General features: G+C 67.5%; 52 protein-coding genes (1 of these 52 only partly in view). 13 read left to right on the forward strand and 39 right to left on the reverse strand.

Annotated elements, in window-relative coordinates; translation table 11 throughout:
* Positions 1-414: 414 nt before the first annotated feature.
* Genes tyrS through ACIQCM_RS08090 form a run of 3 tightly spaced genes read right to left on the reverse strand, consistent with a single transcriptional unit; the run spans position 415 to position 4,745 of the window.
* The gene (tyrS, locus tag ACIQCM_RS08080; protein WP_400606390.1) at positions 415-1,728 is read right to left on the reverse strand and encodes a tyrosine--tRNA ligase; all 1,314 of its coding nucleotides are present in this window, start codon (positions 1,726-1,728) and stop codon (positions 415-417) included.
* A 59-nt stretch (positions 1,729-1,787) separates the two neighbouring features.
* Positions 1,788-4,016: a HelD family protein gene (locus ACIQCM_RS08085; protein ID WP_400606389.1), complete on the reverse strand. Its 2,229-nt coding sequence runs from the start codon at positions 4,014-4,016 to the stop codon at positions 1,788-1,790.
* A 51-nt stretch (positions 4,017-4,067) separates the two neighbouring features.
* The gene (locus ACIQCM_RS08090; RefSeq protein WP_400606387.1) at positions 4,068-4,745 is read right to left on the reverse strand and encodes a DNA-3-methyladenine glycosylase; all 678 of its coding nucleotides are present in this window, start codon (positions 4,743-4,745) and stop codon (positions 4,068-4,070) included.
* 94 nt (positions 4,746-4,839) lie between these two features.
* Here ACIQCM_RS08090 and ACIQCM_RS08095 point away from each other — a divergent pair, with 94 nt between their 5' ends.
* Both ACIQCM_RS08095 and ACIQCM_RS08100 read left to right on the forward strand, forming a co-directional pair.
* Positions 4,840-6,345 (forward strand): DNA-3-methyladenine glycosylase 2 family protein, encoded by a 1,506-nt coding sequence (locus tag ACIQCM_RS08095; RefSeq protein ID WP_400606385.1) that lies wholly within the window; start codon positions 4,840-4,842, stop codon positions 6,343-6,345.
* Positions 6,342-6,890, forward strand: a complete 549-nt coding sequence (locus ACIQCM_RS08100) for a methylated-DNA--[protein]-cysteine S-methyltransferase (protein ID WP_400606383.1) — start codon at positions 6,342-6,344, stop codon at positions 6,888-6,890. The genes ACIQCM_RS08095 and ACIQCM_RS08100 overlap by 4 nt, the downstream gene beginning before the upstream one ends.
* 91 nt (positions 6,891-6,981) lie before the next feature.
* Here the strand turns inward: ACIQCM_RS08100 and argH are convergent, their stop codons facing one another.
* Genes argH through argC form a run of 8 tightly spaced genes read right to left on the reverse strand, consistent with a single transcriptional unit; the run spans position 6,982 to position 15,665 of the window.
* Positions 6,982-8,409, reverse strand: coding sequence for an argininosuccinate lyase (gene argH, locus ACIQCM_RS08105; protein WP_400606381.1), 1,428 nt, complete (start codon positions 8,407-8,409; stop codon positions 6,982-6,984).
* A gap of 5 nt (positions 8,410-8,414) precedes the next feature.
* On the reverse strand, positions 8,415-9,620 hold the full coding sequence (locus ACIQCM_RS08110) for an argininosuccinate synthase (protein ID WP_400606380.1): 1,206 nt from the start codon (positions 9,618-9,620) through the stop codon (positions 8,415-8,417).
* Positions 9,621-9,665: 45 nt separating this feature from the next.
* Positions 9,666-10,196 carry an arginine repressor gene (locus tag ACIQCM_RS08115; protein WP_400606379.1) on the reverse strand — a complete coding sequence of 177 codons (531 nt, stop codon included), beginning with the start codon at positions 10,194-10,196 and terminating at the stop codon, positions 9,666-9,668.
* Positions 10,196-11,200, reverse strand: a complete 1,005-nt coding sequence (gene argF, locus ACIQCM_RS08120) for an ornithine carbamoyltransferase (protein ID WP_400606377.1) — start codon at positions 11,198-11,200, stop codon at positions 10,196-10,198. Before argF ends, ACIQCM_RS08115 begins: the two co-directional genes overlap by 1 nt.
* The gene (locus tag ACIQCM_RS08125; RefSeq protein WP_400606375.1) at positions 11,197-12,471 is read right to left on the reverse strand and encodes an acetylornithine transaminase; all 1,275 of its coding nucleotides are present in this window, start codon (positions 12,469-12,471) and stop codon (positions 11,197-11,199) included. The genes argF and ACIQCM_RS08125 overlap by 4 nt, the downstream gene beginning before the upstream one ends.
* Positions 12,468-13,436, reverse strand: a complete 969-nt coding sequence (argB, locus tag ACIQCM_RS08130) for an acetylglutamate kinase (protein WP_400606373.1) — start codon at positions 13,434-13,436, stop codon at positions 12,468-12,470. Before argB ends, ACIQCM_RS08125 begins: the two co-directional genes overlap by 4 nt.
* Positions 13,437-13,470: 34 nt before the next feature.
* Complete coding sequence (argJ, locus tag ACIQCM_RS08135; protein WP_400606370.1) at positions 13,471-14,637, reverse strand: bifunctional glutamate N-acetyltransferase/amino-acid acetyltransferase ArgJ; 1,167 nt, start codon at positions 14,635-14,637, stop codon at positions 13,471-13,473.
* The gene (argC, locus tag ACIQCM_RS08140; RefSeq protein WP_400606368.1) at positions 14,634-15,665 is read right to left on the reverse strand and encodes an N-acetyl-gamma-glutamyl-phosphate reductase; all 1,032 of its coding nucleotides are present in this window, start codon (positions 15,663-15,665) and stop codon (positions 14,634-14,636) included. The genes argJ and argC overlap by 4 nt, the downstream gene beginning before the upstream one ends.
* Positions 15,666-15,796: 131 nt before the next feature.
* Here argC and ACIQCM_RS08145 point away from each other — a divergent pair, with 131 nt between their 5' ends.
* The 3 genes from ACIQCM_RS08145 to ACIQCM_RS08155 all read left to right on the forward strand — a co-directional run bounded on the left by ACIQCM_RS08145 (position 15,797) and on the right by ACIQCM_RS08155 (position 22,149).
* A complete protein-coding gene (locus ACIQCM_RS08145; RefSeq protein WP_400606366.1) occupies positions 15,797-16,762 on the forward strand; it encodes a quinone oxidoreductase family protein in 966 nt (321 codons plus the stop codon).
* 99 nt (positions 16,763-16,861) lie between these two features.
* The gene (locus ACIQCM_RS08150; protein ID WP_400606433.1) at positions 16,862-20,782 is read left to right on the forward strand and encodes a Pls/PosA family non-ribosomal peptide synthetase; all 3,921 of its coding nucleotides are present in this window, start codon (positions 16,862-16,864) and stop codon (positions 20,780-20,782) included.
* Positions 20,779-22,149, forward strand: a complete 1,371-nt coding sequence (locus ACIQCM_RS08155) for a M1 family metallopeptidase (RefSeq protein ID WP_400606364.1) — start codon at positions 20,779-20,781, stop codon at positions 22,147-22,149. The genes ACIQCM_RS08150 and ACIQCM_RS08155 overlap by 4 nt, the downstream gene beginning before the upstream one ends.
* A gap of 15 nt (positions 22,150-22,164) precedes the next feature.
* Here ACIQCM_RS08155 and ACIQCM_RS08160 read toward each other — a convergent pair whose 3' ends face one another.
* The 3 genes from ACIQCM_RS08160 to pheS are packed head-to-tail and all read right to left on the reverse strand — an operon-like array spanning position 22,165 to position 26,456.
* On the reverse strand, positions 22,165-22,815 hold the full coding sequence (locus tag ACIQCM_RS08160; protein ID WP_400606362.1) for a 4'-phosphopantetheinyl transferase family protein: 651 nt from the start codon (positions 22,813-22,815) through the stop codon (positions 22,165-22,167).
* Between the two features lie 36 nt (positions 22,816-22,851).
* Entirely contained in the window at positions 22,852-25,395 is a 2,544-nt protein-coding gene (pheT, locus tag ACIQCM_RS08165; protein ID WP_400606361.1) for a phenylalanine--tRNA ligase subunit beta, read from the reverse strand.
* Between the two features lie 2 nt (positions 25,396-25,397).
* Positions 25,398-26,456, reverse strand: a complete 1,059-nt coding sequence (pheS, locus tag ACIQCM_RS08170; RefSeq protein ID WP_400606359.1) for a phenylalanine--tRNA ligase subunit alpha — start codon at positions 26,454-26,456, stop codon at positions 25,398-25,400.
* Positions 26,457-26,655: 199 nt separating this feature from the next.
* On the opposite strand from pheS, the gene ACIQCM_RS08175 reads away from it, so the two are divergent.
* From ACIQCM_RS08175 to ACIQCM_RS08185, 3 genes are all read left to right on the forward strand, one after another.
* A complete protein-coding gene (locus ACIQCM_RS08175) occupies positions 26,656-27,105 on the forward strand; it encodes a hypothetical protein (RefSeq protein WP_400606358.1) in 450 nt (149 codons plus the stop codon).
* On the forward strand, positions 27,102-27,773 hold the full coding sequence (locus ACIQCM_RS08180; protein ID WP_400606356.1) for an SIMPL domain-containing protein: 672 nt from the start codon (positions 27,102-27,104) through the stop codon (positions 27,771-27,773). Before ACIQCM_RS08175 ends, ACIQCM_RS08180 begins: the two co-directional genes overlap by 4 nt.
* Positions 27,774-27,838: 65 nt before the next feature.
* Positions 27,839-28,957 carry an Rv2578c family radical SAM protein gene (locus ACIQCM_RS08185; protein ID WP_400606354.1) on the forward strand — a complete coding sequence of 373 codons (1,119 nt, stop codon included), beginning with the start codon at positions 27,839-27,841 and terminating at the stop codon, positions 28,955-28,957.
* Between the two features lie 19 nt (positions 28,958-28,976).
* On the opposite strand, the gene ACIQCM_RS08190 is transcribed toward ACIQCM_RS08185, so the two are convergent.
* Positions 28,977-29,420, reverse strand: a complete 444-nt coding sequence (locus ACIQCM_RS08190; protein ID WP_400606351.1) for a (deoxy)nucleoside triphosphate pyrophosphohydrolase — start codon at positions 29,418-29,420, stop codon at positions 28,977-28,979.
* Between the two features lie 143 nt (positions 29,421-29,563).
* On the opposite strand from ACIQCM_RS08190, the gene ACIQCM_RS08195 reads away from it, so the two are divergent.
* A complete protein-coding gene (locus ACIQCM_RS08195) occupies positions 29,564-30,772 on the forward strand; it encodes an MFS transporter (RefSeq protein ID WP_400606349.1) in 1,209 nt (402 codons plus the stop codon).
* Between the two features lie 23 nt (positions 30,773-30,795).
* On the opposite strand, the gene ACIQCM_RS08200 is transcribed toward ACIQCM_RS08195, so the two are convergent.
* The 4 genes from ACIQCM_RS08200 to infC form a co-directional block, all read right to left on the reverse strand.
* Complete coding sequence (locus ACIQCM_RS08200) at positions 30,796-31,689, reverse strand: TrmH family RNA methyltransferase (RefSeq protein WP_400606346.1); 894 nt, start codon at positions 31,687-31,689, stop codon at positions 30,796-30,798.
* Positions 31,690-31,757: 68 nt separating this feature from the next.
* The gene (gene rplT / locus ACIQCM_RS08205) at positions 31,758-32,144 is read right to left on the reverse strand and encodes a 50S ribosomal protein L20 (RefSeq protein WP_400606343.1); all 387 of its coding nucleotides are present in this window, start codon (positions 32,142-32,144) and stop codon (positions 31,758-31,760) included.
* A 118-nt stretch (positions 32,145-32,262) separates the two neighbouring features.
* On the reverse strand, positions 32,263-32,457 hold the full coding sequence (gene rpmI, locus ACIQCM_RS08210) for a 50S ribosomal protein L35 (protein WP_009358635.1): 195 nt from the start codon (positions 32,455-32,457) through the stop codon (positions 32,263-32,265).
* Positions 32,458-32,577: 120 nt separating this feature from the next.
* Positions 32,578-33,582, reverse strand: coding sequence for a translation initiation factor IF-3 (gene infC, locus ACIQCM_RS08215; protein ID WP_400606340.1), 1,005 nt, complete (start codon positions 33,580-33,582; stop codon positions 32,578-32,580).
* Positions 33,583-33,966: 384 nt separating this feature from the next.
* Between infC and ACIQCM_RS08220 the strand changes: the two genes are divergently transcribed.
* Entirely contained in the window at positions 33,967-34,353 is a 387-nt protein-coding gene (locus ACIQCM_RS08220) for a DUF1844 domain-containing protein (protein ID WP_400606338.1), read from the forward strand.
* 103 nt (positions 34,354-34,456) lie between these two features.
* Here the strand turns inward: ACIQCM_RS08220 and ACIQCM_RS08225 are convergent, their stop codons facing one another.
* The 8 genes from ACIQCM_RS08225 to ACIQCM_RS08260 form a co-directional block, all read right to left on the reverse strand.
* On the reverse strand, positions 34,457-35,788 hold the full coding sequence (locus ACIQCM_RS08225; RefSeq protein WP_400606335.1) for an MFS transporter: 1,332 nt from the start codon (positions 35,786-35,788) through the stop codon (positions 34,457-34,459).
* A gap of 58 nt (positions 35,789-35,846) precedes the next feature.
* On the reverse strand, positions 35,847-36,728 hold the full coding sequence (locus tag ACIQCM_RS08230) for an SseB family protein (protein WP_400606333.1): 882 nt from the start codon (positions 36,726-36,728) through the stop codon (positions 35,847-35,849).
* Positions 36,729-36,736: 8 nt separating this feature from the next.
* The gene (gene priA / locus ACIQCM_RS08235) at positions 36,737-37,483 is read right to left on the reverse strand and encodes a bifunctional 1-(5-phosphoribosyl)-5-((5-phosphoribosylamino)methylideneamino)imidazole-4-carboxamide isomerase/phosphoribosylanthranilate isomerase PriA (protein ID WP_400606331.1); all 747 of its coding nucleotides are present in this window, start codon (positions 37,481-37,483) and stop codon (positions 36,737-36,739) included.
* A gap of 12 nt (positions 37,484-37,495) precedes the next feature.
* Entirely contained in the window at positions 37,496-37,678 is a 183-nt protein-coding gene (locus tag ACIQCM_RS08240; RefSeq protein WP_400606328.1) for a hypothetical protein, read from the reverse strand.
* Positions 37,679-38,440: an imidazole glycerol phosphate synthase subunit HisH gene (gene hisH / locus ACIQCM_RS08245; protein WP_400606326.1), complete on the reverse strand. Its 762-nt coding sequence runs from the start codon at positions 38,438-38,440 to the stop codon at positions 37,679-37,681. It lies immediately after the preceding gene.
* Positions 38,437-39,063 (reverse strand): imidazoleglycerol-phosphate dehydratase HisB, encoded by a 627-nt coding sequence (hisB, locus tag ACIQCM_RS08250; RefSeq protein WP_400606324.1) that lies wholly within the window; start codon positions 39,061-39,063, stop codon positions 38,437-38,439. Before hisB ends, hisH begins: the two co-directional genes overlap by 4 nt.
* Before the next feature lie 60 nt (positions 39,064-39,123).
* Positions 39,124-40,242: a histidinol-phosphate transaminase gene (locus ACIQCM_RS08255; RefSeq protein WP_400606322.1), complete on the reverse strand. Its 1,119-nt coding sequence runs from the start codon at positions 40,240-40,242 to the stop codon at positions 39,124-39,126.
* A 78-nt stretch (positions 40,243-40,320) separates the two neighbouring features.
* Positions 40,321-40,689, reverse strand: coding sequence for a LysM peptidoglycan-binding domain-containing protein (locus ACIQCM_RS08260; RefSeq protein ID WP_400606320.1), 369 nt, complete (start codon positions 40,687-40,689; stop codon positions 40,321-40,323).
* A gap of 350 nt (positions 40,690-41,039) precedes the next feature.
* On the opposite strand from ACIQCM_RS08260, the gene lexA reads away from it, so the two are divergent.
* Positions 41,040-41,777 (forward strand): transcriptional repressor LexA, encoded by a 738-nt coding sequence (gene lexA, locus ACIQCM_RS08265; RefSeq protein WP_400606318.1) that lies wholly within the window; start codon positions 41,040-41,042, stop codon positions 41,775-41,777.
* 37 nt (positions 41,778-41,814) lie between these two features.
* On the opposite strand, the gene ACIQCM_RS08270 is transcribed toward lexA, so the two are convergent.
* Positions 41,815-43,860, reverse strand: a complete 2,046-nt coding sequence (locus ACIQCM_RS08270) for an ATP-dependent DNA helicase (protein WP_400606315.1) — start codon at positions 43,858-43,860, stop codon at positions 41,815-41,817.
* Positions 43,853-45,427, reverse strand: coding sequence for a GTPase HflX (gene hflX, locus ACIQCM_RS08275; RefSeq protein WP_400606312.1), 1,575 nt, complete (start codon positions 45,425-45,427; stop codon positions 43,853-43,855). The genes ACIQCM_RS08270 and hflX overlap by 8 nt, the downstream gene beginning before the upstream one ends.
* Positions 45,428-45,856: 429 nt before the next feature.
* On the opposite strand from hflX, the gene ACIQCM_RS08280 reads away from it, so the two are divergent.
* Positions 45,857-46,480: a class I SAM-dependent methyltransferase gene (locus ACIQCM_RS08280; RefSeq protein ID WP_400606311.1), complete on the forward strand. Its 624-nt coding sequence runs from the start codon at positions 45,857-45,859 to the stop codon at positions 46,478-46,480.
* On the opposite strand, the gene dapF is transcribed toward ACIQCM_RS08280, so the two are convergent.
* From dapF to ACIQCM_RS08310, 6 genes are all read right to left on the reverse strand, one after another.
* On the reverse strand, positions 46,452-47,396 hold the full coding sequence (dapF, locus tag ACIQCM_RS08285; RefSeq protein WP_400606309.1) for a diaminopimelate epimerase: 945 nt from the start codon (positions 47,394-47,396) through the stop codon (positions 46,452-46,454). The two genes, ACIQCM_RS08280 and dapF, sit on opposite strands and share 29 nt — an antisense overlap.
* Positions 47,397-47,470: 74 nt before the next feature.
* On the reverse strand, positions 47,471-48,367 hold the full coding sequence (miaA, locus tag ACIQCM_RS08290; protein ID WP_400606308.1) for a tRNA (adenosine(37)-N6)-dimethylallyltransferase MiaA: 897 nt from the start codon (positions 48,365-48,367) through the stop codon (positions 47,471-47,473).
* 3 nt (positions 48,368-48,370) lie between these two features.
* Positions 48,371-49,930 (reverse strand): tRNA (N6-isopentenyl adenosine(37)-C2)-methylthiotransferase MiaB, encoded by a 1,560-nt coding sequence (miaB, locus tag ACIQCM_RS08295; RefSeq protein ID WP_400606306.1) that lies wholly within the window; start codon positions 49,928-49,930, stop codon positions 48,371-48,373.
* Between the two features lie 42 nt (positions 49,931-49,972).
* Positions 49,973-50,452 carry a regulatory protein RecX gene (locus ACIQCM_RS08300; protein WP_400606303.1) on the reverse strand — a complete coding sequence of 160 codons (480 nt, stop codon included), beginning with the start codon at positions 50,450-50,452 and terminating at the stop codon, positions 49,973-49,975.
* A 63-nt stretch (positions 50,453-50,515) separates the two neighbouring features.
* Positions 50,516-51,571 (reverse strand): recombinase RecA, encoded by a 1,056-nt coding sequence (gene recA / locus ACIQCM_RS08305; protein ID WP_400606300.1) that lies wholly within the window; start codon positions 51,569-51,571, stop codon positions 50,516-50,518.
* A gap of 173 nt (positions 51,572-51,744) precedes the next feature.
* Complete coding sequence (locus ACIQCM_RS08310) at positions 51,745-51,969, reverse strand: DUF3046 domain-containing protein (protein ID WP_400606298.1); 225 nt, start codon at positions 51,967-51,969, stop codon at positions 51,745-51,747.
* 41 nt (positions 51,970-52,010) lie between these two features.
* Between ACIQCM_RS08310 and ACIQCM_RS08315 the strand changes: the two genes are divergently transcribed.
* A complete protein-coding gene (locus ACIQCM_RS08315; RefSeq protein ID WP_400606295.1) occupies positions 52,011-52,562 on the forward strand; it encodes a MarR family winged helix-turn-helix transcriptional regulator in 552 nt (183 codons plus the stop codon).
* 77 nt (positions 52,563-52,639) lie between these two features.
* Here ACIQCM_RS08315 and ACIQCM_RS08320 read toward each other — a convergent pair whose 3' ends face one another.
* The 4 genes from ACIQCM_RS08320 to ACIQCM_RS08335 all read right to left on the reverse strand — a co-directional run.
* Positions 52,640-53,080, reverse strand: a complete 441-nt coding sequence (locus tag ACIQCM_RS08320) for a helix-turn-helix domain-containing protein (RefSeq protein WP_400532148.1) — start codon at positions 53,078-53,080, stop codon at positions 52,640-52,642.
* A 186-nt stretch (positions 53,081-53,266) separates the two neighbouring features.
* A complete protein-coding gene (locus ACIQCM_RS08325) occupies positions 53,267-53,746 on the reverse strand; it encodes a CinA family protein (protein ID WP_400606293.1) in 480 nt (159 codons plus the stop codon).
* Positions 53,743-54,387, reverse strand: a complete 645-nt coding sequence (pgsA, locus tag ACIQCM_RS08330; protein WP_400606291.1) for a CDP-diacylglycerol--glycerol-3-phosphate 3-phosphatidyltransferase — start codon at positions 54,385-54,387, stop codon at positions 53,743-53,745. The genes ACIQCM_RS08325 and pgsA overlap by 4 nt, the downstream gene beginning before the upstream one ends.
* A 23-nt stretch (positions 54,388-54,410) precedes the next feature.
* Positions 54,411-56,610, reverse strand: the 3' portion of a protein-coding gene (locus ACIQCM_RS08335) for a DNA translocase FtsK (protein WP_400606289.1). It continues 677 nt past the right edge of the window; the window shows 2,200 of its 2,877 coding nt (coding positions 678-2,877); its start codon lies off the right edge, out of view; it ends in the stop codon at positions 54,411-54,413.

Here is a 56,610-nt window from a genome sequence, read left to right on the forward strand (position 1 = left end):
CACCACGGGGTGGCGGCACAGCAAATCCAACCAATTCATAAAAAATCGGTATCAATAAACTTGGCACACTATTGAGTTCTCAAACAACAGACACATTCGAATATTCCCGAAGCAATTCATTCAATGAATTCCGCTTCGTATTTCTTCGCTGCGATGTTTTTATCTTATTTCATCTTCATTCGCTTTTGCAAATCCGGTTGTTTTCCCGGAATTCACCCGGTCGAGATGAATCCGCCCAGCAAAATGTCGAAGAATTCTTCAATCCGTGCCCTGCACGGCCAAGAATCGCTTCTCATTTGTTGGGGGTTTGTCACCGCTCAGCGGCGGCGACTCAGAAAACAATACACGCCCCTCCGCGGCCGTGCAAATCGGCTTCGGAAGGGCGTGCATCGGGCGGGCCGGCAGGCTGCCGGCCTAGGGAACGAGGACCTCGACAGTGGCAAGGTTCTTCTTGCCCCGGCGGAGCAGGAGGTACTGCCCATGGAGCAGTTCGGACTCCGAAATAACGGCCTCAGGGTCCAGCACCTTCTCGTTATTCACGTAGGCACCGCCCTCCCCCACAGTGCGCCGGGCTGCGGACTTGCTGTCCGACAAGCCGGAGGCGACGAGCAAGTCGATGATTCCGAGGGCGTCCACCTGGACCGTCGCGGAAGGAAGCTCGGAGGTGGCTGCCTGCAGGGTCTGCTTGTCCAGTGCGGAGAGGTCGCCGTTACCGAACAGGGCGGCGGAGGCGGCGATGACCTTTTCCGTAGCCGCGACACCATGGACCAGCGAAGTCACTTCGAAGGCAAGCTTCCGCTGGCCCTCACGGGCAAACGGGCGCTCCGCCACGGCGGCCGCGATTTCCTCGATCTCGGCGCGCGAGAGAAAGGTGAAGACCTTCAGCCGGTCCACCACGTCAGCGTCGGCCGTGTTCAGCCAGAACTGGTAGAAGGCGTACGGGCTGCACATGCCGGCATCGAGCCAGATCGCATTGCCCTCGCTCTTGCCGAACTTGGTGCCGTCCGAATTGGTGATGAGCGGGGTTCCCAGCGCGTGGACGCTCTTGCCTTCCACCTTGCGGATCAGTTCCGTGCCGCTGGTGAGGTTGCCCCACTGGTCAGAGCCGCCGGTCTGCAGGACACAGCCGTATTCGCGGTACAACTCCAAGTAGTCCATGCCTTGCAGGATCTGGTAGCTGAACTCGGTATAGCTGATGCCCTCATCCGAGCTCAGGCGCGAGGCCACGGCGTCCTTGCGGAGCATGGTTCCGACGCGGTAGTGCTTGCCCACCTCGCGCAGGAAGTCGATCGCGCTTAGCGGCGCGGTCCAGTCCAGGTTGTTGACCATCCGGGCGGCATTGCCGCCCTCGAAGCTGAGGAAACGGCGGACCTGGGCCTGGAGGTACCCAACCCACTCAGCAACGGTGTCCTTGGTGTTCAATGTGCGCTCCGCCGTCGGACGCGGATCGCCGATCATGCCGGTGGAACCGCCCACCAGGCCGAGGGGCCGGTGCCCCGCCAGTTGGAGCCGGCGCATCAGGAGCAACTGGACCAGGTTGCCCAGGTGCAGGCTCGGAGCGGTGGGGTCGAAGCCGCAATAATACGTAACCGGTTCACCGGCGAGGAGCTTTTCCAGCTCCTCTTCGTCGGTGGAGACATGGACCAGGCCACGCCACTTCAGCTCCTGCCAGATATTGGCAAAGGTCGGGTCGTTCTGCTGCGATTCGAGGCTGCTTAGTTCTGGCACGCCTTCTAAGTTAGCAGGATTGCCGGCGGCCCCATCAGGGCAGCGTACCGCCCCCGATATCAGCGGACGATGCCGGCAGGGACCGGCCGGCCGGCGATCAACCGCAGGCGCTGCGTGGCACGGGTCATGGCGACGTACAGGTCCCCCACCTTGCCGTGCTCATGGTTGAGCATCATGGCAGGCTCCAGGATCACCACGCCGTCGAACTCCAGGCCCTTGGCCTCCCGTGGGCTGATCACCACGATGTCCTGCTCATAGCTGCCCGCACCGTTGCCGATGCGCCGGCCGTAGGAGGCGCGCAGGGCTGAAGCAGCTTCAGCGAGAAGGGGGCCGTCGGCAATCACCGCAAGCAGGCCGCCGTCTAGCGCTGCAAGCTCCTCCGGCAGTACCTCCACCAGGCGGTCCACCAGCGCACCCGGCTCCACCTGGTCCACGACCGGTGCCCAGCGGCCCTCCCGGACCGCCTTGGGCGCCGACACCACCAGGCCGGCCGCGTTGGCCATCCGCACCGCGGCCTCGGCGATTTGTGTGGGCGTGCGGTAGTTGACGGTCAGCTCCTCCAGCTGCCAGCGTTCCCCGAACATGGGCGCCAGCGCGCCCTGCCACGAGTTGGCGCCGGCCACGGAGCTGGTTTGGGCAATGTCACCCACGATGGTGAAGGACTTCAGCGGGCACCGGCGCACCAGCAGCCGCCACTGCATCGGGGACAGCTCCTGGGCCTCGTCCACCACGATGTGCCCGAACGCCCAGGTCCGGTCCGTGGTGGCACGCTCGGCCGCGGTAAGCCTGGCCTCGCGCTCCTGGTTCTGCTCCATCAGGTCCTCAGCCGTCATCAGCGCATCGACGCCGGCCGTTTCCATGTTGACCAGGGTCTGCTTTGCGTTGGCCAGGTCCCGGGCGCGGTCGTGCTCCTGCTGGGCCAGGCCGCGGCCGGCCGCCGGGTCGAGTTCGCCGAGCAGTTCGGCGGCCTCGTCCAGCAGCGGGACGTCGGATTCGGTCCAGGGGGCGTCCGCCGGCCGCAGCAGCAGTTTCCGTTCGCCGGGAGACATGTGCGGGGTGCAGAACTCCAGTACGGCGGGCTTGCTGAACAGCTCGGAAATCAGTTTCTCCGGCGTCATGGGCATCCAGCAGAGGTTCAGCGCGATCCGCACGTCCCGGGCGGTGCGGACATCCTCAGCCAGATAGGAGCGGTCCGCATTGTTGCCGATGTTCCCGGCCTCGACCATGTCCGTCAGCTGTTCGGTCAGCTCACGCAACAGGATCTTCACGAAGGTCACCCTGGCCTCGTTGTACGGCTTTCCGGTGGAACGGGCGCGTTCACGGGCGCGGCGCACCTGGCGCGGGGTCAGCACCAGCTTGCGGCCGTCCACCTCCAGGATCTGGTTCGCGGCCGGGACCCGCTGCCGGTTGGAGACGGCGTTGGCCACCACGGTGGCCATGTCCAGGCGTCCCTTGATGGCGGCAACGGCGGCTTCCGGTTCCGGGACCGCCTGGATGCCCGGCATGAGCCGGCCAAGGCTGGCCATCACGACGCCCGTTTCGCCCAGCGAGGGCAGCACCCGCTCGATGTATTTCATGAACGACGACGACGGGCCCACCAGCAGGACACCTGCGCTCTTGAGCCGGTCCCGGTGGGTGTAGAGGAGGTAGGCGGCACGGTGCAGCGCCACGGCGGTCTTGCCGGTACCCGGCCCGCCCTGCACCACGAGGGCGCCGGAGATGGAGGAGCGGATGATCCGGTCCTGTTCGGACTGGATGGTGCTGACGATGTCGGACATGCGGCCGGTCCGCTTCGAGTTCAGCGCCGCCAGCAGGGCACCTTCGCCCTGGAGCGATTCGTTGTCCGCGAGCATGGAGGCGTCCAGGACGTCGTCCTCAATGGCCTTGACCTCGCGGCCATGCAGGATCAGGTGCCGGCGGCGCCGCACGCCCTGGCGGTCAAAAGCGGTGGCCTGGTAGAAGTGGCCGGCTTCCGGCGCGCGCCAGTCCACCATGAGCCGCTGCAGGTCCTCGGTGGACAGGCCGATACGGCCGATGTACTGCGCTTCCCCCGAGTCCAGGTCCAGACGGCCGAACACCAGCCGGTCATCCACGGCGTCCAGCTGCGCCAGGCGGTCCTCGTAGAGGGCTGCGAAGGCGTCACGTTCGGAAACATTCTGCATGGTGCCCACGGCGCCGGCCCGGCGGACCTGCGCGAGCTGCCGGCGTTTTTCCTCGCGGAGCTCTTCAAGCCGGGCATACAGGCCGGCCACGTACTCCCGTTCGTGGGCCAAATCCGCGTCGAGCATTAACGTTCCCCTATCGCAAAAGACAGACCTACCATTCTACAACCATTTCCGTTAACGGTCGCCAAACGTGTTTGGTCTGACCTTCACCGGGCGGGCTTTGGCGGCCTTGTACCGGGACACGGTGGGATCGCCCGTGATCCAGTACCGCCATGCGTACTCCTCCGACCCTCCCGCGCCGGATACCCCCACCCGCGGTCCGGAACTGACCGCCTCAGCCGCGCGGGGCGGAAGCACCAGCGCGAAAGGGGGCGCCAGGGCATCCCGGCCGCTGTCCGCCGTCGTAAGCCCCAGCGCCTTGGCGAGCCGCGCGGGGCCGCTGGCAAGATCCGCGGCGGTCCTGGACGTGTGCCGGCGCTTCCTGGCCAGCTCGAGGCCGTCTACGATTTCGCCGGCCCGCAGCAGCAGGGCCGAGGCTGTGCCCGGAGGCCCGCACACGATGTTGGTGCAGTGGTGCATTCCGTACGTGAAGTAAACGTAGAGGTGACCGGCCGGACCGAACATGGGGGCGTTGCGCGGTGTGGGGCCGCGGTACGTGTGGGAGCCTGGGTCCGGATGAAGCGAATCCTCCGGCCCCAGGTACGCCTCCACCTCGGTCAGCCGGACGGACACCGGACCTTCGCGTGATTCGTGCGTCAGGACGGCGCCGAGCAGCAGCGGGGCAAGGTCGCGGGCATCTCCGGACAGCATCCCGCGCAGGTCTTCCGGGTCTGTAGGCAACTGGTCACTCATGGGCAGACTCTATCGAGGACGGCAGCACTTCGCCCTTCGGAGCCGTGTCCGATTTCCGCTAGGTGCAGCCTCCGCGGGCTGGCAGGATGGAGGCATGGATTTCTGGCAGCGCTACCGGGCCATCGACGCCCGGGATACCCGCTTCGACGGACAGTTCTACACTGCCGTGCGGACCACGGGCATCTACTGCCGCCCGTCGTGCCCGGCGCGAACCCCCAAAGCGGCGAACGTCACCTTCTACGAGACGTCCGCGGCGGCGCACGACGCCGGCTACCGGGCCTGCAAGCGGTGCCTCCCCGAAGCGGTCCCCGGCACCCCGGCGTGGAACCAACGCCAGGACGTCGCCGGACGCGCCATGCGCCTGATCAACGACGGTGTGGTGAACCGGGACGGAGTGGCGGGGCTTGCCGCACGGCTGGGCTACTCCGCACGGCAGCTTAACCGGATCCTCACCCAGGAACTCGGCGCCGGCCCTTTATCGCTGGCCCGGGCCGGCCGCGCCCAGACCGCACGAACACTGCTGGTGTCCACGTCCATGAAGCTGGCCGACGTCGCGTTTGCGGCCGGTTTCAGCAGCGTGCGGCAGTTCAACGAAACCATGCTGGCGGTCTTTGCCATGACCCCCGGCGCGCTTCGCCTCGCTGCCCGGCCGCACCGGCCGGCCGGCGGGACCACCGCCCTCACGCTCACACTCCCGTACAGGCACCCCTTCGACCCCGGAATCTTCTCCTTCCTGGCGGCGCGCGCCATTCCCGGCGTCGAGGCAGGGACGGCACGCTCCTACGCACGCACGCTGCGGCTGCAGCACGGGGATGCCAGGTTCCGAGTCGACTACGACGCCGGCTCCCGGACCAGGCCGCTGACCCTCACTGTGGGCGCGGTGGACCTGCGCGACCTGCCGGCGCTGCTGAGCCGGGTGCGCAGGCTCTTCGACCTGGACGCAGACCCCGAAGCGATCGACGGCACCCTCCGTGCTGATCCCAGGCTGGCCACCTCCGTGGCCGCCGCGCCCGGCATGCGCATGCCCGGAGCCGTGGACCCGCAGGAACTGCTCATCCGGGCCATGGTGGGCCAGCAGGTCACTGTCGCTGCTGCCCGCACGGCCCTCACCCGTTTGTCTGCCGCGGGCAGTCCCAGCACCGCAGCCGGGGACGGGCTGGAGCGGCTGTTCCCCACGCCGGCGCAGGTTGCCGGCGCCGGGCACCTCCTGGCCGGTCCGCAGCGCAGGATTGACGCACTCCTGCACACGGCCTCAGTCATGGCTTCGGGGGAGCTGGACTTTGGCTACGGCAGCGACGTGCCGGGGCTCGAAGCCTCCCTCCTGCCGCTGCCGGGGGTGGGACCCTGGACGGTGGGCTACGTGGCCATGCGGGTCCTCGGCGCGCCTGACATCTTCTTGGCCAACGACGCGGCGGTACGCAACGGGATCCGCGCGCTGACCGGCGGCACTAATGGCAGCGGCATTAATGCCGGCGGCGTCCTGAGTCCGGATTTCCGCGAGACCAGTCCTTGGCGTTCCTACGCCACCATGCACCTCTGGCGGGCAGCCGCCGCACCATCCTCCGGGCACCGGCCCGCCGACCTGAAAGTCATGAAATGAGAGCCCAACTGCTGGAAATGTCCACACCCGACGGGCCGTTCACGGTTCTGGCACACGACGGGGTGGTCCTTGCATCCGGGTGGACCGCACGGTTGGAGGAACTGACCGGCCAGATCCATCCCGCGCTGCGGCCGGACTCCGTGGAAGAGGTCGGCCGGATGGACGGGATCTCGCCCGCCGTGGAGGCCTTCTACAGCGGGGACCCTGCGCCGGCCATGGCAGTTCCGGTCCGGCAACAGTCGGGTCCGTTCCGTGCCCACGCGTGGAATGTGCTGCGGGAAGTCCGGCCCGGGTCCCCGGTCACGTACACCGAGTACGCCGCGCTGGCTGGAAACCCAAAGGCCGTGCGCGCGGCCGCGAGTGCGTGCGCCTTCAACGCTGCAGCACTGTTCGTGCCGTGCCACCGGGTGATCCGGACGGATGGTTCGCTGGGCGGATTCCGCTGGGGGCTCGCCATCAAAGAGAGCCTGCTGGCACGCGAAGCCAACCAGCCGCCGTCGTCCGCGTACCCGAACGTCCACATACCCGGACGCTCTCTCACTTAATGCCTGAAAAACACCAACGCTCTCTCATTTTCCTGAAGAAAATGAGAGAGCGTTGCCCCAAAAGCCGCATGAAGTGAGAGAGCGTCGGGGGTTAGGCGGCGTAGGTGCGGGCCGTCTCCAGCTCGCTTTCCAGCGCCACGAGCTGGCGTTCGACGGCGGCCGGTGCCGTTCCGCCCTGGGAGTTGCGGCTGTTGAGCGAGCCCTCCGTGGACAGGACCGTGCGGACCTCCGGCGTCAGGTGCTCCGAGATGGCCGCGTATTCGGCGTCCGTCAGGTCCCACAGCTCCACGCCGCGGGATTCTGCCTGCTTGACCGCAGCCCCGGAAAGTTCATGCGCCTCCCGGAACGGCACGCCCTGCCGGACCAGCCACTCGGCGATGTCCGTGGCCAGCGCGAAGCCCTGCGGTGCCAGCGACTCCATCCGCTCCGTGTTGAACGTCAGCGTCGCGATCATGCCGGAGACCGCCGGAAGCAGCAGCTCCAGCGTGTCCGCGGCATCAAAGACCGGCTCCTTGTCCTCCTGCAGGTCGCGGTTGTACGCCAGCGGCAGGCCCTTGAGGGTGGCCAGCAGCCCGGTCAGGTTGCCGATCAGGCGCCCCGCCTTGCCGCGGGCCAGCTCAGCGATGTCCGGGTTCTTCTTCTGCGGCATGATGGACGATCCAGTGGAGTACGAATCGTGCAGCGTGACGAAGGAGAACTCCTTGGTGGCCCAGAAGATGACTTCCTCGGAGATCCGGGACAGGTCCACCCCGATCATGGAGCACACCCAGGCAAACTCGGCGAAGACGTCGCGGGACGCGGTGCCGTCGATCGAGTTGTGCACCGCCGAATAGAAGCCCAGGTCCGCGGCCACCGCCTCCGGATCGAGCCCCAGCGAGGAGCCGGCCAGGGCGCCTGAACCATACGGCGAAATCCCGGCGCGCCTGTCCCAGTCCTGCAGCCGCTGCACGTCGCGCAGCAGCGCCCAGGCGTGGGCCAGCAGGTGGTGGCTGAGCAGGACGGGCTGGGCGTGCTGGAGGTGGGTACGGCCGGGCATGGCCACCCCGTGGTGCGCCCTGGCCTGTGCCACCAGCGCGTCCACCGTGTCCAGCACGCCACGGGCAATGATCCGGGCGTGGTCACGCAGGAACATCCGGCCCAGCGTGGCCACCTGGTCGTTGCGGGACCGGCCGGCACGGAGCTTGCCGCCCAGCTGGGCGCCCGCGCGCTCTATCAGGCCACGCTCCAGGGAACCGTGCACATCCTCGTCGGACTCCGCCGGCAGGTAGGTGCCGGAGGCCACGTCCTCGTCCAGCTGCTTGAGCGCGGCGAGCATGCCTTCCAGCTCAGCGCCGTCCAGCAGGCCGGCCTTGTGCAGCACGCGGGCGTGCGCCTTGGAGCCGGCGATGTCGTAGCGGGCCAGCCGCCAGTCGAAGTGCGTGGACTTGCTCAGGGCTGCAAGGGCGTCAGCGGGGCCGCCGGCGAACCGGCCGCCCCACAGTGCGCCGGTGTTGGTAGCTTCAGACTTTGCGTCAGCCACGCGGGCTACTTCCCTGCGACGCGGATGTCGCGGCCGGAGGCAACCTTGGCTGACATGCCCCACAGTTCAATGAAGCCCCGGGCCATGGACTGGTCGAAGGTGTCGCCGGTGTCGTAGGTGGCGAGGTCGAAGTCGTACAGCGAGGTCTCGGAGCGGCGTCCGTTGACGATGGCCTGGCCGCCGTGGAGGACCATGCGGATGTCGCCTGAGACGTACTTCTGCGTGTCCTCGATGAACGCGTCCAGGGAGCGCTTCAGCGGGGAGAACCACTGGCCGTCGTAGACCAGCTCGGCCCAGCGCTGGCCAACGGTGGCCTTGAAGCGGGCCTGCTCGCGTTCGATGGTGACGTCTTCGAGGTGCTTGTGGGCGGTGATCAGCGCCATGGCGCCCGGTGCCTCGTAGATTTCGCGGGACTTGATGCCCACCAGGCGGTCCTCGACGACGTCGATGCGGCCCACGCCCTGGGCGCCGGCGCGGCGGTTGAGTTCCTGGATGGCCTGCAGCGGGGTGACCTTGACGCCGTCGATCGCTACCGGCACGCCGGCTTCGAAGGAAATGGTGACCTCATCCGGTGCCGGCGGGAACTCCGGGGTGGCGGTGTAGTCGTAGATGTCCTTGGTGGGCGCGTTCCAGATATCTTCCAGGTAGCCGGTCTCGACGGCGCGTCCCCACACGTTCTGGTCGATCGAGTACGGGTTCTTCTTGGTGGTCTCAATGGGCAGGCCCTTTTCCTCGGCGAAGGCGATGGCCTTGTCCCGGGTGAGGGCGAGGTCGCGGACCGGCGCAATGCATTTCAGGTCCGGCCCGAGGGTCTGGATGCCCACCTCGAAGCGGACCTGGTCGTTGCCCTTGCCGGTGCAGCCGTGCGCGACCGTGGTGGCGCCGAATTCGCGGGCGGCTTTGACCAGGTGCTTGACGATCACCGGGCGGGAGATGGCGGAGACCAGCGGGTAGTGGCCCTGGTAGAGGGCGTTGGCCTTCAGCGTGGGGACGCAGTATTCGTTGGCGAACTCGTCCGAGGCGTCGGCCACGTACGCCTCCACGGCGCCGCAGCCGAGGGCACGCTGGCGGATGGTTTCCAGCGATTCGCCGCCCTGTCCGACGTCCACGGCCACGGCGATGACCTCTGCCCCGGTCGCTTCGCCGATCCAGCCGATGGCGACGGAGGTGTCCAGGCCGCCGGAGTAGGCCAGCACAATGCGTTCAGTCACTTTGTTGCTCCTTGTTGGGGGTTGTTTTGATGATTGTCTTCAAGCTTATTGCCCGGCTTCCTCAGCCAGTTGCAGGAAGCGGGCGGCAAGGTCCGGGCCGCCGAGCGGGTCGCGGGAGACCAGCAGCACGGTGTCGTCACCGGCGATGGTGCCCAGGATGGACGGCATGACCGAGTGGTCGATCGCCAGGGCGAGAAAGTTCGCGGCGCCGGGCGGGGTCCGCAGCACCACGAGGTTTGCCGACGCTTCGGCGGTGACCAGAAGTTCGCTGCAGAGCCGGGCCAGGCGGGCGTCCAGGATTTCCTGGCTCACCCCCGCCTTGGCCGCGCGTTCGCCGCCTTCGCCCGGAACCGCGTAGACCAGCGCGCCCTCCTGCCCGCGGACCCGAACGGCGCCGAGTTCCACGAGGTCCCGCGACAGCGTCGCCTGGGTGACCTGCACGCCGTCGTCCGCGAGCAGGGCCGCCAGTTCGGCCTGGGAACGCACCGACTGGCCCGTCAGGATCGCGGTGATGCGCGCCTGGCGGGCTGTCTTGGTGGCCGGGCTGGAGCCTGCAGCGGTGGGCTGGGCGGACACTAGAACGTGCTCTCCCCGGTGCCCTCGACCGGCGCGAGGCCGTCCACGAAGGCCAGGCCGGAGCGGTGCATCAGCCACGCCATGAGCGCCTTCTGCGCGTGCAACCGGTTTTCGGCCTCGTCCCAGACGATGGACTGCGGACCGTCGATCACGCCGGCGGAGATTTCGTAGCCGCGGTAGGCGGGCAGGCAGTGAAGCACGACGGCGTCATCCGCGGCGAGTGCCATGGCCTCCTCAGTCACGGCGTACTCCCGGAACAGCTGCAGCCGGGCTTCCTTTTCGGCTTCCTGGCCCATGGACACCCAGGTATCGGTGGCTACCACGTCGGCACCCTGCAGGGCTTTCGCCGCGTCGGTGGTGATGAGTACGGAACCGCCGGTCTCGGCGGCGCGTTCCTCAGCTTCGGCAACGACGTCCGCGGCCGGCAGGTACCCCTCCGGACCCGCGATCCGGACGTGCATGCCCGCGGTGACGCCGGCGAGCAGGTAGGAGTTGGCCATGTTGTTGGCAGCGTCGCCCAGGTAGCTCATGGTGAGACCCCTGAGTTCACCCTTGTGCTCCTTGACGGCCAGCAGGTCCGCCAGCAGCTGGCACGGGTGGTAGTCGTCGCACAGCGCGTTGATGACGGGAACGCGGGAGTTTTCCGCCATCGCCACCAGGCCGGCATGCGCGCCGGTGCGCCACACGATGGTGGAGACCATGCGTTCCAGGACCTTCGCGGTGTCCTCCACGGACTCCTTGTGGCCGATCTGCGCCTCGCCCGGGTTGACGATCAGCGCGTTGCCGCCCATGTCCGCAATGCCGGTGGCGAAGGAGACGCGGGTCCGGGTGGAGGTCTTGTCGAAAATGACGGCCACGGTCTTGCGCCCGTTTCCTGGTGCGGCAAATGGCTGGACGCTGTACGGTGCCGCTTTCATGCGCGCAGCCAGGTCCAGGACTTCCGCCTGTTCTGCGGGGCTGAGGTCCGTGTCCTTGAGGAAGTGCCGGGTGGATGAGGGGGTCACTGGGCGTCCTTAGCGGTTTGAAGGATGGCGGGGAAAGCGGCGAGGAAGCTGTCGGACTGGGCCTCGGTGAGGATCAGTGGCGGGGCCAGGCGGAGAGTCCGCGGGCCGGGGCTGTTGACGATGAAGCCGGCGTTGAGGCCTGCCTGCACCACCGCGGGTGCGACGTCGGCGTCCAGGTCGAAGCCGATCAGCAGGCCTTCGCCGCGGACCTCGGTGACGCCGGGAATGGCGCGCAGCCCGGACCGCAGGTGCTCCCCCACCGCTGCCGCGTTGGCCAGCACCTGCTGGTTCTCCAGCGCGTGCAGCGTTGCGAGGGCGGCTGCGGTGGCCACCGGGTTCCCGCCAAACGTGGTGCCGTGCTGGCCGGCGGACAACAACGACGACGGCGCCTCGCCCAGGGTGATCAGCGCACCGACGGGGAAACCGCCGCCCAATCCCTTGGCCAGGGTGATGGCGTCCGGAACGATGCCGGCGTCTTCGCTGGCGAACCACTTGCCGGTACGTCCGATGCCGGTCTGGACCTCATCGAGGATCAGCAGGGCGCCCGCTTTGGTGGTGGCGGCGCGGGCCGCCTGGAGGTAGCCGGCCGGCAACGGCCGTACCCCGGCCTCGCCCTGGATGGGTTCGAGGAAGACGGCAGCAACGGTGTCATCCACCGCCGCTTCCAGGGCTGCGATGTCACCAAACGGAATGTGGACCACGCCGCCGGGCAGCGGCTCGAACGGGGTCCGGTACGCTTCCTTGGCCGTCAGTGCAAGCGCCCCCATGGTCCGGCCGTGGAAGGCACCCTCGAGCGCAATGATCCTGGTCCGCCGCGGAGCCTCCCCTGCCGCGGCCCCCGAGTTGCGGCGGGCCAGTTTGAAGGCGGCTTCGTTGGCTTCGGTGCCGGAGTTGGTGAAGAACACCTTGGACCCGGCGGGCGCCTTGGCCAGGGCCAGCAGCTTCTCGGCCAGGGCAATCTGGGTGGGGCTGGTGAAGAAGTTGGAGACGTGCCCCAGGGTGGCCAGCTGGCTGCAGATGACCGAGGTCACGAACGGGTGGGCGTGGCCCAGCGCGTTAACGGCGATGCCGCCCAGCAGGTCCAGGTATTCCTTGCCGTCGGCGTCCCACACCAGGCAACCGGCGCCCCGGACCAGGACGCGCTGCGGGGTGCCGAAAACCCCCATCAGGGAGCCGGAATAGCGGGCCAGCCAGTCCGCTCCGCTGCCGTTGCCGTTGATCAGCGCGGCTTCGGCGCCGGCGGCGGGGTTGACGTCGACAGTGCGGTTCATGCGTTGGCCTCCTCATCCGGAACAACCTGGGTGCCGATGCCGGCGGTGGTGAAGGTTTCCAGCAGCATGGAGTGCGGCAGGCGCCCGTCCACGATGTGGGCACGTTCAACTCCGCCGTCCACGGCCTTAAGGCACGCTTCCATCTTGGGGATCATGCCGGACTCCAGGGTGGGCAGCAGTTCACGCAGGTCGGAAGCCTTGAGCGAGGAAATCAGCGAAGAGCGGTCCGGCCAGTTGGCGTACAGGCCCTCCACGTCCGTGAGGATCACCAGCTTGGAGGCACCGAGTGCTTCGGCCAGCGCGGCGGCAGCGGTGTCCGCATTAACGTTGAGCACCTGGCCGGTGGTCTGGTGCGTCTCACCCTGGGCACGGCCGTCGACGGCCGCTCCTGCGTCCGCGATTTCGGGCGCCACGGTGGAAATCACCGGAATGCGGCCGGCCGCCAGGATGTCCAGGATGCCTTCCGGGTTCACGCCCACCACCTCGCCCACCAGGCCCAGGTCCACCTCTTCGCCATCGATGACGGTGCCGGTGCGGACCGCGCGGAGCAGTCCGCCGTCCTCGCCGGACATGCCCACGGCGTAGGGGCCGTGGGAGTTGATGAGCCCTACCAGCTCCCGGCCCACCTGGCCGGTCAGGACCATGCGGACCACATCCATGGCCTCGGGCGTGGTGACGCGCAGGCCGCCCTTGAATTCGGACTCGATGCCCAGCCTGGCCAGCATGGAGTTGATCTGCGGACCGCCGCCGTGGACCACCACGGGGTGGATGCCCACATGGTGCAGGAACACCACGTCCTCGGCGAACGCGCGCCGAAGTTCATCGTTGACCATCGCGTTGCCGCCGTACTTGATGACCATGGTGGTGCCGGCAAAGCGCTGGATCCAGGGCAGCGCTTCGATCAGCGTGGCGGCTTTGTCCTGGGCATCCAGCATCGAGGTGTTTTCGCGGGTTCGGGTGTTCATGGCCTGTCTTCCTGGTGTGGCGGAGGGTCGCTGCCTAGCTTGAGTAGGCGCTGTTCTCGTGCACGTAGTCGTGGGTCAGGTCGTTGGTCCAGATGGTGGCCTCGGCGTCGCCGGCCTGCAGGTCGATCTCCACCAGCACCTCGCGCGGCTCCAGGTCCACCAGGCCGCGGTCGTCGCCGATGCTGCCGTTGCGGCAGATCTGGATGCCGTTCATGGCCACGTTCAGTTTGTCCGGCTCGAACGCGGCGTCCGTGGTCCCCACGGCTGAAAGCACGCGGCCCCAGTTGGGGTCCTTGCCGAAGATGGCGGCCTTGAAGAGGTTGGACCTGGCCACCGAGCGGCTGACGGCCTCGGCGTCGGCTTCGCTGGCGGCGTTGAAGGTCCGGATGGCGATGTCGTGACTGGCGCCTTCCGCGTCCGCGATGAGTTTCCGGGCCAGTTCCGCACACACCTGGGTCAGCCCTGCCCCGAAGGCTTCGGCGGAGGGAACCGCTCCGGACGCGCCGGAGGCCAGGAGGACCACGGTGTCGTTGGTGGACATGCAGCCGTCCGAATCAGCCCGGTCGAAGGTGACCCGCGTGGCGTCGCGGAGGACGACGTCGAGCATGTCCGCCTGCACATCCGCGTCGGTGGTGAGGACCACCAGCATGGTGGCCAGGCCGGGAGCGAGCATGCCGGCGCCCTTGGCTATGCCCCCGATGCTGAATTCCCGGCCGTCCGCGTCGCTGCCGATGAACAGGGCGGACTTGGGCACGGAGTCGGTGGTCATGATGGCGGCGCCGGCCGCCGGACCGCCGTCGGTACTCAGTCCAGCGGCGGCAGCTTCGACGCCGGGCAGGAGCTTGTCCATTGGCAGGTGCTCGCCGATGAGGCCGGTGGAACAGACAAAGACGTCCGTGGCGGAGATGCCCAGAACGTCCGCCACCTTCTCGGCGGTGCTATGCGTGTTCTGGAAGCCCTGGGGGCCGGTGCAGGCGTTGGCCCCGCCGGAGTTGAGAACCACCGCGTCCACGCGCCCGTCGGAGACCACCTGGCGTGACCAGTGCACCGGCGCCGCGGCCACGCGGTTGCTGGTGAATACGGCGGCGGCGGCCTTGGACGGGCCGTCGTTGACCACCAGTGCCAGGTCGGGGTTGCCGGATGCCTTGAGCCCGGCGCTGACGCCTGCGGCCCGGAATCCGGAGGGTGCGGTGATGGTCACGGGGCTACTCCCTGCAGGTTGAGGCCGTCGGTTTCGGGCAGGCCGAGTGCGATGTTCATGGACTGGACCGCGCCGCCGGCGGTTCCCTTGGTGAGATTGTCGATCACGCAGGTGACAATGACGCGGCCGGTGTGGCTGTCGAACGCGAGCTGCATGGCGGCATGGTTGGAGCCCTGGACGGCCTTGGTGGCGGGCCACTGGCCTTCCGGCAGGAGGTGCACGAAGGACTCGTCGTCGTAGGCATCGGCCCAGGCCTGGCGCAGCTGCTCGGCGGTGGTGCCGGGCTTAACCCGGGCGGTCGCCGTGGTGAGGATGCCGCGGCTCATCGGTGCCAGGGTGGGGGTGAAGGAAACGGTGACCTGTTCGCCCGCAGCCTTGGACAGGCCCTGCTCGATCTCCGGCGTGTGCCGGTGTGCGCCGCCCACGCCGTAGGGGCTCATGGAGCCCATGACTTCTGCGCCGATCAGGTTGACCTTGGCTGCCTTGCCCGCGCCCGAGGTGCCGGAGGCCGAAACGATCACGACGTCGTCGGGCGCCAGGAGTCCTGCGCTGAACCCTGGCGTCAAGGCGAGCAGTGCGGACGTGGGGTAGCAGCCGGGTACGGCGATGCGGGTGGCGCCCTTGAGTGCCTCGCGCTGGCCGGGCAGCTCCGGCAGTCCGTAGGGCCAGGTGCCGGCATGCGCGGAACCGTAGAACTTCTCCCAGGCGGCAGGGTCCTCGAGCCGGTGGTCGGCGCCAGCATCAATCACCACGGTGCCTTCGGGCAGCTGCGCGGCGATTTCCGCGGACGCCCCGTGCGGGAGGGCGAGGAAGACCACATCATGGCCGGAGAGATTCTCCACTGTGGTGTCTTCCAGGATGCGGCTGGCGAGTCCGTGCAGGTGGGGCTGCAGTTCGCCCAGCCGCGAGCCCGCGTTGCTGTGTGCGGTGATGGCGCCGATGGTCACGCCGGGATGCGCAGCCAGGAGGCGGAGGACTTCGCCCCCCGCATAGCCGCTGGCGCCGGACACTGCCACTGAAATAGTCATGTCTCCGACTATACAACAATAGTTATGCATTAGTCCCGATATTTATACATGACTGTCCGCGCCGGCCGGGATGTCCCTACGATGGGTGCAGCAGCCGGGCCGGAGAGGCCGGAACCCGGGAAAGGAGATCCATGACGCACGCAATCGTCGCACGGGAGGCCGGCGGGCCGGAAGTCCTTGCGTACACGGAAATCGACCGCCCCGTCCCGGGCCCCGGGCAGCTCCTGGTCAAAGTGGGCGCAGCCGGCGTGAACTTCATCGACACCTACAAGCGCAGCGGCACTTACAAGGTTCCGTTCCCGTTCACCCCCGGCTCCGAGCTGGCCGGCACCGTGGAGGAACTCGGCGAGGGCGTTGCCGGTTACTCCGCCGGAGACAGGGTGGCCACTGCCGAGGGCATCAACTGCTACGCCGATTACGCGCTGGTGGATGCCGATGCCGCGCTGCCCGTTCCGGACGGCCTGGACGACTTCACCGCGGCCGCCCTCCCCCTGCAGGGCATGACCGCCCACTACCTGATGAACTCCACGTTCAAGGTGGAGGACGGGCACACCGTACTGCTGCATGCCGGGGCCGGTGGCGTGGGTCTGCTGTTGGTCCAGCTGCTGAAGCTGCGCGGGGCGAAGGTCATCACCACCGTTTCCACGGATGAGAAGGAACAGCTCGCGCTGGAGGCCGGCGCGGACCACGTGCTGCGGTATGACGGCTTTGCCGGACAGGTCCGGGAGCTCACCGGCGGCGCGGGCGCCCACGTGGTGTACGACGGCGTCGGGAAGGACACGTTCGACGACTCACTTGCGGCGCTGCGCGTCCGGGGAACGCTGGTACTGTTCGGCGCGGCCTCCGGCCCGGTGCCGCCGGTCGATCCGCAGCGGCTGAATGCAGGTGGCTCGCTGTTCCTGACCCGGCCCACCCTGGTCAACTACCTGCAGGATGCCAGGGAGCGGCGCTGGCGGTCGGATGAAATCTTTGCCGCCGCGGCGGACGGCAGCCTCAAGGTCCGCATCGGGGCCAAGTACCCGCTCGCAGAAGCCGGCCAGGCACACCGGGACCTCGAGGGCCGCAAGACCACGGGCAAGGTGCTCCTGGTGCCGTAGTTCCCGACCCATCTGCTGTTCACCTGGGGAAGGCAGAATAGCCACGTGACTCACCAGCAGGTCCAACCGAAGGATGTCCCTACCATTTTCGCGCCCCAGATGCCCGGTTCCCTGTCCGCGCCCCCGGTCCGGACGCTCGTGGACATCCTGCAGGAGACCGCGGCCCGGTTTCCCGAGGCGTCGGCGCTGGACGACGGCCGCCGTTCACTCAGCTACTCCCAGCTGATGGCTGAAGTCCGCGCAGTTGCCCGGCGGCTGGACCAGACCGGGCTCGGCGCGGGCGACAAGATCGGCGTCCGCATACCTTCGGGCACGAGTGAACTCTACGTGTCAATCCTGGGCGTGCTCATGGCGGGGGCGGCGTATGTGCCTGTAGACGCAGACGATCCCGACGAGCGGGCCCGGCTGGTCTTCGGCGAAGCCCGGGTGTCAGGGATCCTGGAAGGCGGCGGCGTCATCCGGGAGGCCCGGCCTGGCTCTGCCGTCGGGGAACACGGCGGCCCCGGTGAACAAAGCGCCAGGCAGCCGGTCCCGGAGGACGACGCCTGGGTCATCTTCACATCGGGTTCCACCGGGACCCCGAAAGGAGTGGCCGTCAGCCACCGCTCGGCCGCCGCCTTCGTGGACGCCGAAGCCCGGATCTTCCTTCAGGACGATCCGCTGGGCCCGCAGGACCGCGTGCTGGCCGGGCTGTCCGTCGCTTTCGATGCCTCCTGCGAGGAAATGTGGCTGGCCTGGCGGCATGGGGCCTGCCTGGTTCCTGCCCCGCGCGCACTGGTTCGGACGGGCATGGACCTTGGGCCGTGGCTGATCAACCATGGCATCACCGCGGTGTCCACCGTCCCCACCCTGGCAGCGCTGTGGCCTGCCGAATCGCTGGAGAACGTGCGGCTGCTCATCTTCGGCGGCGAGGCCTGTCCCCCGGAACTCGCCGAGCGGCTCGCCGTGGAGGGCCGAGAAGTTTGGAACACCTACGGCCCCACCGAGGCCACCGTGGTGGCTTGCGCTGCTCCGCTGGGAGAGCCGGGACCGGTGCGGATCGGACTGCCGCTCGACGGCTGGGACCTGGCCGTCGTGGACCCCGACGCCGTCCCCGTCGCGGAAGGCGCAGTGGGCGAACTGATCATCGGCGGCGTGGGGCTGGCCCGCTACCTCGACCCGGCCAAGGACGCCGAGAAGTACGCTCCGATGCCCAGCCTTGGCTGGGATCGGGCCTACCGGTCCGGAGACCTGGTCCGCTACGAGGCAGCCGGACTCATCTTCCAGGGCCGTGCTGATGAACAGGTCAAGCTTGGCGGGCGGAGGATTGAACTCGGCGAAATCGACGCAGCCCTCCAGTCACTCCCCATGGTTGGGGGTGCTGCAGCCGCGGTCCAGACCACCGCTGCCGGAAACCAGATCCTGGTGGGGTATCTTGCCCCTGCCGGCGGGCAGGAACTGGACCTGGAAGCGGCCCGCGGGCAGCTCACCGCGAGCTTGCCGGCGGCGCTGGTGCCGATGCTGACTGTCGTGGATTCACTGCCCACAAAGACCAGCGGCAAAGTGGACCGGCACGCCCTGCCCTGGCCCCTGGCCGGTGCCGGCGCGGCAGAGGCCGACGCGGCTCCGCTGAACCTTCCCGATGACGCTGCCTGGATCGTGGAGCAATGGAGCGCCGTCCTGGGCAGCCCCGTAACGTCCCTCGATGCCGACTTTTTCGCGTACGGCGGCGGCTCGCTCTCCGCGGCGCAGCTGGTATCTGCCCTCCGCCGCCGCTATCCGACAGTTACAGTGGCTGATATCTACGCCACGCCCCGGGTTGGAGCCCTCATTGAAGTGGCACGGCAATCGCTGCCGGGAGGCGCTTCCGGCCCGGCACCGGACCGGTCAGTTCGTCCCACCGCCCTGAAGTCACAGCTGTTCCAAACCCTGATGGGCGTTCCCCTGCACATCCTGGTGGGCATGCGCTGGCTGACGTACCTGATGGCGGCCAACAACGTTCTCTCCGCGGGGGCCGGGTTCACTGCAGCACCCACCATCTCCTGGTTGTGGGTGGCGGCATCCTGGCTGGTCTTCGTCAGCCCCGCAGGCCGGATGCTGACGGCGGTTGCCGCCGCGCGGCTCCTGCTGCGGGGAGTCAAACCGGGCAGGTATCCACGCTCGGGGCGGGTCCACCTCCGGCTGTGGCTGGCCGAGCAAATCCAGGACCTGGCCGGGGCCATCAGCCTGGCCAGCGCCCCCTGGGTGCCGTACTACGCCAGGGCTCTGGGTGCGAAGATCGGCCGTGACGTCCAACTGCACTCGCTGCCGCCGGTGACCGGGCTGCTGACGCTGGGCAGTGGTGCGAATGTGGAGCCGGAAGTCGATCTTTCCGGCTGGTGGATCGACGGGGACCACGTCCACATCGGCGCAGTCCACATCGGCGCCGGCGCCTCGGTGGGCGCGCGCAGCACGCTCATGCCTGGAACCGCCATAGGTGCGGGTGCGCACGTCGAGCCGGGCTCGGCAGTGTCGGGCAAGGTGAAGGCCGGGCACCAGGTGGCCGGTTCCCCCGCCGCCCGGCAGGGCAAGGCCAAGCATGCGGTTCCCGACGCACCCGTCCTTGGGCGCGTAGCGGAAAAGGCCTGGATCGGCGGCTTCGCCCTGGCCTCCGCCGCGCTCTCCCTGATCCCCTACATCTCGGGGGCAGCGGCGGCCTGGGTGGCATACCTCTTTATCCAGGGAAGTGCATCACTGAACGACGCGCTTCCCCGGCTCCTGCCTGCCCTCGCGCCTGCCGCCTTCGTGTGGTTTGCGGCCAACGCGCTGCTGATCATGGCGGTAACAAGGCTGCTCAGCATCGGTATCACGGAGGGGTACCACCGGGTCCGCAGCAGGGTGGGCTGGCAGGTCTGGGCCACCGAACGCGTCCTGGATCTGGCCAGGGACGTGCTCTTCCCCATCTACGCCAGCCTCTTTACGCCGGTCTGGCTTCGGCTTCTCGGTGCCAGGATCGGCAAGAACGTCGAAGCTTCCACCGTGCTGCTGATCCCAAAGATGACCACGGTGGGCGAAGGGGCCTTCCTCGCAGACGACACGATGGTGGCGTCCTACGAACTGGACGGCGGCTGGCTCCGGGTGGCGCCTGCGAAGATCGGAAAACGGTCTTTCCTGGGTAACTCAGGCATGACCGCGGCGGGGCGCAACGTCCCCAAGAACTCGCTGGTGGCAGTCTTGTCGGCAACACCGGCCAAGGCCAAGTCGGGCACGTCCTGGCTGGGCAGCCCGCCGGTCCGGCTGCGCCGCACGGCCATCGCCTCCGATGACGCCCGCACCTTCCAGCCGCCCCCGAGGCTCAAGGTTGCCCGGGCCCTCTGGGAGCTGTGCAGGTTTGTTCCGGTCATGCTCACGGCAGGAATAGCCGCGGGCACCATGCTGGCCTTCGACTGGCTCGCTGCAACGTTCAATTACGGCGTGGCTGCGCTGCTCAGCGGAGTGGTGATCCTGCTGGCCGGCCTGGTGGCAGCGGCGTCGGCGGTCGCCGCCAAGTGGATCCTGGTGGGACGCATCCAACCTGGCGAGCATCCCCTCTGGAGCTCGTTCATTTGGCGGAACGAAGTGGTCGACAGCTTCATCGAACTGGTCAGCGCACCCTGGTTCGCCCGCGCCGCCTCGGGCACCCCGGCACTGGTGTGGTGGCTGCGGGCGCTGGGCGCGAAGATCGGCAGCGGCACGTGGTGCGAGAGCTACTGGCTCCCAGAGGCGGACCTGGTGACGCTCGGCCGGAACGCCACCGTGAACCGGGGCTGCGTGCTGCAGACGCACCTGTTCCACGACAGGGTCATGAGCATTGACGCTGTTACGCTCGAAGACGGGGCCACCATGGGCCCGCACGGAGTCATCCTGCCCCAGGCCAGTGTGGGCGCCGGTGGAACGGTGGGACCCGCATCCCTGGTGATGCGCGGCGAATCCGTCCCCGCCGCGACGTACTGGATGGGCAACCCCGTCAGTCCGTGGGAAGGTCCCGCAGCACCGCTGCCCAGCAACCGAAGGTCCCAATGAGTTCTCGAGTGCCAGCCGCCCCCGGCAGCGTGTCCGCGTCCAGCGGCGCCGCTCCTGATCCCTACATGCCTGGAGCCGGCACGAACGCCTACCGTGTGGAGCGCTACGAACTGGACCTGGACTACCGGGTTGCCAGCAACCGGCTCGGCGGCACGGCGGTGCTGCACGGGGTGGCCCAGGTGCCGGCGTCGGCCGTTGTCCTTGACTTCGTTGGCCTGCGCGCCACCAAGGTCCAACTGGACGGGCGGAAGGCCGTCCGCTTCAGCCAGCGGGCCGGCCAGCTGGTGGTCTCAGCCCCGGCACCCCTGCAGCCCGGCCAGCGGTTCACCCTGGAGATCCGGTACGAGGGCAACCCCGCGCCCCGCCGGGGCCTCTGGGGCGAAGTGGGCTGGGAAGAGCTGACCGACGGCGCGCTCGTGGCCGGACAGCCCAATGGTGCCCCGTCCTGGTTCCCCTGCAACGACCACCCGCGGGACAAGGCCAGCTACCGGTTCAGCATCACCACGGATGCGAACTACCGGGCCGTCTGTAACGGCACCCTGCTTTCGCGGACCACGCGGTCCAGCCGTGAAACCTGGGTCTACGAGCAAGCCGAGCCGATGGCACCCTACCTGGCCACCGTCCAGATCGGCCGCTACGGACTGCTTGAGCTCGACACCGGGAGGCACCCCGGCCAGGTCCCCCAGCACGTGGCCGTGCCGCCCGCCCTCGCAGACCGGGCGCGGGCCGGGCTGGCCCTGCAGCCGGCCATGATGCGCACCTTCACTGCCTGCTTCGGCCCCTACCCCTTCCCGGGGTACACCGTGGTGGTCACTGACGATGAACTGGAGATCCCGCTTGAAGCGCAGGGCCTGGCCATTCTTGGCCCCAACCATCTGGAGCAGGACTGGGAGTCGCAGCGGCTGGTTGCCCACGAGCTCTCGCACCAGTGGTTTGGCAACTCCCTTACGGCCGCAACCTGGCAGGACATCTGGCTGCACGAGGGCTTTGCCTGCTATGCCGAATGGATCTGGTCCGAGGAATCCGGGGTGATGCCCGTCGAGGATCGCTCCCGGGCCGCCTGGCGGCGCCTTCAGGCCGAGGCGCAGGACATCCTGGTGGGCGATCCCGGACCGGCACACATGTTCGACGACCGGGTGTACAAGCGCGGGGCATTGGCTCTCCATGCCGTCCGCATTGCCCTGGGCGACGACGCCTTCTTCAACCTGCTGAACAGCTGGACCACCACGCACCGGCTCGGTTCCGTGTCCACGCACGACTTCATCCTTGCCGCGGACGGGGCGGCAGCGATCGACTCGGAGGCGCTGCTTCATCCCTGGCTGTATGAGGAAGCCCTCCCTCCCTTTCCGCCTGCCCGGGCAAGCTGACCGGAAATCCGGCACCTAGCCGGAAATCGCGACGGCGGCCGCCAGATGGGCGGGCAGCCCGCTTTCGCCGGGGTCAAGGTCCCTGAGGCCAGGCAGGGCGCGCACGTCGAGTTCCGCCGGCGGGGTCCGGAGGCCCTCCCCCGTCATCTTGAGCCAGGCTTCCTTGCGTGCCCACAACCGCGCCTGTGCGGCGGGCACCTCTCCGGCAGCGAGCCCGTGCAGTCCGCGTTGTTCGGCCGCCGTGAGGGCAACGTCCGCGAAGCCGGGAAAACCGGTCCGCGCAGGGTCCTCGATATCGACGCCGAGCCGAACCGCGTCCCCGGCCTCCGGCACGGCAGCCAGCAGTGTCCAGCCGCCGGCCCTGGACAAGCTCAGGGCGAGCGGAAGCCTGCTGCCGCGGTAGGCGTACCCGGGCCGGCCGTGCCCCACCTCCGGGCCGTCACCGCAGCGCGGGCAGCTGTACAACACCGCCAGCGCACCGGACGGCAGGCCCAGCAACCCTGCCGCGAACCTGCGCTGGGCCAGCCGTGACGCCAGGAACCTGGTGGCGGCCGCCGGTTCCATGGCGCCGGCACGCTGCACCTCGGCCGGGTCCAGTTCCCCATAGGAGCCCCCGTCCCCAGGCAACAGAAAGGGCGGGACAGCACGCACCACCAGCTGTGACACGTTGCCCCGCCCTTCCTGGACCGTCAGCGGAACCCGCTACCGCTGGACGGCACCGAACCGTTCCGCAGCCAGCGCCACGGCGCCTTCGCGGGCAGCCGACGCCTCATCCGCGGTCAGCGTGCGGTCGTTGGCGCGGAAGCGCAGCCCGAAGGCGAGCGATTTCCTGCCCTCTTCAATGCCCTTGCCGGCGTAGACGTCGAACAGCGCAACGTCTTCCAGGAGTTCCCCGGCGCCCTCCCGCAGCGCCGCCAGGACCTCGTCCGCCGGCACCTCCGCAGGAACCACCAACGCAACGTCCTGGGTTGCCACCGGGAACGTGGACAGGTGGCGGGCCACGATCACGTCCGGGGCCGCATCGAACAGTGCGTCCGCGTTGAACTCAAGCGCCACGGAGCGCGCGGGCATGTCCGCGGCGGCCAGCAGCTTGGGGTGGAGTTCACCGGCGTAACCCACAGTTTCGCCCGTCCGAAGGGACAACCGGGCAGTGCGGCCAGGGTGGAACGCCTGGTGGCTGCCCTGGCTGACAACGAGCTCCACGCCCAGGACATCCCCGGCCAGCCGGGCGATGTCCAGCGCGTCAGCCCAATCCCACAGCCGGGGAGCGTGCGCCGCGGCAGCGGGCGAATCATGTCCCGTCAGCACAGCGGCGACGTGGAAGGGCTGGTCCGGGACGCCGTCGTACAGTTCATCCAGCACCTCATCGGAGGGCCTGGCGCCCAGCGGCGGAATGGACGCGGTGCCCACGGTCCCGGACGGCAGGAACACCAGGCCGGATTCGAAGAGTGCCAGGTCGCGGAAGCCGCGGGAGTGGTTGCGCTTGGCCACCTCGATCAGCCCGGGCAGGATCGAGGTGCGCAGGAAGCCCTGCTCCTCGCTGATCGGGTTGGCCAGCTTAACCGCCCTGCGCTCTGCTCCCTGTTCCGGCACGCCGAAAGTCTCGTTGGCAGCCCTGGACACGAACGGGTAGGACAGCACCTCGGTGAGCCCGGCGTCGGCGAGCGCCTGGATAAGCCTGCGGCGCTGCTGTTGGACACGGGTCAGGCCGCGGCCGGGAGGTGCCACGGGCAGGGTGGCGGGGATCTTGTCGTAGCCCACCAGCCGGGCGATCTCCTCGGAAAGGTCTTCCTTGGTTTCCAGGTCGTGGCGCCAGCTCGGGGCAGTCACCGTCCAGCCGCCGTCGCGCTCCTCCACCGCGGCGCCCAGGTCCTCGAGCGAGGTGACGATCTGCTCTTCGGTGAAGTCGATGCCGATCCGGGCGGCAGCGAAGTCCGCAGGGAGATCGATAGTGACCGCGTCCGGAGCGGTTCCGACGTCGGTGCCCGCTTCATCCGCCGTGCCTCCGGCAAGTTCCACCAGGAGGTCCACCACGCGCTGCGCGGCGATACCGGCAACCTGCCAGTCCACGCCGCGTTCGAAGCGCTTGGAGGCTTCGGACGGCAGCTTGTGCCGGCGGCGGGACCGGGCGATGGATACCTCGTCAAAGTGCGCGGCCTCCACCAGGATGTTCGACGTCGAGTCGCCCACCTCGGTCGCTGCCCCGCCCATGACTCCCGCAATGCCGATGGCACCCGAGTCATCGGTGATCAGCAGGTCCTCGGCGTCAAGGGTGCGTTCCTTGCCGTCCAGGGTAGTGATCTTCTCGCCGGCGGCGGCGCGGCGCACCACGATGTCGCCGGCAAGCGTGTCGAGGTCGTAGCAGTGCGTGGGCTGGCCCAGCTCGAGCATGACGTAGTTGGAGATGTCCACCGGAAGCGAGATGGACCGGATGCCGGCGAGCCGGAGCCGGGAAACCATCCACTGCGGGGTAGGCCGGTTGGCGTCCACGCCGCGGACGGTGCGCGCCACGAAGCGGTCGCAGCCGGGCTTGCCGTAGATGGGGGCGTCGTCGTTGAGCTTGACGCCGTATCCGCCGGACAGCTCCCCGGGAGCGTTGACGCGTGATGCGGGGTCCGTGAAGGTGGTCCCGGTGGCGTGCGCGTATTCGCGTGCCACACCGCGGATGGAGAACGCGTAGCCGCGGTCCGGTGTGACGTTGATTTCGGCAGCCTGGTCATAGAGGCCCAGGAGCTCCATGGCGTCGGTGCCCACCTCGGGGTCAAGGCCGATGCGGGACAGCACCAGGATGCCGTCGTGGTCCTCGCCGATGCCCAGTTCGCGGACGGAAGCGATCATGCCGGCCGAAAGGTGGCCGTAGGTCTTGCGGGCGGAGATGCGGAAGTCCCCGGGCAGCACGGCACCCGGCAGGGTGACCACCACCTTGTCGCCTTCCACGAAGTTGTGGGCGCCGCAGATGATGCCCTGCACCCCGGAGGGGTCGATGCCCTCGCCGGTTAGCTTCTGCTCCTGCCCCTCCGGGACAACCCGGACCTGGCACCAGTTGATGGTCTTGCCGTTGCTCTGCGGTTCCTTGACCAGGCTGAGGACCTGGCCCACCACGACGGGGCCCTGCAGGGCATCGGTGGGACGGTGCACGTCCTCTTCTTCGAACCCGACCTTGACCAGTTCGGCCATGACGTCTTCGGCCGTTGCTCCGGCCGGTACCTCTGCGAATTCACGCAGCCAGGAAAGTGGGATACGCACTGTTAGATCTCCATCCCGAAGTGCTCGCTGAAACGTACATCGCCCTCGATCATGTCGCGCATGTCCCCCACCTCATTGCGGAACATGAGGGTGCGCTCGATGCCCATGCCAAAGGCAAAACCTGAATAGACGTCCGGGTCGATCCCCGCGGCGCGGAGCACGTTGGGGTTGACCATGCCGCAGCCGCCCCATTCGATCCAGCGCGGTCCGCCCTTGGCGCCCGGATGGAAGATATCCAGTTCGGCGGACGGTTCCGTGAACGGGAAGTAGTTCGGACGCAGCCGGATCTGGGCTTCATCGCCGAACATCTGCCGGGCGAAGTGCTCCAGCGTGCCGCGGAGGTCGGCCATGCTGAGGTCCTTGTCGATGGCCAGGCCCTCGAACTGGTGGAACACCGGCGTGTGGGTGGCATCGAGTTCGTCGGTGCGGAACACCTTGCCGGGGCACAGCACGTAGATGGGCACCTCGCGCTCCAGCATGGAACGGACCTGCACCGGGGAGGTGTGGGTGCGCATCAGCAGGTGGGCCTCCGGAGGCTCCACAAAGAAGGTGTCCTGCATTTCGCGGGCCGGGTGGTCCGGCTTGAAGTTCAGGGCATCGAAGTTGAACCATTCGGATTCCACCTCGGGGCCTTCGGCAATTTCCCAGCCCATGCCCACGAAGATGTCCGCCACGCGGTCCTGCAGGGTGGAGAGCGGGTGCCGCGCGCCGGCACGGCGGCGGCGCGGGGCCGCGGTCACGTCCACGGTCTCCTCGAGCAGGATGCGGGCGTCGTTTTCTGCCTCCAGCTCGGCGGTGCGGTCCGCGAGCGCCTTGTTGACCCGGCCGCGGGAGGCGCCCATGAGCTTCCCGGCCACGGCCTTCTGCTCCTTGGGCAGTTTGCCGATCCCGCGGTTGGCCAGGCTCAGCGGGGACTTCTCCCCGGCGTGCGCCAGCCTCACCGCCTTCAGCTCCTCAAGGGTGGCCGCACCGGCAATGGCGGCGACGGCCTGGTCTACAGCGGCGTTGATGGCGGCTTCATCCGTGGGGTTCGGGGCGGCGCCGGGCAAAGTTTCAGTCATCTACTGTTCTTAGCTACGAGTTCGTTGGCTGCCGGCGAGCGGTCAGCCTGCACGGTTTCCCGCCGGCGCGTCCGTCACTGGCAGGTCATGGATGAAGGCGCCCAAGGTTCAGCGCATTCAATGACCAGGTCAGGGCCCACCGGAAAACCGGCAGCCACTGCCCTCCAGTCTAGTAGAACGCCCCGGCTACCATGGCCTCATGACAGCGCAGCAGTTCCACGGGCCGGTGACGCGTCCGACGGCGGCCCAGCGGCTGAGGCAGGCCGCGAACCTCTTGAACGGAAGCACCGCGGCCGGGGTCGCCGTCGCGCTTCTGGCCCAAACGCGCCTGCGGCGGGGCCCGCGGGGGCTGCTCCTGGCGGGCGGCTACCGGTGGCGGCTGCCGCACGCCCGCGCCTTCGCGCTGGGGAATGTGGTGCTGTACCGCGGGCCGGCCCCGGACCTGCTGTCCATGCCCGCCCTGCTGGGGCACGAGGAGAAGCACTGCACGCAATACGCGTGGTGCCTTGGCCTCCCGTTCCTGCCCCTGTACTTCGCGGCGGCCGGCTGGTCCGTCCTGCGCACAGGAAATCCCGGGACGGCCAACCCGTTTGAGCGGCGGGCGGGACTGGCCGCGGGCGGCTACCCCGCACGGAAGGGACTCTCATGAGCGGGCCCCGCGCCATGCGGCCCGGAACCATCACGGTCTCCGGACACGGCTGGGCAGAGGGCCCGCCGGACCTGGCGGCTGTCACCCTGGGTGTCGAGTGCCGCAGCGGCTCGGTGGACGCCGCCTTCTCTGCCGCGGAAGCATCGCTGGCAGCCGTTTCCGGCGCGCTGCGCGGTGCCGGCGCGGCGGACGGCGACCTGCAAAGCAACGGGCTCACTGTCCGCGCCGACCTTGCGTGGCGCGACGGCGGCAGCCAGGAAGTGGCGGGGTATGTCGCCACGGCAACACTGGCGGCACGGCTGCGTGATCTGCAGTCAGTCCCGGCCATACTTGCAGCCGCCGTTGCCGCCGGCGGCGACAACATTCGGCTCAACAGCCTGCAGCTCTGCGTGGAGGACGCAGCCGTACTCCGGGAGCGGGCACGGACTGCGGCCTGGGAGGACGCCGTCCGGTCGGCCGGCCAGCTCGCCGCCCTCGCAGGCGCCACACTGGGCAGGGTGGTCTCCGTAGCGGAACAGCCGGCTGCGGGAGGCCCGGTTCCGCTTGCGGGCCTCCAGCGCATGTCCGCGGCCGAAGGCATTCCGCTGGAGCCGGGACTGAACCGGGAAGAGGCAGCGGTCACGGTCAGCTGGGAGCTGGTACCGGGCCGGCCGGGCGTCGACGGCTGAAACGGCAGCAGTTTCGCCAGCGCGCCGTCCTTGACATTGATTCGAACATGTTTTCGAATAGAGCCATGAGATGGGACGCGCAGGCTTTGCTGGAGGAACCCGGAAAGGCTCCCGCTGCCGCACCGGCACTCCTTCCCCTGGCAGGCCTGGTCCGGTCCGTCACCACACCCGAGTTCGCCGGGGTCACCTTCCACGAGGTCACCGCCAAATCGGTGCTCAACAAGGTGCCCGCCGGTTCCCGGATGCCGTTCGAATGGACCATCAACCCGTACCGGGGCTGCAGCCACGCGTGCGTGTACTGCTTTGCCCGGAAGACACACACTTACCTGGACTTCGATGCCGGCCTGGACTTCGACAGCCAGGTGGTGGTCAAGGTCAACGCCGCGGAAGTGCTCCGCAAAGAACTCGCCAAGCCGTCGTGGGCACGCCAGCAGGTTGCCCTGGGAACCAATACGGATCCCTATCAGCGGGCCGAAGGCCGCTACCGGCTGATGCCCGGGATCATCTCGGCGCTGGCCGATTCGGGCACTCCCCTGTCCATCCTCACCAAGGGGACGCTGCTTGCCCGGGATATCCCGCTCCTGAAGAGTGCGGCAGCGCAGGTCCCCGTTGGCCTTGGCATCTCGCTGGCCATGACCGACGAGACCCTGTCTGAGGCTGTCGAGCCGGGAACCCCGGGGCCGCGGGCACGCCTGAAGCTCGTCTCACGCCTTCGCGAGGCCGGGCTGCCCTGCGGCGTCATGGCCATGCCCATCCTGCCCTGGCTCTCGGACAGCGACGAAGCTCTCGACTCCCTGTTTGCTTCCCTCACTGCAGCGGGTGCCACCGGTGTCACCGCCGGGGCGCTCTACCTGAAACCTGGGACGCGTGAATGGTTCATGGGATGGCTCGCCGCCAACCATCCGCACCTGGCGGGCAAGTACCGGCGCCTCTACGGGCAGGGGTCCTACGCTTCCAAGGAGTACCGGATGTGGCTGGCCGGAAAGGTGCGCTATTTCAAGGCCCGGCACGGGTTCCAGTCGGGCTCGGGTTTCAGCCACCGCGATGTGGATGACCCCCGCGGCGAGGAGGCCCGATACCCGGACGGCAGCATCCCACAGCAGGCCATGCCACGGGAGGCGCAGCCGGGTGGGATCGCACGGGATGGTTCCCCGGCTGCCGGCGTGCAGTCAGCGCTCTTCTAGGATCCGGGCTCTTTCAGTCTCAGCAGGCAGAGTCAAGCAGAGCCTGGACGATCGGATAGTCGGCAGGGATCCACGGCAGCGCCAGCACGGCTTCAGGATCAGCCAGGGACACCCAGCGCAGTTCGTCGTGGTCCTCCAGCGGTTGCGGTTCGCCGGCGGTCACCTGGGCAAACCACACCCGCATGCTGGCCCGCCGGTTCAGCGGCCAGCCCTGCAGCTGGCCCGAGCGAAGCTCTTCGCCCAGCCGTACCTCCACGCCGAGTTCTTCCCGGAGCTCCCGGACCAACGCCGCCGCCGCTTCCTCGCCGGGTTCGACTTTTCCGCCCGGAAATTCCCACAGTCCGGCCAACGCTTCCGGCGCGCTGCGGCGGGCCGCCAACAGCGCGGTCGGCCTTGCCAGGCTGTCCACGACGGCGCCGCCCACTACCTGGATCACTACGTCTGCCTGCGTCTGCCCGGTCATCGTTCCAGTGTATGGGGGACAATAGGGAAGCCGGCGCCTTGCCCTCCGGGGAATAGCCCCTCGGGGCGCGTGGTTACCCGTTTAGTCCCGACCTGCCCCGCCGCCGTGGCCCGGTCCGTCCGCCACCACCGAAAAGCAGGCATATGAGCAGCGTCCTTGAAAAGTCCACGGCAGTTTCCGCCCGGTCCTTCAACCTCACTATGGCCATCATTGCCCTCGCCATGGGCGGCGCGGGAATCGGCGTTACCGAGTTCACGATGATGGGCCTGCTGAAAGAAGTGGAGGCCGGACTGGGCATTTCCACGCCCGAGGCCGGGCATCTCATTTCCGCCTACGCCCTGGGCGTGGTGGTGGGCGCTCCCCTGCTGGCCGCGGTGGGCGCCAGGCTGCCCCGGAAATACCTGGCCCTGGGACTGATGCTGTTCTTCAGCCTGGCCAACCTCAGCTCGTACGTGGCGCCCGATTACGGGACCATGCTGCTGTCCAGGTTCGCCGCGGGCCTGCCGCACGGAGCCTTTTTCGGGGTGGCTGCCGTTATTGCGGCGTCCCTGGTTCCGCCCACGAGGCGCGGCTGGGCCATCTCCATGGTGATGGCCGGGCTGAGTATTTCCAACGTGGTTGGGGTCCCGTTCGCCACCTGGCTTGGCCAGACTTACGGCTGGCGCCTGCTGTTCATCCTGGTGGGCTTGATCGGCCTGCTGACGCTGGTACTCATTGCAAGGTTTGTGCCGTTCGAGGCCGCTCACCCTGACGCCAGCATCCGGCGGGAGCTCGGCGCCCTGAAGCGGCTCCAGGTGTGGCTGGCCATCCTGATCGGCATTGTGGGCTTCGGCGGGTTCTTCGCCACCTACACCTACATTGCGCACACCATGACTGCCGTGGCCGGCATGCCCCAGACCATGATCCCTGTCGTGGTTGCCCTGTACGGGGTGGGCATGGTGGCCGGTACCCTCCTGGGCGGGAGGTTCGCCGACAGGTCCGTCATGGGGACGCTGTACCGGGTCCTGCCGGGCATCGCCGTGGCCCTGGTGGTCTACGCTGTGGCCGTTCACTGGCAGTGGTCGGCGCTGGTAATGGTGTTCGTCGTGGGAGCCACCGGGTCCATGCTGGTCCCGGCACTCCAGACCAGGCTCCTGGATGCCTCCCCGGATGCCCCGTCGCTGGCGTCCTCGCTCAACCACGCGGCGCTGAATGTGGCCAACGCCCTGGGCGCCTTCCTTGGCGGCGTGGTCATCGCACTCGGCTGGGGCTACGTTGCCCCGGCGCTCGTAGGCGCCGTCCTCGCCGTCCTGGGCTTCGGCGTCGCACTCCTTAGCGGACTGCTGGAACGCAAGAGGCCGCTGGCCCCCTAGTCAACCGTCCAGCAGCCCCTGGGTCAGCCCTGCTGTGAGCGGGCGCTGGCGTAGAGGCACACGGTAGCCGCCGTACCGAGGTTAAGGCTCTCCGCCGCGCCGTACACGGGAACTGCCACGCGATGGTCAGCCAGGGCGAGCTCCTCTTCGGACAGCCCCTGCGCCTCGTTCCCGAACAGCCACGCCGTCGGCGCCGCAAGGTCCACAGCGGATTCCGGCCCGTTGCCGGTCAGCCGGCGGCGGGCAGACTCGTCCTGGAGCGCATCAAGGTTGAGCTGCCCGTATCCGTCCGCAGCGAGGATACCGATCCCCCGCTCCCGGCACGCAGCCGCGAGTTCGGCGGGATCCACGCCCAGGACCACCGGCAGGTGGAACAGCGAGCCCACAGTGGAGCGGACTGCCTTGGGGTTGTAGATGTCAACACTGGACGCGGTGAGCATTACGGCGTCGGCACCGGCGGAGTCAGCGGCGCGGAGCACGGTACCGGCGTTTCCGGGGTCCCGCACCTGGCAAAGCACGGCAATCAGGCGTGGACCGCCGTCGAGCACGTCCTGGAGCGGGACGTCCACGAAGCGGCACACCGCGATGATCCCCTGCGGGTTCACGGTGTCCGCCATGGCTGCCAGGACCTCGTCCGTGGCGAGGCGCGCGTTGGTGCCCTCCGCGAGTTGCTCGAATTCCGGAAACCGGTCCAGGCAGGCCTCGCTGGCGAACACCTCCGTGACAACGCCGGGCGCGCCCGCCGACAGCCGCTCCTGGTGCAGCTTCAGGGCCTCGCGCACCGCCTGCGGGCCTTCCGCCAGGAACTGCCCGCGCTTTAAACGCACCGGGCGCCCGGCAAGTTTTGCCACCTCCCGTACCCGATCAGCTCGGGGGTTGGAGAGTGGAAAATCTTGCGGGCGCCCGGTGTCGTTCATATAGGAAACTCTAGTGGCTGGCACCAGGGGTTCCCGAACGCCCCCATCGGCGGGGGAAGAGCCTGTTGCTAGGCAACAACCTTCTTGGCGGAGGTGTCAGAAGGCAGGGAGTCCTTGGCAACCTTGACCAGGGCAGCGAAAGCGTTGGCGTCGGAGACGGCCAGCTCTGCCAGCATGCGGCGGTCAACCTCGACCTCAGCGGCCTTCAGGCCCTGGATGAGGCGGTTGTAGGTCAGGCCGTTGGCGCGGGAAGCCGCGTTGATGCGCTGGATCCAAAGGCGGCGGAAGTCGCCCTTCTTCTTCTTGCGGTCGCCGTAGCTGTACACAAACGAGTGCAGCAGCTGCTCTTTGGCCTTGCGGTACAGGCGTGAACGCTGTCCACGGTAGCCCTTTGCGCGTTCAAGGATAACCCGGCGCTTCTTGTGGGCGTTGACCGCCCTCTTCACACGTGCCACGTGCGTACTCCTTCGAAAATTCTGATCCCAAGCATCTACTGCCGGAGGTCCGGCGGCCTGAGAAGGCTGTTTGGCAGGTGACCGACACCAGGTGGTGTTCAGTCAAAGAACTTGGAAATTAGATGCCGAGCATCTTCCGGATGACCTTGGCGTCGCCCTTGAAGACGATCTTGTCGCCGGCGAGGCGACGGGTCAGGCGGCTGGACTTGTGCTCCAGGTAGTGGCGGCGGTTGGCCTGCTGGCGGCGCAGCTTGCCGCTGCCGGTCAGCTTGAAGCGCTTCTTAGCACCACTGTGGGTCTTCATCTTCGGCATGGGAACCGATCTCCTTACGTGTCCGCAGGCGGGGCCTGCAGTTCTATCGCGCAGCCTCCCCGGCGGGGGTGGCATGCTGGTTGCTGACTGCCGGAAGCCGGAGCTTCCCACAGCTGTGAACTACGTGGTCTTCTTACCGGCCGGCTTCGGCGCTGCCTTGGGAGCAGGGCGTGCGGCGGGCTTGGGCGCGGCGGGCCTGGCCACCGGCTTGGGCGGCGCAGGGACAGCAGCAGGCTTCGGCGCAGCAGCCGCTGGCTTGGGAGCCGCAGCCTTTTCCGCCGGCTTGGCAGCTTCCTTGGGAGCGGCCTTCGGAGCCGGAGCAGCCTTGGGCGCGGCGGCCTTCGGTGCTTCCTGCTTCGGAGCAGCCTTGGATGCTGCCGGCTTTGGTGCCGCCTCCTCGGGAGCTTCCTTTTCCTTAGGGGCTTCCTCAACAACCGCGGCAGGTTCGACGGCGGCAGCCGGCTCCTGCGGTTCAGCCTGGGGAGCTTCGGGTTCCGTGGATACGGTGAAGCCCTCCGGGAGCAGGTCCGCGAGCGACTGCGTCATGGGTGCCTGGTCGTCGCCCGAAACGTCAACCCGGCCCGAAGCCTTCGCCTCGTTCTGGGCCTTCGCCTCAGCCCGCTGCGTGGCGCGGCGTGCTTCAGCCTTGGCTTCCGCCTTGTTCTTCAGCGGACCGACCACCATGACCATGTTGCGGCCGTCGATGCGCGGGCTGGACTCAACCACGCCCACCTCGGCAACATCGTCCGCGAAGCGCTGGAGCAGGCGGATGCCCATTTCGGGGCGCTGCTGCTCACGGCCGCGGAACTGGATCATGGCCTTGACCTTGTCCCCGGCGCCGAGGAAGCGCAGTGCGTGGCCGCGCTTGGTCTCGTAGTCGTGGGTGTCGATCTTCAGGCGGAAGCGGATTTCCTTCAGAACAGTGTTGGTCTGGTTCTTCCGGGCTTCGCGTGCCTTAACCGCGGCCTCGTACTTGTACTTGCCGAAGTCCATCAGCTTGCACACCGGAGGCTTGGCCTGAGGTGCAACTTCAACGAGATCAAGGTCGGACTCGGCAGCCAGACGCAGGGCATCCTCAATACGGACGATGCCTACCTGTTCACCTGCAGGGCCGACCAGCCGCACCTCGGGGACGCGGATACGCTCATTGATTCTTGGCTCGCTAATGTTAAAGCTCCTGTGTTGTTGTGGGATCCGGCAAAAGGAGAAGGCCCCCGACTGCCGGAGCAATCGAAGGCCTCTAAAGATCGGAACAGGTCCCCTAAGGAACTGCGTGCAGGTCCACGGCGTAAGCCGTTGACCATGCCCAACCAAGTACCCGGCAACCTTGCGTTCCGGGATGATCCTGCTGGACATCCGAAACAACGGCCGACGCGGGTGGGAGAGAACTCCGCTTGCAAACTGCATGCCATTCTACAGAAAAAATCCCCGCCAGTGCTGCGAAGCGCCGGTGGGAACCTGTTGTCCTGAAATAACGACATCCAGTCGGTCTGTGTCAAGCTTACCAGTATGAGCACCCCAGACAGTAATTCACACGTTTTCGAGCCCGTGGGCGCGGCCGCCGACGTCTCGCAGGAGATCCGCGACATTTCCGAGGTCCCGGCCATCGAGGTCATCACCACCGCGGCCGTCCACCTCATGAGCGCCGCCGCCGTCAAGCTGGGCCTGGCCGCCGAGGACAACGCCGAGGAACTCAAGGACCTGGACGAGGCCCGGAAGCTCATTACGGCCCTCGCCGGACTGGTCACCGCCGCCGCACCGGAAATCGGCTCGCAGCACGCCGGCCCGTTGCGCGACGGCCTCCGCTCGCTCCAGCTGGCATTCCGGGAAGAATCGCTGATCCCCGATGCCCCGGGGAAGGGTCCGGGCGAAAAGTACACCGGCGCCGTCAACTAGCCCAACACCCCCGAAGTACCCCCGACTCCCCCCAGTTTTCGTCCACTTAGAGGGCTTGAGAAAGCACTTTAAGGCCTCTAAGTGGACCAAACTCCTGGCGGGGTCAGTTGGGGGCGGTTGTCCGGCGGCGGCGCACCTGCTGCAGGATCAGCCCCGCCACACACAGCACCACCCCGGCAATACCGACGGCCGTGAAGCCGCCGGAAGGCCCACGGCCGTCGATGAACACACCGGCCAATGGAGCACCCAGCGCCACGCCCGCCGTCAGTGCCGACCCATACCAGCCCATCGCCTCGCCCCGACGTTCCTCGGACACCAGGTCCGCCACCTTCTCGGAGGCTGACGACAGCACCGGAGCGCACAGGAGGCCCGGCAGGATTGAGGCCAGGGCCAGCGTCCAGGTATCCGTGGCGAAACCCATGGGAACCGTGAGCGCGGCCATGCCCAGCAGCAGCAGCGTCGGCGAGACGGGACGGTGCATGGCGCCATAGATCAACCCGCCCACCACCGACGCGGCGCACCAGAACAGGAAGACGATCCCGATTTCGCTTTGCCGTCCTCCGGTTTCCAGCGCCGCGACGATTCCCACGTCCGTTCCGCTGAGCACCATTCCCGTCCCGGCAGCCACGGCAAACAGCGCAGCCACGGAAGCGGTGAACCAGGCGAAGTTGTGCGCCACCCTGGTGCGGAACGCACGACGGCGTCCCGGTCCCCCGCCCGCGGCGGCATCGTCGCTTTCGGCGCCAGCCGGCACCAGCTCCGCCGCGGCCTCCTGCACGTGGGCCGGCGCGGCAGACACCACCGCGATTTCGGCAGCGTGCAGCAGCTCCCCTGCGCGCTCCGCCGTTGGCTCTGCACTGCGGGTGGGCGGATTGAACCAGATCAGGAACAACCCAGCCAGCGAGGTGGAAATCCCTACCGCCGTCAGGCCAGCAACAGTGAAGCCGCTGGTGGCAATAATGGCGCCGGCGGCCGGGCCGATCATGAAAACCACTTCGGTGCTGATGGCATCCAAAGCGAAGGCGGTGCGGCGCTGTTCGCCGTCGGCCAGGACGCCCAGGGACTGGCGCACCACGCTGAAGATCGGCAGAGTGAGCAGGCCACCTGCGAAGACCAGCGGCAGCAGCCACTGATAGCTCACGTGCGGGACCGCTGACCAGACCACAGCCTCAGACACCACCGACGGAATAAGGGCGCGGCGCAGGCCCACGGTGTCCACGCGCCGTCCGCGCCACGGAGCGCCAACCGCGATGCCGATGGTCATGACGGCCGCCGCTGCCCCGGCGGCGGCGTACCCTTCTCCGAGCGAGAGCACGATGTGCAGGGTGAGCAGGACTCCCGCAGCCGAGTGGGGGACGCGGGCCACCATGCCCACCAACAGGAGGCGCCGGATGGGGCGCACCGCCAGCAGGTGCCGGTAGAGGGCGAAATTCACGAAGGTTTCCTTACGGTCTGCCGCGGCAGGCCGGGAGGATCTCCGCCCCGCACTGCCGCTAGTTGAGGGCCCGCCTCAGCTTGATCTCCATCGAATCGACCCGTTCCCCAAACAATACATTCCGGGACCACTCCTGCTGGAGGGACGCCACGAGCTGCTGCACGGCGCCTGCATCCAGGCCATCTTCGAGGTACAGGACCACCTGCAGCTCCGGGCCCGGGCCGCCCCCGGCAAGGACTGCACCGTCCGCCGTCCGGCTGGCCACGCCCCCGCCGGGCAGCAGCTCAATGCTCCGGACGGCCGGGAAGGCGGAGGCAGCCTGCCCCAGTTCCGGTGCGAGGGCCGGATCAGCGTAGCTGGGCACCCACTCGTGCTGCTGCGCCAGAGCCCACACAGCCGGCCGGCGGATGACGAAGGTCACCGGAGAGCCCGGGTCCAGCACCATCAGTTCGGCACCCTCGGCGACGGCGGACAACGCAGCGCGGGCCGCGTACACCGCGACAGGCCGGGCGTCCGGGTGCCATGCGGTGAGGGCAGCGGCCGAGGTGAATGCCGGCAGGGCCGCCCGTCCGTCCGGCGCCTTGAGTGTCACCAGGGCCATGTCGGCCTGTTTGTCCGCCTGGAGGCCATGGCCGCCGTCCGCCTCATCGGCGAGTTGGGCGACGATTGGAATGAAGACGCGCGCCGTGGCCAGGGAGCGCACCACCGCTGCTTCGTCTCCGCTCCCCTCACGCAACCGGCCGACGGCGGCGAGGTACCCGGCGTCGGCCGCTCCGTCGTCGTCCTCGAAGTTATGGATTTTGGCGTCATCCCCCGCGAGGCTGCGGCCCGCCCAGGGGCGTCCGGCCGAGTCGGCCGTGCCGCCGGCACCTGCCAGCGCGGCCGCGATATGGCCGGGCAGGTGGCGTGGGGCCGGGGCTCCGGAACCGTCACTGGACATGGCTGGGGTCAGCGCCGTCCGGCGACGTCGAGCGCCTCGGGCAGGGTGAAAGCGCCCGCGTACAGCGCCTTGCCAACGATGGCCCCTTCGACGCCGAGCGGCACGAGGGAGCGCAGGACCTTGAGGTCGTCCAGGCTGGAGATGCCGCCGGATGCCACCACGGGCTTGCCGGTCTTTTCCACCATCTGGCGCAGCAGTTCGACGTTGGGACCCTGGAGGGTGCCGTCCTTGGTCACGTCGGTGACCACGTAGCGGGCGCAGCCGGCCTCTTCGAGGCGGCCCAGGACGTCCCAAAGGTCCCCGCCTTCCTTGGTCCAGCCGCGGCCGGCAAGGGTGGTGCCGCGGACGTCAAGGCCGACGGCGATTTTGTCGCCGAAGCGCTCGATGGCGCGGCCGGTCCACTCGGGGTTCTCCAGCGCCGCGGTGCCGAGGTTGACGCGCGCCACGCCGAGGCCGAGGGCGGCTTCGAGTGTTTCGTCATCCCGGAGGCCGCCGGAGAGCTCAACCTTGATGTCCAGCCGGCCCACCACTTCACGCAGGAGATCAGCGTTGGAGCCGCGGCCGAAGGCGGCGTCGAGGTCCACCAGGTGCACCCATTCGGCGCCCTGCTCCTGCCAGTTCAGGGCCGCTTCGAGCGGCGTGCCGTAACTGGTTTCGCTGCCCGCCTCGCCCTGGACCAGGCGGACGGCCTGCCCGTTGACGACGTCGACGGCGGGCAGCAGTTCGAGGACCGGCAAATCGTTAGCGGTGGTCATGTTCATCCTTAGTCAGGTAGGCGGGGCGGTTGCGGGCCAGGCGGCCGGCAGCGTCAACAGGTAGGCGGCGAGCAAAGCCATGCCCGCCAAAACGTAGAAGGAGACTTGCGTCCAGAGCGGCTTCCCCTGCTGGCGGAATGCCAGGGCCCCGCCCACCAGGAGGCCGGCAAGCCCCATCAGGACGATGGACCACATCTAGGCGCCGCCGGCCGCGGGCGCAGCGCTGCTGCCGGTCCCGGAGTCCGCGGGCCTGCGGAGGGCTTCCACCCAGTTGCGCAGCAGCCGGGCACCTGCGTCGCCGGATTTTTCCGGGTGGAACTGGGTGGCGCAAAGGGGTCCGTTTTCCACGGCGGCAATGAACGGTGCGCCGTGCTCGGACCAGGTCACCAGTGGTGCGGCCATGCGCGGCTGGACGACGTCGAAGTTCCATTCCTGCACGCCGTAGGAGTGCACGAAATAGAAGCGCTCATTTTCGACGCCGGCGAAGAGCCGGGATCCCTCGGGAACCTTGACGGTGTTCCAGCCCATATGCGGGACCACGTCCGCCGGCAGGTGCTCCACCTTGCCGGGCCATTCACCCATGCCTTCGGCCTCGGTACCGTGTTCGACCCCGGCTTCGAACAGGACCTGGAGCCCCACACAGATTCCCAGGACGGGACGACCGCCGGCAACACGGCGGCCAATCAGACGGATTCCGTCCACGGCCTTGAGCTCGCGCATGACGGTTTCGAAGGCGCCTACGCCCGGAACCACCAGGCCGTCGGCGTTCAGGACGTCCTCAGGCCTGGCGCTGAGTGTGACCTCGGCGCCCGCCCGTTCCAGGGCCCGGACGGCGGAGCGGACATTGCCCGAGCCGTAATCCAGGACCGTGACCGTGGGTTTTCCCTCCGGGGAGGGCAGCTTCCGTGACGCCGACGGGTCCAGGATGGCGCCGTCCTTCAGGACCTGGCCGCTCACAGGGCGCCCTTGGTGGAAGGAATGCCCTCGACGCGGGGATCCGGCTCCACAGCAGCGCGAAGTGCGCGGGCGAACGCCTTGAACTGTGCCTCGACGATGTGGTGGGGGTCGCGGCCTGCGATGACGTTCATGTGCAGGCAGATCCCTGCGTGCAGAGTAATCGCTTCGAAGACGTGGCGGGTCAACGACCCGGTGAAGTGGCCGCCGATGAGGTGGTATTCCTGGCCGGCCGGCTCGCCCCCGTGCACCAGGTAAGGCCGCCCGGAAACGTCGACTACGGCATGGGCCAGTGCCTCGTCCAGGGGCACGGTCGCTTCGCCGAACCGGCGGATGCCTGCCTTGTTCCCGAGGGCGGTACGGAGGACCTCGCCGAACGTGATGGCGACGTCTTCCACCGTGTGGTGAACATCGATGTGGATGTCTCCGGTGGCTTTGACCGTCATGTCGATCAGCGAGTGCTTGCACAGCGCAGTCAGCATGTGGTCGTAGAAGGGCACGGATGTGTCGATGTCCGAAACGCCGGTGCCGTCGAGGTTGATCTCCACGAGTACGGACGACTCACTGGTGGCACGCTCCATGCGGGCGGTCCGGGAGACGGCTGCATTCGATCCGGTGGAACTCATGGTCAAAGTGTCCTTTGGGGAAGATAGGTGGTCAGGGCGCGGGGCGCCGCTCTTCCAAGTCTAGGCCGGTAGCGCTGCCTGCCGGGTGAGGATGCTTTCCAGTGACTCCAGGAAAGCTGTGGTTTCAGTCTCAGTTCCTGCCGTGACGCGCAGGTGGCCGGGGATTCCGACGTCGCGGATCAGGACACCCGCCGCAAGAAGCTCCTGCCAGACCTGGTGCGGATGGTCGAGACCGCCGAAGAAGACGTAGTTGGAGTCCGACGCGGCCGGCTTCAGGCCCATGCGGCGCAGTTCAGCAACGATCCGGTCCCGCTGCTTCTTGATGTCTTCGACGTCCGCCATCAGCGCTGCGCGGTGTTCCAGTGCAGCCAGTGCCGTCGCCTGCGTCACGGCGGAGAGGTGGTAGGGAAGGCGGACCAGGCGCAGGGCATCCGTGACTTCCGGAGCTGCAGCCATGTAGCCGAGCCGCGCCCCTGCCAGGGCAAACGCCTTGCTCATGGTGCGGGATACGATCAACCGCTCACGGCCGGGCAGCAGCGTCAGAGCACTCGGCGTCCCGTCGTGGGCAAACTCGTGGTACGCCTCGTCCACGATCACGATGGTTTGGCTGTCCTCGCCGGCACGGTACACCTCCTCCACGACGTCGAGTCCAAGGCCGGTACCGGTGGGGTTGTTCGGCGAGCAGAGGAAAACGATGTTGGGCTGCAGTTCCTTCACCTGCCGGGCAGCGGACTCGGCAGTGAGGCCGTAGTCGTCCGCGCGCTGTCCCGCGATGTAGCGGGTGTCCGTACCACTGGCCAGCAGCGGATACATCGAGTAGGTGGGGGGAAAGCCCAGCGCGGTGCGGCCGGGGCCGCCGAAGGCCTGCAGGATCTGCTGGAGAACTTCGTTGGAGCCGTTGGCGGCCCAGATGTTTGAGGCGTCCAGCCCGTGGCCGAGGTAGTCGGCCAGTGCCGTGCGGAGTCCGTTGAATTCCCGGTCCGGGTACCGGTTCAGCCCTGTGGCGGCCCGGGCAACGGCCGCGGTGATGGCCGCCTGCACATCCGCAGGAACGCCATGGGTGTTCTCGTTGACATTCAGGAGAATGGGAACATCCAGCTGCGGGGCCCCGTACGGAGTGAGGCCGCGGAGGTTCTCGCGGAGCGGAAGCCGGTTCAGTCGTTCTAGCTGGTCATTCACCTGAACAGTTTAGTGCCCGTGCCTGGGACCGGAAAATGTGACAATAAGCCGGCCCTGCTGCCCTCCACCGGGATCCCGTCATCCTGCCGGAACGAACAGCTGCTGGCCCGGGATGACAGGCCCGCCGGAAAGGTTGTTTAGCTGGACGATGTCCGCCACCACGTCCCTGGCGTCGCGGTCCGGGGCCAGGCTGCCGGCGATGCTCCACAGGGACTGGCCCGGCTGGACCGTCACGGTGACCGTCGGCGTGGCCACGAGGTCCGCTGCCGAGTCTGAGGCCTTGGCGGGCGAATTGAAGAATCCGGCCATGGACAGCAACAGCGCAGCAAGCAGGATCAGCGGGATGCCGATCAGCACTACCCGGCCCCGGCGCGTAAGCCTCAGCGGCGGCAGGGGCGCCTGCGCCCGGCCTGCTGAAGCAGAGGCGTGCCGCGCGGAAACTGACAAGTGATGAGCGGAAATAGCTGACATGGACTGAGCCCTCCTGGACCGTACTGTGCTGCCCGGAATGTTCCCGGCCGCCGCATCCTTCCCAACTTCGAAGATGATCTTCGAACGGCGATTGCAGCGACTAGAACACATATTCGAACTTTACTGATTCAGTTTTAGCACTTATCAACGAACAATGTCGAGACTCGCTAGAACAAATGTTTGAAAAAGCCCTGTGGCTGGCCTAGCTTTGAAGACAAGAACAACCACGCGGAAAGTTGATCAGCCGGGTCTGACAATTTGGGCGGGACCATCACGGCCGGAGCCAGAGCAAGCGGACCGGTGGCAACCGAAGGGCATTGGCAAACATGGCAGCAGCAGCGGCCGGAGGCAGGGCACTCCCGCAGGCAAAGAAGGCCGCCAAGGGCCTGACCGCCCGGCAGAAGAAGATCCTCGAAACCATCCAGCGCTCCGTCAACGACAACGGTTATCCGCCCTCAATGCGCGAGATCGGGGACACGGTAGGGCTGGCCAGCCTCTCCAGCGTGACGCACCAGCTCTCACAGCTCGAAAAGCTGGGCTACCTCCGCCGGGATCCCAAACGGCCCCGCGCCATGGAAGTGCTGATGCCGCTGACGCTGGGCGGCGCGCCCGGCAGCGGAGCCCCGTCCGCTGAAAGCCCGGCGCCGGCCTCCATTTCCGCTTCTGTCACCGAACTGCCTACCGCGCTGGACACGGCCATGGTCCCTTTGGTGGGCCGGATCGCCGCCGGCGGGCCCATCCTTGCGGAGCAGGTGGTGGAGGACGTCATGCCCCTCCCCCGCCAACTGGTGGGCCAGGGCGAGCTGTTCATGCTGAAGGTCGCCGGCGACTCCATGGTGGATGCGGCCATATGCGATGGCGACTGGGTAGTGGTTCGACGCCAGGCAGACGCGGCCAACGGGGATATCGTGGCGGCCCTCCTGGACGATGAAGCCACCGTCAAGACCTTCCGGCAGCGCGACGGCCACACCTGGCTGCTGCCACAGAACACCCAGTACGAGCCAATCCTTGGCGACCACGCCACCATCATGGGCAAAGTGGTGTCCGTCCTGCGTTCCCTCTAGGATGCGTGCCCTCTAAAGGGGCGCTCCGCGGCCAGCCTTACCGGGCCAGCCGTTCGAGCGCTGCCACCGCCGTCTTGCGGTCGGTAGTGGGCCAGAACGGCGGCAGGGCTGCGCGCAGGAAACCGGCATAGCGTTCAGTGGCCAGCCGGGAGTCCAGGACTGCCACCACGCCCTTGTCGTTCGTAGACCGGATCAGTCGCCCGGCCCCCTGTGCCAGGCGGATGGCCGCGTGCGTGGCCGAGACCGCCATGAACCCGTTCCCGCCTGCCTGCGCCACAGCCCGGGACCGTGCCGTCATGAGCGGATCGTCCGGCCGTGGAAAAGGAATCCTGTCGATGACAACCAGGCGGCAGGAACCGCCTGGCACGTCTACGCCCTGCCACAGCGACATGGTGCCGAACAGGCAGGTATCGGGTTCGTCCGCGAACTGCTTCACCAGGGCCGTCATCGTGGATTCGCCTTGGCAGAGGACGGTCATTCCCAGCTTGGGCCTCAAGGCATCGGCTGCTTCCTCGGCCGCACGCCGGGAGGAGAAAAGGCACAGGGCGCCGCCGCCGGAGGCCCGGATCAGGGCCTCGAGTTCGTCCAGCGCCTCCGGGGACACACCGCGCCCGGGCTTTGGCAGATGGCCCGCCACGTAAAGGATCCCTTGCCTGGGGTAGTCAAAGGGTGAGCCCACGTCCACGCCGGTCCAGCTGGGTGCTCCCTGGCCCACCAGCCCCAGGCCTCCGGCGGCAGGCTCAAACGCTGAACCGATGGCAAGTGTGGCTGAGGTGAGAACCACCGTATGGTCCGCAAACAGGCCCTCGCGTAGCTTGCCGGCCACCGAAAGCGGCGCCACGTTGATCAGTACCGGCGCCGAATCGTCCGGCTGGGAGTAGCCCTGTCCCGGGTCAAAGGTGCTTGCCCGGGAAAACCAGACCACCTCCCGGTTTTCGCGTGCAGCCAGGAGCCGCTCGCACAGTTCCAGGATGAGCATCAGACGGGACCTCGCAAGCTGGCGCCCGCCGTCGGCCGACTGGCTGCCGTCGCCCTTGGAGTCGGACAGCGCGGCGCGGCAGGCCTCACGGAGCTGGTCCACGCAGTCCAGCTGCTCGTCATTGAGGCCGTTGGGAAGCAGCCCTCCGGGCGCGCCGGCCAGGGCAGCCTCAAGGTTGGCCGCAGCGGCGTTCAGCGCGTCCACCGTGATGGCGGTGTGCTTCCGCGCCCCGGAGGCAGCGGCATGGACCATGGCCACGGACAGCTGTCCGGACACGGCGCCGGTCACCCTGTCCTGCAGTTCGTGGGCCTCGTCCACCACCACCACGTCGTACTCGGGAAGGACTGCCAGGCCCTCGAAGGCGCTCACGGCCAGCATGGCGTGATTGGTCACCACGATGTCCGCGGAGGCCGCATCGTGCCGTGCAAGCTCGCTGAAGCACTCCTCGGCCAGCGGACACTTCTGCGCGCCGAGGCATTCCATGGACGTGACGGACACCTGGCGCCAGGCGCGGTCCGTGACCCCGGGCAGCAGTTCATCACGGTCCCCCGTGGCGGTTTTGGCCGCCCATTCGCGCAGCCGGACCACTTCCTTGCCCAACTGCGAGGACGGTCCGCCCACGGCCGCGGCGAAGTGCGGCACACTGGTGTCCTCGCCCAGCGAGAACAGCTGGCCTTCCGTGGGCTCCTCGGACGGGAACCCGCCCTCAAGCTTATGCCGGCAGACGTAGTTGGACCGTCCCTTGACGAGCGACACCTTGACGGGCCGCTCCAGCGCCGGTGTGATCGCCTTCAGCAGCCGCGGCAGGTCCCTTCCCACGATCTGTGTCTGCAGCGCCAGGGTGGCGGTGGACACGAGGGCGGGCTTGTTGCTTTCCAGGGCGTGCGCAATGAGCGGGATCAGGTAAGCCAGGGACTTGCCCGTGCCCGTTCCTGCCTGGACAAGAAGGTGCGTCCCCGTTTCGATGGCCTGGGCCACCTGCCTGGCCATCTCGTGCTGGCCAGGCCTGCTTTGTCCCCCCATGGCCTCGACGGCGCGGTCCAGCAGTTCGGTCACGAACTGTCCGCCCGCCGTCTTCGTGGCGCCGGGCGCGGCGTCAGTCATTTGTGACGAACGGTTCCAGCTCGGCCGCGAGGCCTTCGCGGACCATCACCACGGCGCGTGTTCCCGACTCCATGTGGTCCACGCTGATGATTTCGGCATCGGATTCGTGCAGCTTGCTGATCAGGTCGCCCCGGTTGTAGGGAATGAGCAGCTCGAGCTTGACGCTGGGCCGGGGAATCGAATCGCTGATGGCCTTGAGCAGTTCAGCAATGCCTTCGCCGGTGCGGGCCGAGACCACCACATGCCGCGGTTCGCGCTGCTTGAGCCGCTCCACCACGAACGGGTCTGCTGCGTCCGCCTTGTTCAGGACAATGATTTCGGGCACCTTGCGGGCGTCAACCTCGCTGAAGACCTTGCGAACGGCGGCGATCTGCCCCTCGGGGTCGGGGTGCGAAACATCCACCACGTGCAGGATCAGGTCAGCGTCCGCCACCTCTTCCAGCGTGGAGCGGAATGCTTCCACCAGCTGGGTGGGCAGCGAGCGGACAAAGCCCACCGTGTCCGCCAGCGTATAGCCCAGCCCGTCAGCTGTTTCGGCCTTGCGCACCGTTGGATCCAATGTGGCGAACAGGGCGTTCTCCACCAGGACGCCGGCGTCCGTCAACCGGTTCAGCAGCGACGACTTTCCGGCGTTCGTGTACCCGGCAATGGCCACTGACGGGACGGCATTACGACGGCGGTTGGCGCGCTTGGTCTCGCGCGCAGGCTTCATCGCGGCGATTTCACGCCGCAGTTTGGCCATGCGGGTGCGGATCCGCCGGCGGTCCAGTTCGATCTTCGTCTCACCGGGACCGCGGGAACCCATACCGGCCGCAGCGCCGCCCACCTGGCCACCGGCCTGGCGGGACATCGACTCGCCCCAGCCGCGCAGGCGCGGCAGAAGGTATTCGAGCTGGGCGAGTTCCACCTGGGCCTTGCCTTCGCGGCTCTTGGCGTGCTGGGCGAAGATGTCCAGGATCAGCGCCGTACGGTCAATGACCTTGACCTTGACGATGTCCTCAAGTCCACGTCGCTGGGACGGGGCCAACTCAGCGTCCACCACCACGGTGTCCGCGCCGGTGGCCATCACGATGTCCTTGAGCTCCTGCGCCTTTCCGGAGCCCAGGAACGTGCCCGGATCAGGCTTGGCCCGCCGCTGGACCAGGCCGTCGAGGACCTCGGAGCCGGCGGTTTCGGCGAGGGCAGCCAGTTCGCGCAGCGAATTCTCGGCGTCCGCGAGGGTGCCGTCCGACCAAAGGCCGGCCAGGACCACCCGCTCCAGGCGGAGCTGCCGGTATTCGACCTCGGTGACGTCCTCGAGCTCGGTGGAAAGGCCCGCAGTGCGGCGCAGTGCGCGCCGTTCTTCGAGGTCCTGCTGGTCGCCGTCGTACTCGCTGTGCTCTTCGTCCAGGCGGGAGATCGCCTGGGCCTTGCCAAGCACGGCCCCGCCATCGCCGCGGCCGTTGTCCGGCATGCTGGTCCCGGCAGGAACGTCCTTGGAAAGGATCCGGTCGATCACGGCCTGAATTTCCTGCGGACTCATGTCCTGGGCGGCGGGATCGGATCCGGTGTTGGGCTGGCTGGTCATGGTCTCCTTTGAAGATTCGGCAGTTCCAGAATAATGCTGATTGGTCTGAAGTGGTGAAGTATTCGCGCTGGGCTGACGGCCTGCGGACATGCAGTACTCCTGGTCTTTGCGGCCGCCCGATCGGGCAGACGGCAGGAAAGCCGCCGGAGGGGCGGCCATGATTGAGCAGAGATTGAAGGGCCGGGAACAGCGCGGAAAAACCAGCCTGAAGCTGTCTTTCGAGTATTGTCCGGCTGCCGGACGGGACGGTGGACGCCGGTCCGGTGCACGAGCGGAAGGTGGGGGCACCTGCATCGCTGGTGGGACATGGTCCGGGGAGGGCGGAGCCCGCGCCGGCTACTCGAAGATCAGGAACATGCCTTCAAGGGTAGCAGAGGGGCTTTCGCCGGGTTTCCCTTTACGCTGCAAGGGGAACTACTCTGGCCAGTTATGGAGTCTGCACACTATTTCAGCGCGTCACCCGCCGGCCCGTTCACCAGGAAGCCGCTGACGGTGGAACTCGCCGGGGAAACGCGCAGGCTCCACGCCTCAAGCGGCATCTTCAGCCCGGACGGAATCGACAAGGGAACGGCCGTCCTCCTGGCCAATGTTCCTGCGCCGGCGCCCACCGGAAACTTATTGGACATCGGCTGCGGCTGGGGTCCGGTTGCCCTGACCCTGGCGCTGCGGGCACCGCACGCGCGGGTGTACGCGGTGGACGTCAATGAGCGCTGCATCATCCTGACCAATGAAAATGCCGAAGCCTTGGGATTGGACAACGTCACTGCGTCCACCCCGGAGGAAGTGGACCCGGAACTTCGCTTCGACACCATATGGTCCAACCCGCCCATCCGGATCGGCAAGGACGAACTGCATTCGCTGCTGAAGCTGTGGCTGCCGCGCCTGGCCCCGGGCGGGACCGCCTGGCTGGTAGTCCAGAAGAACCTCGGATCAGATTCGCTGCAGCGCTGGCTGGCGGCGGAACTGGATGACTCGTTCACGGTTACCCGCGAAGCAACCGCAAAGTCGTTCCGCATCCTGAAAGTCAGGAAAGCGTCCCTGTTGCCACAATGACAGCCGGCCCGCTGAGCTCGACGTGTTCGTGGCCGCCGGCGCCCGGAAAGAACTTAACGCCCACGGTGCCTCCCGGCACGTGCACCTGCCACTCGTCCGGCGCCTCGGCACCGGCCCAGTGCCGGATGGCAACAGCAGCCGCGCAGGCGCCGGTCCCGCAGGACTGTGTCTCCCCCACACCGCGTTCATGCACGCGCATGGTTACCGAACCGACGCCGGCGTGCACCAGCGGTTCGGCAGGAACGACGAATTCCACGTTGGTGCCGTTTGCCGGGAGGGGATCCACTGAAGGTGCGGTGAAGAGCCTGGTTCCGGCCAGTTCGTCGAGTTCGGCGAGGGCCACCACGGTGTGTGGGTTGCCCATGCTGACGGACAGCGCAGGGCGGGGCACCTCCAGCCCATCTGCCGTGACCAGGGAATCCATGGACCGCGCGCTGGCTTCGCCCGGGAAGATGAAGGACCAGGGGCCCATGTCCACGGCGTAGTCGTCGCCGGTCCGGACCACGGTCTTCACGCCTCCCCGGGTGCCAATGGTGAGCGACCCGCCGTCGGGCAGGTCGATCAGGCCCTCCGTCCGCAGGAAGTGGACGAAGACGCGCACCCCGTTTCCGCACATTTCCGAGAGCGAGCCGTCACCGTTGCGGTAGTCCATGAACCATTCGGCCTCCGGCGTGGTGGCCATCAGGTCGCGGCCCTCCGGAAGGAACCGCGACGGTACGGCGCGGATCAGGCCGTCGCCGCCAACGCCGCGGTGCCGGTCGCACAGCGCAGCTGCCTGCTCTGCGGTAAGTTCCTGGAGGCCTTCCGGATCGGCCACCAAAACGAAGTCATTGCCGGTCCCATGCCCCTTGGAAAAGCGCAGTCCGCCCAGCGTGCCGAGGACGGTTTCGATGGGCTGGGCGGGGGTGTTTTCCATGGTTCCAAGCGTACCGGCCGTGGGCTGCCCGGCTGAAACCACTCAGTGCGGGTCAAGGAGAGGCTGCTTCCCCGCTAGATGCAGCGCGCTGCCGCCTTCTCCACCAGGTCCGGGTCCTGCCACCCCATCCACTGGATGCGCGGGTCTGCGCGGAACCACGTGAGCTGTCGGCGGGCGAACTGGCGGGTGGCCACGATCGTTTCCTCGGCAGCGTGTTCCACGGTGGCCACGCCGTCAATCACCTTCAGGAACTGCGAGTACCCGAGGGCACGGGAAGCGGTCTTCCCGTTGCGCAGCCCCAGGGCGTCCAGCCGCCGGACCTCCTCCAGCAGCCCCCGGTCCACCATGGCGTGTACCCGGGTTGCCAGTCGTTCCCTGAGCAGCACGCGATCCACCTCCAGTCCCACCTGAACTGCGGGCTGGAAGTACTCCCGCCGTGGCATGAACGAGCTGAACGGCCGGCCCGTGAGCTCGTGCACCTCAAGGGCACGGATAATGCGGCGGGCGTCCGAAAGCCGGCCCGCGGAGACAGGATCCACAGCACGCAGCTTTTCGAGCATGGCAGAGCTGCCGCGGGCAGCCAGTTCGGCCTCGAGCCTGGTCCGGACCGCGGGGTCCGTCCCCGGGAATTCCAGAACGTCCAGGGCTGCGCGGACATACAGGCCGGAGCCGCCGGCGAGGATGGCGCGCCGGCCGCGGCCGTGGATGTCCGCGATCAGTTCCCTGGCCTGCACCTGGAAGTCGGAGACGCTGGCCTCCTGGGTAATGTCCAGGGTGTCCAGGAGGTGGTGCGGGACTCCGCGCCGCTCCGCCGCCGTGATTTTTGCCGTGCCGATGTCCATGCCGCGGTAGAACTGCATGGCGTCCGCATTGATGACTTCCCCGCCCAGGCGCAGGGCGAGGCTGACAGCGAGATCGGACTTTCCGGAGCCGGTGGGACCGACGACGGCGATGACTGGCGGGGTGCGCACCTGTCAGGGAGTGCGCAGCGGCAGTGAGGGCATTCCCAGGGAGACGCCCTTACGGCCGGCGCCTGCACCCGGCGCAGGGACGCCGCAGGAGTCTGCCTGCGACCTGTCCCAGGCGTCGCCGGCCCGTGAGCGCCGGAGGCTGTAATCCTCCGGCGTGGGGTCCGCCACCAGGTGGAAGGCGGCGGCCTCGGTGATGGTGACCGTGACGAGATCTCCCGGGCGTGGCGCGGGCGCACCGTCCGGAACGGAGAAATGCACCAGGCGCTGGTCCTGGGACCGGCCGGACAGCCGGTGGGTTTCCTCCGCCTTACGGCCGGACTGGGCGGTGACCATGACTTCCACCCGTCGGCCCAACTGCTTCCGGTTCTCCTCGGCGGCGATCCGGTCCTGCAGGGCGGTGAGCCGTTCGAACCGCTCCTGCACAACGGCCTTCGGCAGCTGGTCGGGCAGGCCGGCTGCCGGAGTGCCCGGGCGCTTGGAGTACTGGAAAGTGAAGGCCGTTGCGAAACGTGACTGCTCCACGACGTCCAGGGTGGCCTGGAAGTCCTCCTCGGTCTCCCCGGGGAATCCGACGATGATGTCGGTTGAGATGGCCGCGTGCGGGATCCTTTCCCGGACTTTGTCCAGGATCCCCAGAAATTTGGCCGACCGGTAGGACCGTTTCATCGCCCGCAGGATGCTGTCGGAGCCGGACTGCAACGGCATGTGCAGCTGCGGCATGACATTGGGTGTTTCCGCCATCGCATCGATCACGTCGTCGGTGAAAGCTGCGGGGTGCGGGCTGGTGAAGCGGACGCGTTCCAGGCCATCGATCTCCCCGCAGGCGCGCAGGAGCTTGGAGAATGCCAGCCGGTCGCCGAATTCCACGCCGTAGGAGTTCACGTTCTGGCCCAGCAGAGTGACTTCAATGGCGCCGTCGTCCACAAGTGCCTGGATCTCCGCGAGGATGTCCCCGGGACGGCGGTCTTTTTCCTTGCCGCGAAGGGCCGGGACGATGCAGAAAGTGCACGTGTTGTTGCAGCCCACGGAGATGGAGACCCAGCCGGAGTAGACCGAGTCGCGCTTGGTGGGAAGCGTGGACGGGAAGACGTCCAGGGATTCCAGGATCTCCAGCTGCGCCTCGCTATTATGCCGGGCACGGTCCAGCAGCGCGGGCAGGGCGCCGACGTTGTGGGTGCCGAAGACGGCGTCCACCCAGGGCGCCTTTTTGAGAATGGTTTCGCGGTCCTTCTGGGCCAGGCATCCCCCCACCGCGATCTGCATGCCGGGATTGGCGGCCTTGATCGGCGCCAGGATCCCGAGGTTGCCGTACAGCTTGTTGTCGGCGTTTTCCCGGACCGCGCAGGTATTGAATACCACCACGTCCGCCTGCTCGTCGTCAGCAGCTACGTAGCCAGCATCCTCGAGCATGCCCGCCATGCGCTCGGAGTCGTGCACGTTCATCTGGCAGCCGAACGTGCGCACCTGGTAGGTGCGTGGCCTGGGCGCGGCATCGTGCGGCAGGGCCACGGCCTCTTCGGAGGGCTGGGCACCGGAAAAGGAGGAAGGAATGGTCAAACTCACCTGTTAAGGGTACCGGCTGTTACAAGTACGGGTTTGTGGTCCTTAATCGGGGTCCGGGGCTCCTGCGGCTTCGAGGACCTCGTTGACAATCCTGAATGCCTGGGAGGGCTGGTAGCCCTTCCGGGCAAGCATGGAGGCGAGGCGCCGGGTGGTCTTGTCCCGCACGGTTCTGTCGTGCAGGTCCACGCCGGGTCGGAGCTTTCGCTCCACCAGGGCCCGGGCGGCATCCTCCTCATCGGAGTCGGAAACCTGGGCCAGCGCGGCATCGGCAGCTTCCTGGTCGATGCCCTTGTCCGCCAGCTCACGCCGCAGCGCACCCCGGGCGAGCTTGCGTGACTGCGCCCTGCTCCGAACCCACATGGCGGCGAACTCGGCGTCGTCGATCAGTCCGGCGGCCTGGAACCTGTCCAGGACCGCCTCCGCCACGTGTTCCGGAATGTTGCGCTCCGCCAGCTTCCGCGCCAACTGCAGCCTGCTCTTGGCCGACGCTGTCAGTTGCCGATAGACGATGGTTTGGGCCACTGAAACGGGGTCCGGCTCGGCGTTGCTGGATCCCGGCGCGGGGTCACCGTTCCCATTCAAGGACTAGAACCCGTCAACGGCCTTCAGCTTGGGCGAGTCCTTGGCGTCCGCCTCGGCTGGCTTGACGCCGACCCCAAGCTTTTCCTTGATGAGCCGTTCGAGCTCCGCGGCCAGTTCCGGGTTGTCCCGCAGGAACCGGCGGGAATTCTCCATGCCCTGGCCCAGCTGGTCGCCGTCGTACGTGAACCAGGAACCGGACTTCTTGATAATGCCGTGTTCCACGCCCATGTCGATGATGCCGCCCTCGCGGGAAATGCCCTGACCGTAGATGATGTCGAACTCGGCGATCTTGAAGGGCGGGGCCATCTTGTTCTTGACGATCTTGGCCTTGGTGCGGTTACCGACGGAGTCAGCGCCCTCCTTGAGCGTCTGGATACGGCGGACGTCGATACGAATGGAAGCGTAGAACTTCAGGGCCTTACCACCGGTGGTGGTCTCGGGGGACCCGAAGAACACGCCAATCTTTTCGCGCAGCTGGTTGATGAAGATGGCGGTGGTCTTGGTCTGGCTTAGGCGGCCGGTGATCTTACGCAGCGCCTGGCTCATGAGGCGGGCCTGGAGGCCGACGTGGCTGTCGCCCATGTCGCCCTCGATTTCGGCCCGGGGCACCAGGGCGGCCACGGAGTCGATCACGATAACGTCCAGGGAGCCGGAGCCCACCAGCATGTCCATGATTTCCAGGGCCTGCTCACCGGTGTCCGGCTGGGAGACCAGGAGCGCATCCGTGTCCACGCCCAGCTTGGCGGCGTATTCGGGGTCCAGTGCGTGTTCGGCATCGATGAACGCTGCGATGCCGCCCTGGCGCTGGGCGTTGGCCACGGCGTGCAGCGCCACGGTGGTCTTACCGGACGATTCCGGTCCGTAGATCTCGATGACGCGTCCGCGGGGCAGGCCGCCAATTCCCAGCGCAACATCCAGTGCGATGGAGCCTGTGGGGATGACTTCGATGGGTGCGCGCACCTCATCGCCCAGCCGCATGACCGAACCTTTGCCGAACTGCTTATCAATCTGGGCGAGAGCTGCTTCCAGCGCTTTTTCGCGATCCGGGGCTGCGGCCATGGTTGACACCTCTAATGCTTTCTCGATGGTGGCCTCAGCGGCCGTTTGTTGGTCATCTCTGACGCTAAGGGGAACCACTGACATTCAGCCCGGATGGGATCGGCTATGTGGATAACCCGCTGTTCCCAGCATAGCTTTATCCGAACAGGTATTCGAAGAACCGGGCGGGCGTGTCAGTCGCGGCGCGGTGTGATGTCCCGCCCCAGGCGGCGCTCTTCGGGGACGTCCTGGACGTCGCACACGGCGAGCCACACCCTGCGCGGTTCCACTCCGGCCGCCAGCGCCTGGTCCGCGGTGCGCCCGCCCACTCCGGCGAGGACCAGGGTGCTGCTCAGCACCCTGGAGTAGCCCGCACCGAACTCGTCATCCATTAGCCGCCAGTAGTCGCTGATTCGCACCGGTAAATCCTCTCATGTTCCCGGAGCCTAGACTTGTTGCCATGAGCAACTCCCCTGATGCCCCGCAAACGGGTTCCCCGCCGGATTCCGCCGCGGGCGAGGCGACGGTGGACGAGGTCCTCCAAAGTGTTGAACACCAGCTCAGCCTTTTCTGGCGGCGGGCCAGGGCCATCTCCAACCAGCTCTCCCGCCAGGTGCATCCGGACATGGAACCGGCGGCCTACGGACTGTTGACGGTGATCCGCCGCGAGGGCCCGATCCGGCTCACGGACCTGGCCATGAACATCGGCGTGGGCAAACCGTCCGTCAGCCGGCAGATCGCGTTCCTCGAAAGCATCGGGCTCGTATCCAAGGCAGCGGATCCCCAGGACGGCCGTGCCCAGTCCATCCGGCTGACCGCAAAAGGCGAAGAAAAGATGCGCCAGGTCCAGGACGCCCGGCAACAGGTGTTCCGCGAGCGTCTGGGTTCCTGGCCGGTCTCTGACCTGCAGGAACTGGCCCGCTACATTGCCAGGCTGAACTCCACCTATGAAGGCGACGGATTCCCCCGCGACGCCGGAGCCCAGGATTCGGGCGGATCAGGCACGCAGTAGGAAATGCGTGCAATTCGACACGCCAAAGCCCCCGGCAGCGCCGGGGGCTTTGGTACCGTCCCTGCCTGCCGGCAGCCCTAGCGGGCGCCGGACAGCAGACCGGTAGCGAGTTCGTCGGTGAGTTCCGCGTTCAGGTCGCGGCCGTACCGCTGGGAGAATTCCTGCGGGACGGTGTCCGGCACGGTGACGCCTTCGGCCACTGCAACGCGGTCGCTGACTTCCCGGAGCATGCTGGACAACGGAACGTCCAGGGCCGTGCAGATTGAGGACAGCAGCTCGGATGATGCTTCCTTCTGGCCGCGTTCAACTTCACTGAGGTAACCCAGAGAGACACGGGCACTGTGCGAAACTTCACGGAGCGTACGCCCCTGACGCTGGCGGACATCGCGCAGGACATCACCGATTTCGTGACGAAGTACAACCATCTTGCGCTCCTTCTGTTCGCTCTTGCCCTGATCGGCGAGGCCCACATCCTTCCAGCGGACAACGCCGTTTACGGATACGGGCTGCTTTACCATCTGTATCGCCTTGCTCCCTCATTGGTCGGGTCCGCCGCAGCGAACCGTCGTGGTCATTTCATCCTAGGCGCCTCCCATCCCGGGAAGCGACACAATGTAATAACTAATCGGTACCGGCTTTTGTTCCCGGCTACTTGACTCCCGGTAACTTCTGCCGCGCAGCCATCGGCCGCAACATGCCGCGGCTCAGCCGGCCAGGGCCTCAAGCAGCCGTTCCAGCGCGGCGGCGCAGGCCTGGCCCCGGATGTCGGCGCGGCTGCCGGTGAACGAATATTCAAACGCCACACTGCCTGACGCGGTGGCGACTCCCACATACACCCGGCCCACCGGCTTGCCGTCATGCTCCTCCGGCCCGGCCACGCCCGTGGTGGAGATACCGATGTCCGCGCGGAGGGATTCCCGGACGCCTGCCGCCATGGCGGCCGCAACGTCCGGATCCACGGACCCTGCACCGGCCAGCAGCTCGCCGGAAACGCCCAGGAGCGTCTCCTTGACGGCATTCTGGTATGCCACCACGCCGCCCTGCAGCATCCCGGAAGCACCCGGGGTGTCCGCCAGCACCGCGGCAAGCATTCCAGCGGTCAGCGATTCGGCGGTGGCGACGGTCCGGCCGGCAGCAATCGCGTTTTCCACGGCCTGCGCCGCGAGGTGATGGAGGTTGCTCAAGTGGGCTCCTGTTCCTTGGCCGCCTGGGCGTGCCGCCTGCCTTCGGCGCGCAGGCGAAGCGCCTGGACAACGTATTCGACGCCGGTCCACACGGTGATGGCAACGGCCGCCATCATCACGGCAAAGGCTACCCATCCCAGCCAGGGCGCGATAACGCCCAGCGGCAGCAGGTACAGGAAGATCGCGGCTGTCTGGACCACGGTCTTGAGCTTGCCGCCGCGCGATGCCGGGATGACTCCATACCGGATGACGAAGAACCGCAGCCCGGTAATACCCCACTCCCGGACCAGGATCACCAGCGTGGCCCACCACGGCAGTTCGCCGAGCACCGACAGCATGACCAGCGCCGATCCGATGAGCAGCTTGTCGGCGATGGGGTCGGCTATCTTGCCGAAGTCGGTGACGAGGTTGCGGCTCCTGGCAATGTCGCCGTCGAGCTTGTCCGTGTAAATCGCGACGGCGAACGCGGCCACCGCCGCCCAACGCCAGGGTCCCGCCTCGCTGTCGGGCCCGGGAGCGTCAGCGATGAGGAACCAGACGAAGAAGGGCACCAGCGCGATGCGGAGCATGGTCAGGACGTTGGGAAGGTTCCAGACCCCGGCACGGCCACGGCCGGCGGCGGTTGCATCAGTGCTAGTCACGTTTCTAGGCTACCGTCCCTGGGCTAACGCCCGGTGAGGGACCAGGCGTCCTCGGAGCCGTCGTCGTCCTCCCCGTAGCCTCCCGGCGCCGAATCGGAGCCATCGTAATACTCGACATTTTGTTTCCGCTGGTCCAGGTCGGCCGCGACCAGGTCTTCGGCATAGCCTCCCTGGGGGATGTTGGCGTTGGCATTGTCGCTGAGCGCCGCCGTCTGGGAATCGGGCGTTGCCGGTGCTTCCTGTCCCTTCATGGCGGCCAGGACGGGGGCAAGGTCGTCCGGCTTGACCAGGACGTCACGGGCCTTGGACCCTTCGGACGGCCCAACCACCCCACGGGACTCCAGCAGGTCCATGAGCCGGCCGGCCTTGGCGAAACCTACGCGCAGCTTGCGCTGGAGCATCGAAGTGGAGCCGAACTGCGTGGTGACCACGAGCTCAGTTGCCTGGAGCAGCACCTCGAGGTCGTCCCCGATGTCATCGTCGATCTGCTTCTTGGGGGCCTCCGCGGCGACGTCGTCACGGTAGCTGGCCTGCAGCTGCCCCTTGACGTGTTCCACCACCTTATGGATCTCTGACTCGGTTACCCACGCGCCCTGGACACGCATGGCCTTGGAGGCGCCCATCGGCAGGAAGAGCGCGTCACCCTGGCCGATCAGCTTTTCAGCGCCGGGCTGGTCGAGTACCACGCGGGAGTCCGTCACCGAGGACGTGGCGAAGGCCATGCGGGACGGCACGTTCGCCTTGATGAGGCCCGTGACGACATCCACGGAAGGCCGCTGGGTGGCAAGGACCAGGTGGATGCCGGCGGCGCGCGCCAACTGGGTGATGCGGACAATCGAGTCTTCCACGTCGCGGGGCGCCACCATCATCAGGTCCGCGAGTTCGTCCACGATCACCAGCAGGTAAGGGTAGGGCCGGATGACGCGTTTGGAGTCCGGCGGCGGCTGGACCTTGCCGGCGCGGACTGCCTTGTTGAAGTCGTCGATGTGCTTGAAGCCGTAGTTGGCCAGGTCGTCGTAGCGTGCGTCCATTTCGCGGACCACCCACTGCAGCGCTTCGGCGGCTTTCTTGGGGTTGGTGATGATCGGGGTGATTAGATGCGGGACGCCCTCGTAGGCTGTCAGTTCCACGCGTTTGGGGTCCACCATGACCATGCGCACTTCGTCCGGGGTTGCCCGCATCAGGATCGAGGTGATCATGGAGTTCACGAAGGAAGACTTACCGGCACCGGTGGCGCCTGCCACCAGCAGGTGGGGCATTTTCGCAAGGTTGGCCACCACGTAGCCGCCCTCCACGTCCTTGCCCACGCCCATCACCATGGGGTGGTCGGTGCGCCGGGCGTTCTGGCTACGTAGGACGTCGCCGAGGGACACGGTTTCGCGGTCCGTGTTGGGAATCTCGATGCCGATGGCGGACTTGCCGGGAATGGGGCTCAGGATCCGCACGTCGCTGGAGGCGACTGCGTAGGAGATGTTCTTGGACAGGGCGGTGACCCGCTCCACCTTGGTGCCTGGCGCCAGCTCGATCTCGTAGCGGGTCACGGTGGGGCCGCGGCTGAAGCCCGTGACGGTGGCGTCCACGTTGAACTGCTGGAGGGTATCCGTCAGCGCGGCGACGACGGCGTCATTGGCTTCCGTGCGTTCCTTCGGAATGGACCCCGGGGTCAGGAAGTCCGAGGCCGGCAGGGTGTAGGTGACGTCGCCGGCCAGGGAGAGCTGCTCCGTCCGCTGCGGGATGGGCGTGGGCGGCGGTGCGGGGCTGACGGGGTTCGCGGGCACGCGCGGGGCGGCAGGGGCCGCCCCCGCCGCAGCCATCCCCGGGGTGATCATGGGGATGGCTTCGGTGGCGTTCCCGTCTGCCGGGGCCCCTGCGCCCAGGCCCTGCGCGGCCTTGATCTTTTCGACGGCGATCTCCGCCTGGGTGGGCCGCCGCACGCCGGGAGCCGGCTTGGGCGGTTGTGGCTCGTCGTCGTCAATGACTGCGTGTTCAAAGGCCTCGTCGCCAACGTAACCCTCGAGTCCGGCGTCGGGCTCTTCATCCTTGCCGAACATCCGGCGCCGCTTCTTCTTGGGCGCCGCGGGCGGGGTGCGTTCCAGGTAGCTGCGGTCGTGGCCGTCTTCGGGGTCCTGCTCGATCAGGTCGATGCCCATGAGGTGCTCGTACGCGCCCCGCAGGCGCCGCGGAATCGCAGTAAACGGCGTGGCCGTGATGATGAGCAGGGAG

It is taken from the genome of Pseudarthrobacter sp. NPDC092439, from assembly GCF_044754945.1.
Taxonomy (GTDB): domain Bacteria; phylum Actinomycetota; class Actinomycetes; order Actinomycetales; family Micrococcaceae; genus Arthrobacter.

Coding starts and splice junctions, on each gene's coding strand:
- ACIQCM_RS08315 (WP_400606295.1), top strand. CDS start 52,011: ATGAGCAACTCCCCTGATGCCCCGCAAACGGGTTCCCCGCCGGATTCC.
- argC (WP_400606368.1), bottom strand. CDS start 15,665: ATGACTATTTCAGTGGCAGTGTCCGGCGCCAGCGGCTATGCGGGGGGC.
- ACIQCM_RS08145 (WP_400606366.1), top strand. CDS start 15,797: ATGACGCACGCAATCGTCGCACGGGAGGCCGGCGGGCCGGAAGTCCTT.
- ACIQCM_RS08280 (WP_400606311.1), top strand. CDS start 45,857: ATGGAGTCTGCACACTATTTCAGCGCGTCACCCGCCGGCCCGTTCACC.
- rpmI (WP_009358635.1), bottom strand. CDS start 32,457: ATGCCGAAGATGAAGACCCACAGTGGTGCTAAGAAGCGCTTCAAGCTG.
- ACIQCM_RS08150 (WP_400606433.1), top strand. CDS start 16,862: ATGCCCGGTTCCCTGTCCGCGCCCCCGGTCCGGACGCTCGTGGACATC.
- ACIQCM_RS08100 (WP_400606383.1), top strand. CDS start 6,342: ATGAGAGCCCAACTGCTGGAAATGTCCACACCCGACGGGCCGTTCACG.
- ACIQCM_RS08270 (WP_400606315.1), bottom strand. CDS start 43,860: ATGACTGACGCCGCGCCCGGCGCCACGAAGACGGCGGGCGGACAGTTC.
- dapF (WP_400606309.1), bottom strand. CDS start 47,396: ATGGAAAACACCCCCGCCCAGCCCATCGAAACCGTCCTCGGCACGCTG.
- hisB (WP_400606324.1), bottom strand. CDS start 39,063: ATGAGTTCCACCGGATCGAATGCAGCCGTCTCCCGGACCGCCCGCATG.
- ACIQCM_RS08320 (WP_400532148.1), bottom strand. CDS start 53,080: ATGGTAAAGCAGCCCGTATCCGTAAACGGCGTTGTCCGCTGGAAGGAT.
- ACIQCM_RS08195 (WP_400606349.1), top strand. CDS start 29,564: ATGAGCAGCGTCCTTGAAAAGTCCACGGCAGTTTCCGCCCGGTCCTTC.
- lexA (WP_400606318.1), top strand. CDS start 41,040: ATGGCAGCAGCAGCGGCCGGAGGCAGGGCACTCCCGCAGGCAAAGAAG.
- ACIQCM_RS08190 (WP_400606351.1), bottom strand. CDS start 29,420: ATGACCGGGCAGACGCAGGCAGACGTAGTGATCCAGGTAGTGGGCGGC.
- ACIQCM_RS08155 (WP_400606364.1), top strand. CDS start 20,779: ATGAGTTCTCGAGTGCCAGCCGCCCCCGGCAGCGTGTCCGCGTCCAGC.
- ACIQCM_RS08085 (WP_400606389.1), bottom strand. CDS start 4,016: ATGCTCGACGCGGATTTGGCCCACGAACGGGAGTACGTGGCCGGCCTG.
- ACIQCM_RS08125 (WP_400606375.1), bottom strand. CDS start 12,471: ATGAACCGCACTGTCGACGTCAACCCCGCCGCCGGCGCCGAAGCCGCG.
- ACIQCM_RS08095 (WP_400606385.1), top strand. CDS start 4,840: ATGGATTTCTGGCAGCGCTACCGGGCCATCGACGCCCGGGATACCCGC.
- argB (WP_400606373.1), bottom strand. CDS start 13,436: ATGAACACCCGAACCCGCGAAAACACCTCGATGCTGGATGCCCAGGAC.
- ACIQCM_RS08230 (WP_400606333.1), bottom strand. CDS start 36,728: ATGTCCAGTGACGGTTCCGGAGCCCCGGCCCCACGCCACCTGCCCGGC.
- ACIQCM_RS08175 (WP_400606358.1), top strand. CDS start 26,656: ATGACAGCGCAGCAGTTCCACGGGCCGGTGACGCGTCCGACGGCGGCC.
- ACIQCM_RS08185 (WP_400606354.1), top strand. CDS start 27,839: ATGAGATGGGACGCGCAGGCTTTGCTGGAGGAACCCGGAAAGGCTCCC.
- ACIQCM_RS08180 (WP_400606356.1), top strand. CDS start 27,102: ATGAGCGGGCCCCGCGCCATGCGGCCCGGAACCATCACGGTCTCCGGA.
- ACIQCM_RS08200 (WP_400606346.1), bottom strand. CDS start 31,689: ATGAACGACACCGGGCGCCCGCAAGATTTTCCACTCTCCAACCCCCGA.
- priA (WP_400606331.1), bottom strand. CDS start 37,483: ATGACCACCGCTAACGATTTGCCGGTCCTCGAACTGCTGCCCGCCGTC.
- ACIQCM_RS08220 (WP_400606338.1), top strand. CDS start 33,967: ATGAGCACCCCAGACAGTAATTCACACGTTTTCGAGCCCGTGGGCGCG.
- pheS (WP_400606359.1), bottom strand. CDS start 26,456: ATGACTGAAACTTTGCCCGGCGCCGCCCCGAACCCCACGGATGAAGCC.
- ACIQCM_RS08240 (WP_400606328.1), bottom strand. CDS start 37,678: ATGTGGTCCATCGTCCTGATGGGGCTTGCCGGCCTCCTGGTGGGCGGG.
- hflX (WP_400606312.1), bottom strand. CDS start 45,427: ATGACCAGCCAGCCCAACACCGGATCCGATCCCGCCGCCCAGGACATG.
- recA (WP_400606300.1), bottom strand. CDS start 51,571: ATGGCCGCAGCCCCGGATCGCGAAAAAGCGCTGGAAGCAGCTCTCGCC.
- ACIQCM_RS08090 (WP_400606387.1), bottom strand. CDS start 4,745: ATGAGTGACCAGTTGCCTACAGACCCGGAAGACCTGCGCGGGATGCTG.